The organism is Microcoleus sp. Pol10D4 (genome assembly GCF_036701555.1).
Classification (GTDB): Bacteria; Cyanobacteriota; Cyanobacteriia; order Cyanobacteriales; family Microcoleaceae; genus Microcoleus.
Genome location: NZ_JAUBRA010000014.1, coordinates 57,672 through 111,415 on the forward strand (window position 1 = coordinate 57,672; position 53,744 = coordinate 111,415).

A 53,744-nucleotide genomic window follows, 5' to 3' on the forward strand; every position below is an offset into this window, starting at 1 on the left:
CAAAAAAATGAGTGCTAAAGTTACTGTCATTGACCATCCTTTGATACAGCACAAGTTAACTCTGATGCGGCAAACTCAAACGAGCACGGCGAAATTTCGCCAACTGCTGAAAGAGATTGGGATGCTGCTAGCCTATGAAGTGACGCGAGATTTGCCGCTAAAATACGAACTAATAGAAACGCCGATCGCCAAAATGAATGCACCGGTGTTGGCTGCAGAAAAGAAAATTGTTATTATTTCGATTATGCGCGCCGGTCAGGGATTGTTAGATAGTATTTTAGAGCTGATTCCGTCTGCGAGGGTAGGACATATTGGTTTGTACCGCGATCCGACAACTCGGATGGTGATCGAATATTATTTCAAAGTTCCCCAGGATATCGAACAGCGAGATGTTTTAGTTGTTGATCCGATGCTGGCTACTGGTAATTCAGCAGTCGCGGCAGTGGATAGGCTGAAAGAAGTTAATCCGAAGTCTATTAAATTTTTGTGCTTGCTGGCGGCACCGGAGGGAGTGGGGCACTTTCACGAACAACACCCTGATGTGCAGATTTATACGGCCGCAGTTGACGAGTGTTTGGACGAGCACGGCTATATTGTACCCGGATTGGGAGATGCGGGCGATCGGCTTTACGGCACTATGTGAATTCAATAAAATTATTTTCTGCTGTATATGCCAATACATTCATTTAAAAATAAGTTTACTAACATAAGCAGTGGTTTGATAGTGCCATACAATGTAAATTGTAAAATCTTAATGTCAGGAAAACCCTATATATAACAATGGTTGTAGGGTTTTATTACATTAAATTCGTAAATTGCATGATCTAGATGTATTTACTGCATTTGATGGTTGAATTCTCTGCCTTTAGTGTAATTAATTGCAAGAATTAGTTATTAAAATAGATGTATGATGCTAACCGTTTGCGATCGACTACTAACATTTTTTGACGAGGGAAAAAACAATGGAGACTACAGCACAGAAAGAAGCCCCAACTCAGCCTGTTGAAAAAGTGAAAGTTCAGAATATCAACAGTTTGGAGTTTGAGCTTTGGGCTAAAGCAGTGAAACGGCAGATGATTGCAGCACTCTCTAAAAAGGGCGCGATTTGACATCTCTGGGTTTTTTGTGCACAGGTTGTGTTAATTAATTAAATTAACAAAATTTTTGTCTGCATTGTTGTCCGAGTTCGAGAGGAGTAAGGGTAAGAGTTTTGAGATTGCGCTGCTTTCGTAGTTGCGGGAGGGGCAAAAGAAAGAATTTTCCTTTTTCCTAGTTTTGGACGTACAGGTGGAAGGAAGCCGGGTTTTTTTACGAAAATACTTCTGTTGCGATCGGCAGAAATGGTAAAAAAACCCGGTTTCTTTGTTTCTAGAGTGCGTCCGGGACTGTTCTATCTGGCGAATGCTTTCGACCAGATTACGATCGCTTGTCAACCGCCGCCAGCAAGCGCAGGCTTCCGTCTTGAATCTGCACTGCTTTCACCGTTCCCACAGCAACTCTTTGTTGACCGTTAGCCATCGCTACCTCAATCTTAATCTTGGGGTCAGCCTGTAATCCCAGTCGCCCCCATAGCCACTTGACTTGAGTAGCAGGAAAAGAGCTCACTTCTACATCAGAAAATGGCGAATTAACCCAGCGGCTACCATCGTAAAAACTCGCTACCTGCACCTGATACCAAACTTGTTCCTCCGCCAATTTTAACTCGTTTTTCGGGTCGGGTTCTAGCCACTCAGCGGGATTGACACTGTTAATTAAAGTAGCAGAACCCATAATTTGACTCTTGTGGGCTTCTAAACTTTCCGCCTGAGAAACTGCTTCCTGAAGTTTGTTGACCAAATTCCGAATTCGACTTCTTGTTTCGCTGTCAGTATCTGATTGCTGGTCGAGCCAATTCATCGCCTCACGAGTTCCGTCTTGAGACGCTACAATCAGGGCACCCCAAGCCTTGACATCGGCGTCAGCGGCATTCACTCTCAAGGCGGCGTCGATGCGGTTCCAGATCCGCCCGCTGTCATTTTTGAGGGTTGTGGCTATTTCGTGACTGTTACTCGGATCGGCTTCAAATACTTGCAAAGCTTCAGTCCAGCGGCCGTCGATCAATTCTGCGAGAACTTGTTGACCGGGACTGGCCCAAGATGCGATCGCCTGCGCCCGAGTAATTTTAGCGTGAAATTCGATCGTTTCTAGCTGAGCTTGTGCGACTGCGGGCCAATTTTTGCCAGCTTTCCCCTTCGCCACACGCATAACATTTAATGCTGGAGACCACAGTCCGCTTTTCGCCAGCCGCAGCCCATTTTTGTAAGTCTCGTCATTGAAGGCAATTTCTTCTAAAGAAATCGCGGTTAACTGAACTGGGTTCGGCAAAAATTTGCGCGGGCCAATTTGATAAAGGGTAAATTGCGGCTCTAAACCAACTGTTTGGTCGATCGCCAACTGCGGGTTTTCCCCCTTAACAATTTGCTGCCAATTCGGCGGTTGTCCGGCCGCACTGGCCCACTCCAACAGCGGCATTAAATGATTTTGGCTGGGGTTGTAGCGAACGACTTGTCCGTAGGGAATTTTCTTGTCGCCCTGCTTTAGTTGACCGCTGACATTAAACCAAATGCCGGAGGCGGGGGGCTTTCCGTCAAAGCGCCGCAGTTGTGTTAGGGGTAGCGACTGATTCGAGGCTTGATTGTCATATGTAGAGTCAGCTAAAGAAGCAATGACAAAAGATTCTGCCGGGCCTTCTACGTTCACAGAACTTGCTAACTGAAAATACTGCTCTTTTTCGGAACTGCGATCGGGAAGTTGCACGCGCTTGTACACTCGAAGTTCGACAATTTGGCGACAAGGATTTGTGCAAACAGTAGAAGCCTTAACAGTTCTTTCTACCATCACCGGCAAGAGCAAATCGGAAATAGAATTATCGCGGGATTGATCGACGGGAAGAGGCAGGGGTTCTCCGGTTACGAATCCCAATTTGCGGATGCTGGCTTTGATTTGATCGAGAGTTTGGATCGAATCTCTGCTACCTGTAGGCAGGCGCGACCATTCCGGCACAAACTGAGAGATCAACCTGTTACCATTGGGATCGACGATGAGCTGATAACTCAGCCAAGCGCCGCCTCCCATTAAAGCTGCACAGCCAGCCAAGATGCTGAGGGCTGTCAAATTAGCTATCAGTCTTTTCCAGGGATACCTGGCGCGAGTTCGGGGAGTAGGTATTGGAAGCTGGGACTCTTGAAGATTTTTGGGGCGTCGGGTTTGGCGCCGGCGTCTTGTCGGAGGAGGAGCAACTTGGCGAGTTTCTGGGGGTTTGGCTCGATTTTTTGAGGGGTTAATTTTGTGTTCCATCATGCCATTTTAGAATTTAGATTTTAGAATTTAGAGTTTAAAATTGCAATAGCCGATCGTACTGCCGACCTATGATATCCCAAGTGTATTGGCTTTCAACGAGCGATCGAGCGTTGACAGAGAGCTCCTGTCTTAGCTGCTGATTTTCAAACAAACTGGCGATCGCCTCAACATACTCCTGAACTTTGTTTGCCCGCAAGGCCCTTATTAGTTGTGTGCCGCCATCGACGGCTAAACCCTCCAAACCTCGATCGCTAGCAACCACGGGAGTTCCCGCAGCCATCGCCTCCAAAGTTTTATTTTTAATCCCAAAACCAATCCGCATCGGCACCACACAAACAGCAACCTGATGCAAATATTCTGCCACCCTTTGTACCCGGCCTACTACTTGAATTCCGGGAAGTTCCCCCAAGGCGAGCACTTCCGGGACTGGCGAACCCCCTACTAAGGTGAGGGTAGCATCGGGATAGCGCTGCTGCAAAGGCGGCAGTATTTGCAAACTGAGAAACCGCGCCGCGTCAATATTGGGCAAATTGTTCATTGCGCCTGCAAAAATTAAGGTGTGTCCTCCCGGATCGATCGACCGGTACGGAAATTGAGTTAAATCCACGCCGTTAGGAATTACATCTATGGGAGGTACAAAAAAATCTTGTTTTCCTCGCACCTGAACCGGAGGCAACAGTAATTCGAGGAGTTGCTCTCTGTCTGTGGATGTTGTCGCAACAATGCGGGAGAATTTGGAACAGTAGCGTTTTTCGTAGCGGGCGAGTAGCGGTAAATTTAGTCGATCGCGCAGGGGTTTTTCCGAGGTGCCGGTGGCTAAGATTTCCCTGCAAGTTCCCCAAACGGAACTGTGAATGTTTGCCACTGTCAGCAGTTTTTGTCGCCATTCTGGACGCACGTAAATCTCATTAACGCTGTGTTCGCAGGTGACAGCATCGCATTTGCCTGTTGTCACCAATTCGTCTGCCCAATTCTGCATTGCTTGGGAGTAGCTTGAGAGTACGTTGGGAGGTGTTCCCGACTGCAAAAATCGACCGAATCTGTGGAATTTTCCTATTATTTCAGAGAACCCCTCCTCAGCCCCCCCCTTATTAAGGGGGGGAGGTAAAAATCCTTCCTCAGTCTCCTGCTGGAGTCTTAGCCCCCTCTTAGCAAGGGGGGGTTGGGGGGGTGTCTGCGGATGGGGAAAAACTGCCAATTCTGCAACTTGCTGGCGCAATGTGTCGATTTGTGAATCGGTGACATCTGGCGATCGTACAGTGCCGAGAATTACATCATGCCGCAGGCTCAAGTATTGCAATAAATTAAACGTCCTTACCTGAGTTCCTCCGCGGCTTGGCGGATAGGGAAAAGTCGAGGAAAGCATCAAAATCTTCATGGGATGTGGGATAAATAAAGTTGTCGCTTGCGCGATAAAATTAATTGATAAAATCTTTTTAACAATCTTCGCACCTATGGACGAATTATCTGTTAAGGCGCTACTCGAAGACTTGAAAAAATCCGACGAAATCGTGCGCGATCGGGCAACTACAGAACTCTGGCGCACTTGGTTTAACCAGAAAGGTGACTATGGGATGCAAATTCTCAGGCGATCGCAAGTTTCGTTAGATGCAGGCGATGTTCACCACGCTTTGGATTTGCTGACGAAACTGATTGCGGAAGCGCCAGATTTTGCGGAAGCTTGGAACCGACGCGCCGTACTTCACTATACCCAAGGAAATTATAAAAAGTCGATCCACGACTGCGAAATCGTCCTCAAACTGAACCCGGTGCATTTTGGCGCGTTGCATGGTCTGGGTTTGTGCTACGCTGCGTTGGGAGAATACATAAATGCTATTCAAGCTTTTCGTCGTGCTTTGGAAATTCAACCATTTGCTTTGGTGAATCAAAAGTTAATTCTCGAATGTACGGCTCGTTTGAGTTAAAATACATAGGGCATTGGGCATTAGGCATTGGGCATTGGTGGTTCTTTTGTCAGCACTGAATTGCAAAATTTTTAGACGATTTCAAATCTAAAATAGTATAAACTTGTGCCGAAAATTAGCGTTTGCATTCCTACTTGCAATCGAGTGCATCTACTGGCTTGTGCGATCGCCAGCGTGCTAGATCAAACTTATACAGATTTTGAATTAATTATCTGTGATGACGGTTCCACTGACAGCACTCCTCTGTTGATGTCGGAATTTGTCGATCGCGGGATTCGCTACATTCGCCACCCGCAGAATATCGGCAAGAGTAATAATATGCGATCGGGCTTTGCGGCGGCAAGGGGCGAATATTTTATCAAGTTTGACGATGATGATCGCCTGAGCGCGCAATTTCTAGAGCGCACATCTGCTATTTTAGATAAAGACCCCAGCATCGATTTTGTCAGTACCGATCACTGGGTGATCGACATTAACAATTATATTGACGAAAACCAGACGAAACTCAATTCGCAGCGGTGGGGCCGCACCGAGTTGTCGGCTGGAATTATTGAAGATTTGCTTTCCACAGTTTTTCTGAGACAAAGTTTGCAAATAGGGGCAACTTTGTTTCGCCGCCGCGCCTTGGAAGAAGTAGGATTTCTGCGGCCGAATTTGCAAAATTGCGAAGATAACGATTTGTTTGTGAGACTTGCGATTGCTGGCAAAAAATGCTATTACTTGCCGGAGCTGTTGATGCAGTATCGAGTTCATGCTGGACAGCAAGGGGTCGATCGGGCAATTCCGTATTTGAGTGATAAATTGCGCTATTTGATCGGCTACGAATTTGATTCCGAGGAGTTGGAAAAAGTCAGGCTCAAAAGGATTGCTGAAACTCAATTAGCGCTAGGTTTGCGACTGATTGAGGTTGGTGAAACTGCAAAAGGGCGCCTGATGGTGCGGGCAGGAAAGTCTGTTTCTGCGGCGAAAATGTGGGCGGGTTTGGGATTGTCGCTGTTGCCGGTGGAGTGGCGGGGGAGGGCTTTTGCTGCTGTGCGGGAGTTGTTGAAACGGGAGTTGTAAAGGCGGAGGATTTCGACAGCATACCGGGCGCTTGAAACCGCTTCTATACATACAAAACCCGCAAGGCAAGGGTTGAAGAGTCGGCAGTAAAAATTACGTTTATAAAGACAAAACCCACCGAAACAGTTTTGAATTCTTGATTTTCTTCAGTCTCCCTCTGCTGGGACGATAGGCAAGTTTAGACGAAGTTTTAACCGCCGAGTCTTCTGGCGTGTCGTTTTACAAGCAGAAATTATTCGATTGATATAGCGGGTAGCCACGGAATATCTGTAACGCCTGGGTCATAGCCAAGTTGTTTGAGTAGTGTGGTAATTTGCCCTCTATGGTGAGTTTGATGATTGAACATATGTGTCACCAGAACCCAAGTCGGTAGCACGCGGCATTTACCATCTACATTGCTCGTGTACTCAAACGGTTGACTCAACCAGTCAGAATTAAGGTGTCTAGACCATTCTATAATTTGCCGATCCGTTGTCTCCCGTTCTGCTCTCAAAACCTCAAAGTCAGCATACAGTTCTTGACCGATAACGGTACCCGAAAATGGGTGAAGAGTGAAACGACCCATCCATGCTTTGTCCCCATACAGTAAGTGATTCAAAGTACCATGAATCGACTTGAAAAAGGCACCCATATCCTGTTTGCGCTGTTCATCAGGAATTGCCGAGCAGACCGAATATAGATTTTGATTCATCCAGCAATTGTACTCAGCCATTAGCTGGTAGTAGCTACCGTCGTACATACTCAAAACATAATGACATAGTTTGAACAACTTACATTATACAAATAGGTCTTTCACAATACTCCTGAGTCTAATTGGTCTAGATAAATAAACTCAGGAGCTTTAACTCCTGCTTCTTCTCTAATTTTAACCAGTCTAGGCGACTCAAAAAACGCCCTAGCATCGGCGATTGATGTCCACGCGGAGAAATGAACAATTTTGTTGGGTTCATTGTCATACTTCAAGACCTGATAGGAGCGCTCGCCAGCTTCTTTTCGGATGCTTTCAGCACGATCGAATACGTGTTTCCAAGCGTCATAATTTTCTACTTCATGAATAATTAAGACATATTGCATAGCAGTCAGATTCTCTGATAATTTCACAACTTCAAGGGTTCGGTTTACTCCTCTTTTTTCTCAGCATTTTCCTCTTTAAATCCCAACCACAAGAGTATTACCTCTTCTACTTCGAGCATTTTCTCAGATGTCAGACTTCCCAATTTGCGTAGAAGCTTTGCATGAGGGATTGTAATCATATTTTGTACGTCAAATACTCCTTCTCGGAGGAACTTATTTTTGACTTTCACCTCAAATCTTGAGCCGCGTAGACTTGTTGTATGTGGCACTAGAGTCGCTAATGCCCGGTCTTGATTTAGAGCAGGAATGCTCACGACCAAACATGGTCTGACTTTCGCAATATAACCTAGATCGACTAACCAGATTTCACCACGGTCGGGGCTATTCATATAGGGATTCTTCCTCATCTAACTCTAGAAAAAGTCCCTCAGCATTCAGAACTAAATCCTCATCAGACAGGGGAGGAAAGTCTAAATAAACAGTCCGTTTCAAAATTTCCAATACCAAATCTAACCGCTCTGAGTCTGTTAATCGCTCAAAGGTATTCAAAAGTTCTTCTACTAAAATAGTCATAGCTTTTTCCCTAGACTTGCTTATAGCATAGCACAGGTTTTAAATAGACCCATCTAAAAAGACATAACACCCTGCTCCCCGCAGCACTTTAAGCCTGCGGGGTTATAACCTCGATCGCGCTTTCCACTAAAGTAGTAAACAGTACCCGATCTAAGTTTTTCCTAAATATCGTGTCTATATTTTCTGAAATTCCGACTGTGTGGTTGCAAATTTCCCTCGTGGGAGTCTGGTTGGGTTTGATTTTACTGGTAGCTGAAGGGTTAAATCGCTTTACTTCTGTCGATCCTGAAGTATCGCGGAAGGTGGTGCACATCGGTACTGGAAACGTGATTTTGCTGGCGTGGTGGCTGGAAATACCCGGTTGGGTGGGGATTTCGGCGGGGGTTTTAGCAGGCGCGATCGCCCTAATTTCTTACCAAGTTCCCATTTTGCCGAGTCTTAATAGTATCAACCGCAAGAGTTTGGGGACTTTTTTCTATGCTGTTAGTATCAGCGTTCTCGTGGCTTGGTTTTGGCCGCTACAGCATCAGGAATACGCTGCTTTGGGCATTTTAGTGATGACTTGGGGCGACGGATTGGCTGCTGTCATCGGCCAGAAATACGGCAAACATATTTATCGAGTTTGGGGAATGCAGAAGAGTTGGGAAGGTTCTGCAACTATGTATTTGGTGAGTTTTGCTATTAGTAGTTTGATTTTGCTGGCGGTTCAAGGCAATATTTGGCAAACTTGGGCTGTGTCTGCTGTTGTCGCTTTAGTTGCTGCTACTTTGGAGTCGGTTTCCAAGCTGGGAATTGACAATCTGACTGTGCCGATCGGCAGTGGGGCGATCGCCTTTTTCCTAAATCAATTTTTGATAATTGGTAATGTGTAATCTGAACTTCCCCCCACGGGGGGAATTGCTGGATAGAGGTATGAATTCAAGATTTCGCAATTGCTATAAACCCGCTTGAGGGTAAGTTTTGTAACTTCAAGCGAAAAGGTGATTCATACCGTGAATCAGCAACGCCAATTATCAATTGTCTAAGTTCCGTTAAAGCAGCCGACGTGCTTGTAAAATTTGTTGTTGCCATTGCTCGAAAGCGGGGATGTTTGAGCGATCGTCTGTGGGAAACATCGCCCTGATTTGCTCCATCAGCTCGATCGCCAGCGGTACACCAAGCTGCAATTGTTCCAACACATCCCGCTGAGCAAAAACTGTTTCCGGTGTTCCTTCTAAAATCAATTTTCCTCGATCCATTACAAACACCCAATCAGCCCAGCGGTAGATGAAATCTAGGTCGTGGCTTGCTAAAAGAATAGTGGTTCCGGCGTTGTGAATTTGTTGGAGTAAACCGATCAGTTGTCGGGTGTGACGCGGATCGAGATAGGCGGTAGGTTCATCTAGCAGCAGCAGTTTGGGTTTGAGAACCATGATATCGGCGATGGAAACCCGCTTTTTCTGGCCCAAACTGAGATTGTGAATTGGTTCGCGGGCGAGTTCGCTTAGATCGAATTTGTCGATCGCCTGCTGCACCTGTTGAGCAATTTCGGATTCTGTCAAGCCTAAATTGTACAATCCATAGGAAATATCTTCTTCTACCGTCGAAGCTACTAATTGATGTTCGGGATTTTGAAAGACGAGTCCGATTTGTTGGCGTAGTTGCATCAAAGATTTGCGATCGTAGCGAAAGGGTTCACCTTGCCAGCTAATGATTCCCTGTTGCGGTTGATATAAGCCATTTGCTAACAGAAAAAATGTAGTTTTGCCACAGCCATTTTGACCGATCAGCCCGCACCGTTTCCCAGCGGGGACTTTGAGATTTAAACCCTGAATTGCTACTCGCGAACCGCAGGGATAGGAGTAGGAAGTGCGATCGAATTCGAGAATCCATTCAGACATATTTTTTATTTTTTATAGCCTTGTTCCCAGGCAGAGCCTGGGAATAAATACCCGGAGGCTATGCCTCCAATTACCGATTACCGATGAATGATTACCAATTACCGATTACCGCTTTCCATTGTATTTGTGTCAGCCTTGATCAGATTTTGACAACTGCCAAAGTTGCATTTCATAACAGAGATGTTGCTCAAAAAGTTGACTTGCCTCCAATCCTTCAACCACCAACTTCTTGAACCAGCGGCGAAATATCCAGCGCAGGAATTTGTGGACGGGCGGAACTGTGATCGCAATTAAATCTGCAACATAGATCATCGTATTCAGTCCATATCTGCGGAAAGTATCGACATACAAATCGATTGTTGGCAAAATATGGGCGGAAATATCCTCAGTTTTTACTAAAGTAAATCCAGCCTGCTTTAATGCTGCATGAAGTTCCGTAACAACATGACAATTAGAGAACATTCCCTCTTTATAATTAGCATCAGATCGCAGCATATCAGCCAGCAAAACGTAACCGCCCTGATTGAGGATTTTGGCGGCACCGTTAGCAATATCAACAGCCGACATATACTGGCTACTTTCGCTAAAGAGAATAAGATCGTAGAAATAGGTTGCTTTGAAGTCTTCAAATCTCGTGAGGTGGAAGATTGCCCGATCGCCCGTACACTTAAGAAAGCGCTGTTGTTGGAAAGGATCGGGTGCGAGCCCTTCGACTGCAAAACCTCGATCGAGCAAATAAGCCGCATTTCCACCAATCCCGCAGCCCACATCGAGTATCGTATGAGTGCCTTTGGGGATAGCATCCAACAGTTTTACAGTATAAGCTTGCTGAGCGAGGCGCAATCGTGCGATCGTTAGTTCGTCAGCGGGCACAGGTAGGGTTTCCCAATAGCCGTAGTGAAGGTAGGGCGAATCTGTCAGGCCCAAATAGTAATTAAGCGCTGCATTTTGGTAGCGAGTTACCTTGGAAATTTCGATTGATTTTGGCTGCGGCATTCGGAAAATTTAGTAAGTTTTAGGATTTCGGGCAGAGTTGAAATTCTTCCCAGCGCTTGCATACTTGTTCATAGCACTCAACAGGAGAAATTGCCAACTTTTGCAACAAATTGATATCAATCTGACCGTTGGCGATCGACAAAAATATAATTGCTTCCTTGGGTTCGTAGCTAGCAATAATTTGGAGCAGATTAAAAACAGTGTTCTCCTCTATTTCTAGTTGTTGCAAATAAACCGTTGCCTCCAAGTCGGAAATAAATTGTAGATCATACTTTATAGTATCTACGCTCCAATTCACAGAACCGTTAATGGGAGTATTGATTTTGCAAGCAACCAAGCCTCGTCCTTGATGCAAAAAGCCATTCCAAGCAGTATGTCCGATCGGCAAAATATTTTGGTGAATAAACAAGTTTTGCCAGTAGCCAAAACTACCCTGCCAAACACTATCTTCGATTCGCATTTCTTTCCCATTAAAATAATATACGCTTCAGAACCCAGATCGAATTACATCAGCGTTCATCTGTGTTTATCTGCTGATATCTGCGGTTAAAAAACCCCAATCCAATAATTAAAAAAATAATAAACTCACCATCATCCATACCTCGCAGATGAAAAACATGATTGTAAACAAATCGGCGGGCATCCTGACTCAGAGATGCAATGATCTCATTACAGTTGCGGGACAGCGCCGGATTCGCACCGAACTTTCCCCCTTGCGTCTGATGTGTGTTTTTCATCAGAGCCGATCGATATACGGGGATATTACCACTATTTGGGATATTTGACAAAAAACCGTCCGCCTATTCACCAAACTCAATATTTTCATACAAATCTGCCAGCGAAATTTCCACAGCAACAGATGTTAAACTGAGCCGATCGCCCATACAGCTATATTCCGAAAAAATCCACTTATTCGCATCAGTTTTAGAATATTGCTCGACCTGTAGCCGATATTGGTCGATTAACAAATACTCCTGAAAACTAGGAATACTGCGATATGCAGCAAACTTTTCATCGCGGTCATAAGCTTTGGTACCTTTAGACAGCACCTCAGCAATTAGCAGCGGATTGGTAATTGTATCCGTCCGTCCAGATTGCAGCTCGATCGGGCGCGCTACCACCATCACATCCGGGTAAGTATAATTATTAAGCTGCGGAACCCATAGCCGCTGATCCGAACTAAAAGTCCGATATGGTTTCCCTTTTAACGCCAGTTTCAGCGCAACAACTAAATTAGTGGTAATTTCATTGTGATCCGGTGTGCCGCCAGCCATCAGAACAATCTCCCCATTGATAAATTCATGCCGATCCTGAGAATTGATTTCCAATTCTAGATATTCCTCAGCGGTGTAGGTTTTGGTTTCAACTTGCGCGATCATACACAACGCTCTCCTTTAATCTACTCATTTCATTTTATCTTAAAAATTTGGCTGATTCAACAGAAAAGTAGATTTTAATCATGCTAAGAAACAGGCAAGATGCCTGTTCCATAAAGAGGGAATTTTCTGGTGGGGCGTGAGTTTGGCATCAAGAACAGGCAAGATGCCTGTTCCACAAAGATTGAATTTTGTTGTGGGGAGTAGGGGTTGGGCCGAAGATCCCGCCCGTGCGATCGCACTTAACAAACTTACCGCAACGGGACAAAGTTATAGCCAGTGCTTCCTCCTTGTTTAACTTGCACTAAAATCGGCTTACCAGCCCGATCGCCCGTGGGCAAAAACTTCACATCCTCGCTCGATCCTGCTGCCGAAAAACTCGCATTTCTGAGTGCTTGTTGCAATCCTTCCCGTGTATTGCTTTGCCGCAAGCCAGCGATCACAGCTTGAGTCGCGTCAAAACTCGTTGCTGTTCGCCAATTCACAATGCCTCCCCAACGCTGGCGAGCATTTTCTGGGAAACGGCTACCGGGATTAGTTTCAGGATGCCAGGGAACGGGCAAAACAAGCCCGTCAACGTCTTTTTGTCCGTCTTTTAAAGTTTGAAAAGTGTAGAGCGTAGTGCTGCCGTAGAGTGGCAATTTGCCTCGATTGATGCGAGCCAGAGAAATCGCACGGTCAATGCGATCGACGTGGGGCGCTACCATCAATCCTTGTGCACCTTTGCTGATAGCATCGGCGATCGCACTTTCGGGATTAAAAGACGGTAACGAAAAATCGCAAACAGTAGGAACTAATTTGCCTCCAGCAGCAGTAAGAGCTGCCACAAATTCATCTTTAAATGATATGTTATCCGGTGCTTGGGAGTCATAACAAATGGCAATATTAGTTTTGCCTGCTGTTTTCACTGCATATTCTGCTAAAGGAGCTGCCATTAAGCTAATATTGGGTACTGTCCGAAAGATGTAGCTGCCAAATCCTGATAGATTATTTGCAAAGCTAGTCGGTGTCACCATTACCAGTTTTTCTTGCTGATATATCGGAGCAGCTTCAAGAGATGCGTTGCTAGCATTGTGTCCAATTACTGCTAGTATATTCGGATCTTTTGTCAATGTCCTTGCAACTTCTCTGACAACCTCTTGACTGTTGTCATCGTTGACAATTTCTACTTGCAGTTTTGCACCGTTGATGCCACCGCTAGTATTGATTTCATCCTGAGCTTGGGCGACACCTCGAAGGATTTCTTGGGCAACATTGGGGTTGCTACCAATGGGGACGCTGACAGCAATTTTCAAGTAAAAACCATTGCTGGCTTTGGCATTATTCAAATAGATAAGGGTTTCCGGGTCGTTGCGATTTTGTTGCAGCGATTTCTCAAAAGATTCGCCTGCCGCTTGGTAATTTCCCTCAGCAAAAGCTTGAACTCCTGCTTGTTTTGCTGCTGTTGTTTGGGAGGCTACCAATATCTGATTTCCTAAACTGATACGATTGGCGATCGCTCCGGGTGCGATCGTTGCCGCTGTAGATGTAGATGTAGGTGTATTTAAAGTTTTGGTCTCCAATAAACCGGGAAGGAACTTGTATGCACCAAACCCAATTAAGCCGATGGCAATAATAAAAACAATGGGAGGCGGGCTGTTTTTTTTGTTAGTATCTTGATACATGATTTTTTCTCTTTATTTTGATACTGTCATTATTCATTCAATTACTGTTTACGTCAATTCATATAATTCATTAATTAAGTTCATAAAAGTCATATTTGTAATAGCTGTTGCAGGAAGTGCGATCGCCCTTATTCAAATCCGGCCCGCTAAACTAACGAGAATAGGAGAATTATCAACAATATTTCTGGAGACGCGGGTGTGCAGAAACCGGGTTTTTGGCCCAGAAGACGCGTTACAACCCACAGATTCAGTAAAAACCCGGTTTCTTTAATTGTGATGCGTAAGTCGCGTTGATATTAACCACCACCACCGCCACCACCGCCACCACCGCCACCACCGCCACCACCGCCACCACCGCCACCACCACCGCCACCGCTGTCACTGCTAATGGCTGGAATTACTTCTTCATACTCTTTGTGGTAAGAGCAGTTTCGACAATTATGGGTAACTTTCTGCTTTCCTGAATTGTTAGTAGTTGCATAAATCAAAACTTGATGAGTCTGTTCGACATTGAGCGTTTTGCACTCAGGACAGTATCGCTCTTTAATGAATTTGATAATTCCGATAAGAGGGATTGATAAAAAAACCGTTAGCATAATAATTCCTCCCGGTTCGCTGAAAAAGTCTTCTTCTCCCGAAGTAGATTGAGATTGCTTACCATTTTGCTGCCAACCAGGTTGAGGTATATTCAGAATCGCCTGCGGAAATGCAATCTGTACTTCTAATTCTTGTTCCGGTGGAATAGGCTGACTTGCCACAAACTCAAATGTTTTAGGATCTACTTGACGCGGAACTGCGGCTGTACCAAAATTCGTAAACGAGAGAACTTTCCCTGACAAAGCGTCTGGTAATTTAACCGTAACTTTTCCGCTATTAATCGGAGCTTTACGACCTGCTGCAATGGCTTTCCAATAAACTAAAGTATTCCCACCTTCTAGCTGTAATCCACCTACCACGCGATATTTGATGACAAAAGTATGTGATTCTGGCGCTTTTAATTGATGTTGCCAACGAATCCAAAGTTCATTGTTTTCTAGCCCCGTGCTACTCGGAATTATTTGATTATTTTCGGTAACGATCACATCTTTAATTTCATCGACCTTACCTAAAGGAATATAGCGATATCGTTCAGTGTTGTAGGCTGCTGTAAATACATATTTTTGCGTTTCGGTGACTAACATATCTCCGTTCGTCTGAACGTCGATCGCGACGTTGATGTTATCCCAGTAAAACGGTAGCTCTTGGGCGGCTGCATGAGTGACTGTGACTAACAGTAGGCTTAATGATGCTAGTAAGCAAAAAACTATTTTTTTGAGGAGTCGTTTATTTATCATAGGGTTTCCACAAGATAACTGTTGACTACAATTATTCAATAGGTTTCTTGTGGAGTCAATTCATAAAAATCATGAATTATACTCATAAAAGTCATATCTTTAGTCTGGCAGGGAATTCATATCAATTCCGGCTGCGCCGGAATGATATAGAGGAGACGGCAGTGCCGTGTCCCTACCGCGATAAATTGTAGGGACACGGCACTGCCTTCTCCTCATTTCTTTATTTATTTTCAACTTTGAAATACCATACTTAACATTATTAAAGTTGTACAACCAAACAGCGCTTCAAATATATATCTTTGTGAAGGTTTATAAGGATAAGAATTCCAAACGCGCAGTTCTCCATTAAAGCCTCGCGAGGCTAAACTCAGCGATACTTGACGGTAGCTTTCCAAAGTTCGCTGAAGCAATTGCCCGATTAAAATGCTTAAACTGTGCATTCCCCGCTTCCAAGTGCGGTAGCCACAGCGCGAGTTTTGAGCAATCCAAAGTTCATCGGCGATCGCCAATAAGCTAAAAATAAACCGATACATTAGTAATAGCAGTTCTGTGACTAACTCTGGACAGCGTAATTGTCTGAGAATTTGCAAGATTTCGGTAAATGGAACCGTCAAGAGGATGAAGTACATACAGCTTGTCGATGCGAAGGCGCGGGCAAATAGCAAGCTCACTTGGTATATTCCAGTGCGGCTCACATACAGATAAAAAGTGCCGATGCTAATGCCCCAACCTTGCCAAATATCCCACTGAATTTCCTGGATTTGACTTAACTCAACCGCACCCAGCGCCAAAGCAGGCAAACTTGTCAGCAAAAACATCAACGGTACCGACAGCAACCGCAAATACAGTTTCCCCGGAATACCCGCATAGATGACGATCCAGACGGCTAACCAAAGGCCGATAGACAATTGGACGATCGCCCCAGAAACGAGAGACAGAATTAAAAGGGCGATCGCAAAAGATAACTTGTGAGATGGCGGCAACCCGCGCAAGCGATTGGTATAAGCCAGACTATCAATCTGATGGTTCATTCCGACGATTTATGATCAGACTGCTGCCGAGATTGCGATCGGCCTTTATACAACCCAATGACGTACCCAACTACGCCAGCCCCCATCGCCGCTTGAGACGCAAACAATAGACTGGCAATTTCGCTGCTAGCCGGCTCAAACAAATGATTAAACCAAGGTTTATAACCCGGTTGAATTTCAGTAATTGCTTTCTTAGCTTGGTCATCGGAACCGCCATATTCACCCCGCACAAAAACGAGAGGAAACGCTGCCAGAACAATCACAGCGCCAGCCAACAGCCAATTTTGTCGCGAAGTAGATTGGTGATTTTTTGTAATTTTTTGACTCACGCCTTATGACTCCTGTCTCAATAATTTCAAAGTTTCCAACTCCGGCTTCCCGTAAGAATGCAGCCAATTCCAGACCAATAGAGTCAGCAATCCCTCACTAATAGCCAGGGGTACTTGAGTGATAGCAAAGATACCAGCAAACTTGAGAAACGAAGCCATAAAACCGCCACTTGCTGCCGGAAAAGCTAATGCTAATTGAATCGAAGTCATCACATAAGTCAGTAAATCTGCCAAAGCCGCCGCACAAAAAATTGCTGCCCGCTGGCTACCAGTTCGCAACAGCAATTGATAGATAAAATACGCAGCGAAAGGGCCGACAATCGCCATCGAAAACATATTCGCTCCCAGCGTAGTCAAGCCACCGTGCGCTAACAGTAACGTTTGAAAAAGCAGAACTAAAGCCCCCAGTACCGCCATCACCGAAGGGCCGAACAAAATTGCACCCAAACCAGTACCCGTCGGGTGAGAACAACTGCCCGTTACCGAGGGAATTTTTAAAGCAGAAAGCACAAAAGTAAACGCACCCGCCAAAGCAAGCAATAGTTTAAGTTCCGGGTGTTCTTTTGTAATACGAGTAATTGAGCGCAAACCTACTGCAAAAAAAGGCAACGCCACCATCCACCAAAATGCAGCCCATTGCACCGGCAAAAAACCTTCCGAAATGTGCATAGCTGCGGCGGGCGTTGCCGATCCCAGGACAATATAACAACTCAAGCCAGCCATCAATCCCAAGCTGACCAATTTCCGATTTCTGGCCTTCACGCTGAACCTCGCAGATGAGACTATGTAAACTAACACATCGGCGGGCATCCTGACTCAGAAAGCGACAAAACTCTCATTACAGTTGCGGGACAGCGCCGGACTTGCACCGAACTTTCCCCGTTTCCTCTAACGGCTGCTCCCCATTAGAACCGACTGGTTAGACATAGTTTAGTCGATCGTGTAAGTCTCAGCAAATCTTTTACAAAAATTCATTCAGATTAACTCAATCAAAATTACCTATCATCTTCTCTTCTCTTCCTTCGCGTCTTCGCGGTTCGTTCAATAAATACTATTGCCAAACAAATCAAAGGTATAATATTAGTGAGTTTTGAGGAAAGCCGCCATGTTAGATTACAAATTTCCGAGGCACTGGCCCTCAGCCGATGAACTACCAGACTCTGATGAAACGCCTGTGGATAACGAACTGCAAGAATTAATACCAGGATTGCTAAAAGCAATATTGCTGATACTTTGGGCAGAACGCATGGACTGGTTTTTTGGCATAGATATGGGTATCTATTATCACGCCGACAAACCTGCCATTGTGCCAGATGCTTTCTTGAGTTTAGGTGTAGAAAGGTTTTATGATGAAGAATTGCGTCCCAGTTACGTGCTGTGGGATGAAAATGTTCTACCGACTTTTGTGTTGGAAGTAGTTTCCCCAAATTATCGCAAAGAATACACCACAAAGTTGGAGGAATATCAAGCTTTAGGCGTACTTTATTACGCCATTTATTCTTCCCGCCGCCGCCGTAAACCCCGTTTAGAAGTACATAAGTTAGTCAATGGGAAGTATGAATTACAGCCAGGACATCCAGTTTGGATGCCAGAAATTGGTTTGGGGATTGGTTGTGAAAGGGGAAGTTATTCTGGGGTGACAAGGGAGTGGTTGTATTGGTATGATGCCGATGGAAAACGTTATCTGACTCCTGAAGAAAAGGTGAAAGAATCAGCACAACTCGCCCAACAGGAATCGCAGCGCGCCGATCGATTGGCCCAACGTTCCGATCGACTAGCTCAGCGATTGCGGGAGTTGGGGATAGATCCTGATAATCTGACCTGATGGCAGTAAAGGCTACAAGACTTACACACTGTTGACGCTCAGAAACCGGGTTTTTCAACGGAGTGCGATCGCCCTCAACGCAGGATTTTAGGGAAAAAACCCAGTTGCTGCGTCCAGGAATGTGTGAATATTTATCAAAACAATCAATCAGGAAAGATGGAGCTAGATTTGGGAAAAACAGAGAGTTTGAGGGCAAACATTGAAATTTAGCTCGAAAAGATGAAAATCACGAGAGGTTATTAAATAATGGTCATGGATGTGCGTTATTACGATGTCATCGGCTTTGGTGATGAAGTTCCAGGAGTTCTTGCTGTTATCTCTGCCGCCAGAGAATATCGTCGCCGGACAAAGCGTTATCCGCGAGTTCTGCTCATGTCGAAAGGAAGCTTGCAAGAAGGAATTGGCGGGCATTTGGTAAGAGGCAGCCTTGCTTATTTAGATAGAAGCCAGATTAGTGAAGAACTTCAACAATCTTTAAATTTAGATACCTTTGGTTCACCGCCGGCAATCTATAAAGAATTCCTCCAAAAATCCGGTGTTACGACAATTGCACTTGATGCCGGCAAAGCCAGTGCAGCCCTGAAACAAATGCTGTTGCAAGCTGGAGTCGATATCCTCAGCAATGTACAAATTCAATCAGTCAATAAAGAAGGCAAAAGAATTGCCAGTATAACCACCTCTAGAGGCACAGTTTATGCCGGCCAGCAATTTATTGATGCCACTGTCAATGCCGAATTAGCTCAAGCGGCCGGCGTGAGAAAGTTGCAGGGATTTGAAACATTGGGTCTGCCTAACTCAGAACTTCCAGTCACCCTCGTTTTTGAAACCCAAGGACTCAGTGCAAGAACACTGAAAAAACTCGATTACATTTATCTAAAACGCTTCACAAACCTGGCCGATTCAGAGGCTCAAAATTTTTTGCTGTCCGCTGCTGGCAACGATGCCCAACTAGCAGAACAACTCCGGCGGGAAATGATCGACACTAGAGGCAATCTCAAAACTCTGTGGGCGGGAAAAGATTACATCGATGTTCGCTCGCCGGCTCTGTCTGTAGCTTACCACTCCTTTAGAGGAATAAAGCTATCTTTTCCTGAAACCGGCATAATGTTAGATCGGGGAAATATAGCAATACTTCCAAATGAAAGACTTTCGTGGAATGCGCTTTTATTTGCAGTCACCGCCAGCGAAGCGGAAGCCTTAGCGAGAAGCGGGAGCAAACCCACGGCTAATATGCAAAACGAGATATTATTTCTTGCAGCTTGGTTGAGGAGTTTGGGGGCTACTTCTGTTACTTCTGCCTCAGAACTTTATATCAGACACGCCGGCAATGTGACGGGAGTTGTAGAACCTTTAACTGGCGCACAAATGCTGTTAGGTGGCGTACCTGCTAATGAGGCACTGGGAACATTTAGCTATTATTTTGATATCCGCGGAGGTATCGAAGGTATTAACGAGAAAGCAAGCAGTCTAGGATGGTTTGAAAGTATGGTTTTTAAAAAGCCTACCTTCAATATTGGCATCCGCCACGCATTAATTAAAAACGTTCCTAACCTGGCAGTGGTCAGTCCCTGTTCTGGGTTTGAAGGGTTGGCCTGTTCTGCAGGCAGAATTGTTGAATTCAACGTCGCCGTTGGTCAAGGCGTCGGTATCGCTGCGATTAATGCCCTTCTAAATAAAGAAAATCTAGCCGATGTATCTAACAGAGAAGTGAGACAAGTTCTCGCCCAAACAGGTCAGTTACCTAGAATTTTTGGAGTGGCAAATAATGCTGATGGAATCCTATTGGCGCAATTCGAGAATCTTGTCACTTCGGATGCTGTTGCGTAATATAGCAATCCTAAATCATTTGTGAATTTCTTACTCCCTCCCCGCGAGTTCGGGGAGGGTTGGGGTGGGGTAAAAAATTTACGATTCATTTAGGATTGCTATAGCAATTTTAATTAGTCCTGGACGCATCACAACCTTCATAATCGGGTTTTTTGCCTTGTTCTGCAGTCTGTAACGCGTCTTTCGGTAAAAAAACATTGAAATTTAGCTCTAAAATATGAAAATCACGAGAGGTTATTAAATAATGGTCATGGATGTGCGTTCTTACGATGTCATCTGTTTTGGTGATGAAGTTCCAGGAGTTCTAGCTGTTATCTCTGCCTCCAGAGAATATCTTCGCCGAACAAAGCGTTATCCGCGAATTCTACTGATGTCGAAAGCAAGCTTGCAAGAAGGAATTGGCGGGCATTTGGTAAGAGGCGGTCTTGCTTATTTAGATAGAAGTCAGATTAGTGAAGAACTTCAACAATCTTTAAAGTTAGATACCTTTGGTTCACCGGCGACAATCTATAAAGAATTCTTACAAAAATCCGGCGTTAAGGCAATTGCACTTGACCCCCGCAAAGCCAGTGCAGCGCTGAAAGAAATGCTGGTAAAAGCTGGGGCAGATCTCCTCAGCAAAGTAGAAATTCAATCAGTCACTAAAGAAGGCCAAAAAATTGCCAGTATAACCACCTCTAAAGGCGTAGTTTATGCCGGCAAGCAATTTATTGATGCCACTGTCAATGCCGAATTAGCTCAAGCAGCAGGTGTGAGAAAGCTGAAGGGATTTGAAACATTTGGTCTGCCTAACTCAGAACTTCCAGTCACCCTCGTTTTTGAAACCCAAGGACTCAGTGCAAGAGCACTGAAAGAACTCGATTACATTTATCTAAAACGCTTCACCAACCTGGCCGATTCAGAGAGTCAAAAATTTTTGCTGTACGCTGCTGACAAGGATGCCCAACTAGCAGAAGAACTCCGGCGGGAAATGAAAGACACTCAAGGCAATCTCAAAACTCTGTGGGCGGGTAACGATTACATCGATGTTCGTTCGCCGGCTCTGTCTGTAGCTTACCACTCCTTTAGGGGAAGAAAACTATCTTTTTCTGAAACTGGCGTAATTTTAGATGAGGGAAATATAGCCATACTTCCAAATGACAGACTTTCGTGGAATGCGCTTTTATTTGCAGTCACCGCCAGCGAAGCGGAAGCCTTAGCTAGAAACGGGAGCAAACCCACGGCTAATATGCAAAGAGAGATTTTATTTATTACAACTTGGCTGAAGAGTTTGGGCGCTACTTCTGTTACTTCGGCCTCAGAACTTTATATCAGACACGCTGGCAATGTGACGGGAGTTGTAGAACCTTTAACTGGCGCACAAATGCTGTTAGGTGGCGTACCTGCTAATGAAGCCCTGGCAACATTTAGCTATCATTTTGATGTACGGGGAGGCATCCCGGGTATTCGCGATCAAGCAACTCGTCTAGGATGGTTTAAAAGTCTGAGTTTTAAACACCCTATCTTTAATGTTGGCATCCGCCACGCATTAATTAAAAACGTTCCTAACCTGGCAGTGGTAAGTCCCTGTTCTGGATTTGAAGGATTTGCCTGTTCTGTAGGCAGAATTGTGGAATTCAACGCCGCAGTTGGTCAAGGTGTGGGTATCGCTGCGGTTAATGCCATTCTAAATAACAAAAATCTAGCCGATGTATCTAACCGAGAAGTGAGACAAGTTCTCGCTGAAACAGGCCAGTTACCTAAAATTTTTGGAGCTCCAAATAGTGGTGATGCAATGCTATTGGCGCAATTCGAGACTCTGGCCAGTTCGGATGCTATTGCGTAATATCAATTCCGGTTGCATTGCTCATGATTGTTGACTGTTGACTGTTGACTGTTGACTAAAATTATGATTTCGGGACAACGGACTGTTTGGACATTTGAACAAATAACGATGCAACCAGGAACGATTTAAGCTGTTGTGCATCTAATGTGAAAGTCAATTTTTATACAATTATTGTGGAACGGGCATCCTGCCCGTCTCTAGATTCAATTTAAATGTGTAGCAGCTTAAGAGCAACTTCAATAAACAATTCAGTAGTAGGTTTGCTAGGGGGAAGGAAACTCAAGCCAAAAGTTTTTAGCAAAAAATGAGTGAAATTGCTATTAGTATTATGCCACATCGAATGACAACCATTAAGTTGGTTTGTAGTGAGGAATTTAATCCTCATAAAATTCTGAGCACTTCCGTCGTCACTACAAACCTATAACGGTGATTTTACCCGAAATTATATAATAGCTCGATCGCCTGCACCGAATTATTGTGCTGCGCCGCACTCATCTGTTAAACAACTTTTCAACTTGAGACTTCGCTTGATTTTTCCAGCTTGGTTTCCCGCACAAACAAGAAAAGCGGGAAAGCACAGGAAAACGAAACAAGCAAACCCAGAAGTATGTACAGCCCTACAAAACTTATATCGAATCGTTTTGACTCAGCGTACATCCAAGTGCTTCCTGCTACAGTTGCGATAAACAAATCTAAGCTTACCGATTTCGCAGCAAGATTAGCCGAACTCTCGTTTACAAAGTCGAGCAAGCCAGCATTGCTAAAAAACTGCAAGTTATAGTACCAAGGCAGTACAAGGCCCAGAATTGCTAGGATGAGATAAATGATTCGCTTAACGCTCATAATTACCCTACCTGTTCGTTGATCAACTGTCTTAGCCTACTCGTTAACAACCAATCCTTACTTCTTCTGCGGGCACTTCGGATGACTTCCCCCCTGCAAACAAATGTAAGCAATTTGACTTTTATCTAAATTCTTAGCCTCCGCAAAATCAACTCCTAGGAATCGACCGGATTTACTACCAGTCGGACTTTGAATAAATTGATCCGAAGCTGCCTTCCCTAGAAACACAGCGCCTTTAAAATCCGCTCCCGCTAAATTCGCGCCCCTAAAATCAACCGAACTCACCTCCGCATTCCGAAAATTGGCATCTTGCAACTGAGCATCTTTTAAATTCACGTTGGCGAGTTTAGTCGAAGTCAAATTGGCATTTTGTAAGTTTGCGCCGCTCAAATCAGCACCGGATAAATCAGCACCTTGCCATTCCGATTTAGACAAATTTGTCAAGGACAACTGAGCGCCTTGAGCCTTCACTTTGCCCAAACGCGCACCTGACAAATCTGCTCGCGAAAAATTCGCACTTCCTATATCTGCTCCGGTAAAACGGGCATTTTTTAACAGTGCTTCCTGTAAATTTGCTCCAATTAAAATAGCACTGCTGAAATTAGCTGAATTCAAATTGCCGTTTGACAAATTAGCTTTGTTCATGACAGCGCGCACAAAATTAGTCCCGTTCATTACAGCACTGTTCAAAGACGCCCCGGTCAAATTTACTCCTTCCAAATTAGCGCCGCTCAAGTCAGAAATCCAATCGTCAAATGTACCCGGACGCCTGTCTTCGCCGGTGCCGTAAAAGCGAGTTCCCTGCAAGCTGGCATTGGTTAAATTGGCATTTCTCAACTTAATTCCCGACAAGTCAACTTTGTTTAAAACTAAAGTAAACTGAGATGGGCCGGCAGGACTTTGAGCTAAATCCGTGCGGCTGAGATCCACGCCCTTGAGTTGGCTGCTATACACTGTGAGAATTTTGCCGATCGCCCTTTGTACTGTTCGCTGGCGGGCGGCCGCTAACTCGCGTTCCGGGGCCTTGCCGCCAAAGCGCAGGGAATCGAGGTCGTTGCTGAGGGCCTGATTCAACCGCTGCAAGTCAGGCAAAGCTTTCGGGCCGCTACTGACTAAAGCTTGCTGGATCGCGTCCAGCATGGCGCGGTTGTCTTCTTGAGCGAGCAAATCCGCTAGCAGAGGTACGGCGCGGGAGTCTTCCACGGCCCCCAAAGCCAAAATTGCCGATCGCCTGCCCGATGCCCCGCTAGCCGATGTGGGAGACAATTTGCTGACTAAAGCGACAAATAATTCGTCGTTCCGCTGCCGGGAATCCCGCAAATTTGCTTGACTTTGAGTGTAGATGAGAGTGCCGACAAACAAAGTTAAAATCAATCCGGCGCTGCCGACGGTAACTATCACTAAAGTTGTGCCTGGGTGTTGGCGCATCCAATTCCACAAACTGGCATTTGTTTTCAGGCCGCTTTGTGGAGTCACAACCAAAGCCGCAATCTGCGCGTCTTCCTCAGTCCAATCTGGACTCTTGACAGGATTGTCAGACAGTTGATTCGATCGAGCGTTGACGACCAAAGTATTCGCGAGGCGATCGTGTCCCGCTTGCCGTTTGTAACGCCACGCAACCGCGCCGTCTGCGAGCATTGCCAAGCCACTCAGCCCCCCTAAAATCAGCAAATCCGGAAACGCACCGCTCAAGCGCCAAATGCCGTAAGCGACGCCCAGAGGCACTCCCCAGCGCCCCAAACTTTCGCGAATTAGGACGGGTCCAAAACCCGGAGGAGTACCCGACGCTGTGACAACTTTGACGCCGAACCAGCGTTTGGGGAGAGTTTGACCTGTTCTGGCGAGCAAAAACAGTTGCCACCCCGCTAAAACTGCCGGTGCCAGCAGTGCCCCTGACCAGAATAGATTAGTTAGGGGTGCGACTCTGGGGCTGCGATCGCGCACGGGTATGCCCAAGGTACGGGCGACGGTTTCGGATGCTGCTGCTACAGAGGAATTGAGCGGCACGGTTTCAGTTTCCTTGTTGACCAATGCCCCGATACTGAAGGGAACGAGGGCGCTGGCCGCAATTAACGAAATTTCCACAGCCCAAGCGCCGCACCTGCGAACCAGCAGTGGCATTTGCTTGGATTGTGTTTGCCAAGACGGATCTGGTTGATTGATGCCGCTGGGCGCGGTGGGGTTAGCCATATTTAGAAATTCCTATTATTTGTCGTTAGTATTTGAGGACTGGGGGGAAATTGCCAATTTATACGCTATGTAGATTAGCACTCCGAGAACGGCAAGAGTCATCAGCGCTGAAATTAGCTGTACGACACTATTGAAGACTGTCAGGACAATTATCGCTCCGACGGCAAAGGCTGCCACCTGCCCAGGTTTGGGGAGTCTTTGAAACTTGTCGAGTAATTGATTGTATAAGGTTCCGACGGCTTGATAGCTGTCTGAATTTTGTGTGATGAGCGGCGATCGTTCTACTTTAGCTTTTAGTTCTCCGAACGCTTGCTGCCAATTGAAGTTATTTTGAGGATTCATAAAAAAATTCCGAAGTTATTTTAGATTAATGTGTTTGGAACCGCAATTATCCCCTACCGTCAAAGAACTAGAACCAAATGCCATTGTGTGAGGAAACATGAAGATAAATTATCCGGGCGATCGCGGCAAACTGTGGTTTAGCTCGATCGTGACCGTAGCCTTGGCAATGATTTTAGCGGATGCCGGTGCCCTTCGGAGCCAACCGCTACAAATTGCTCCGGGATTTCCCGAACCGCTGGGAGTTTCTGGAGTTTCCGGCGGCCCGAACAATAGCGGCGACTGCGGTTTTGTCTCTCAAGGGCCGAACCACGTCATTGAAGTAACGCAGGATTTGCCTTACTGGCGGATTGCAGTACAAACTGCTGGAGCTCCGAGTTTGATGATTCAGGGGCCGAGGGGGCGTTTCTGCGTGCTGCCGGCGAATGCTGCTGCGGGGAATGTAGAATTTTCCGGTTATGGGGACAAGGGGACTTATGTTATTTTTGTGGGCGATCGAGCTCAAGGTCAACACCCTTACACTCTCTCTATTTCCCAAAAGCGAAATTAACAATACAACGGAATTAGGAGGCTTGCTGTCATAAACTGGGCTTTTTGGCGATCGTAAATAAGCTGGACTTCTGACAGCCAGTGCGGGAAATAGGGATTTCCTATCAATTTTGTATTTGGTCTTTAACCCACTTCCGAAACAATCTGAGAGTTTGACTCGTACCCACTGTTTGGCTTTGTTCGCAATAGTGAGAAATAGCTTCAATAATTGGCAGATTGGGAAAAGTCGGACTAATTTCAGCTTCAACATATTTCCCATCTTGAAGCACATTAATCTGAAGCTTCTTATTTTCATAGCGCCAGATTTCAGGTACTCCCAAAGCTTCGTAAGCATCGAGTTGAGTTTTGGAAGTTATATCGACTTCAATTGCTAAGTCAGGCGGCGGATCTACAGTTAAGTCGATCCGCTTTTTACCAATCATTAGAGCGTAATTCTGAATGTAAAAACATTCATCAGGTTCAATTCCTTGTAACATACTTTTTCGCTTGAAAGTCGTCGAACCAAATGGTTCAAATTCGATTTCTAGTTCCTCAAACAGAATTTTCACTAAATAGCCAATAATGATTTTAGCTTTCTCATGTTCTGGTAGTGGCATCCTAATCTCCAAAGTTCCTTGACTGTAAGCTATTCTAGAGCCACGGTGTTCTCCCAGCTCTTCTAAAATTGCTTCAAATTCCTGCCAGTTGACATCATGGAACAGCACTCTATGTCCTGGGGGTACACTGATTTGTCTTAATTGCAGCGTTACCATTTCAACCTCCGATTTATTTAAGTTATAGAGCTAAAAACCTGCTCAACAGTCAGATTAAGTTCCCCGAAGGCAGACGAAATAATCGTATCGCCCTCTCGGAACTGGCTAACCTGGTACTCCCCATCAACCAACTGGTAAATCGAGACAGTAGGCTGTTTGGGATTACCTATGAACCGCCGGCCGCCCAAAGCAGCATAGTCCACAACCCAGTATTCCGGGATACCCAATCTTTCATACTCAGCCACTTTTACTAGGTAATCATCTTGCCAGTTAGTGCTAACTACTTCGACAACAAGCTTGACAGAGCTACCTTGAGAAATAACTGATGATTTTTTCCAGAGTGGCTCTGAAATTAAAGCTGTTTTGTCTAAGACTATGATATCAGGCTGGTAGCCCGTGGTCGTTTCTGGAGGTCTGACAAAATAAGTTGACGGTGTTACATAAGGAAGATTTAAACGGTCAATTTCTACGTTAATTTTTCGGATGAGAAAACCTGTAACTTCCTCATGCTCGCCATTTGGGTTCATCTCAACTATTACTCCATTGCGTAGCTCGAAACGTCCTGTTCCATCTGGATACCATTCCAAAAATTCTTCAAATGTTATCGATTTGATTATGGTTTGAATCATGAAAATTTCTCCGTTATATAACCCTTAATAGTTTTTAGTGAGGACGACCGCCCTCAACTAGAGTGACGATAGGACTAAAGTCCTTACTACAAAAAACTTTTTTAATGCTAATTAATAGAACATGATATCACAGATTAATTAGGTAGGTAACAGGACTTAGGCTCAGCCTCAATATATATGTTTTGTAGGGTCAAACCCCCGTGGTTGCCCCCATACCTGGGATGATTGCGTAAATCGTATGTCATAATGTCAGCTAGAACCCCGACTTCTTGAACAAGTCGGGATTCTCGGTGTGATGTTTAATTTTTTTGCTGGCTGTACAGTTCCTTAAACTTGCGCTGTTGCTCGTTGTGATCTACGATCGGAGAGGGATAATGAAGAAGTCGGCGTTCTAAAGGGGAAATATTTCCTGTTAGCAAAGCTTTAGTATCAACGCGACGCAATTCTGGAACCCAGTGCCGAATATATTCCCCTTCAGGGTCAAATTTCTGAGCTTGACTCGCCGGATTGAATATTCGCAAAGGTTTCGGATCCATGCCACTAGATGCGCTCCATTGCCAGCCGCCGTTGTTAGCAGAAAGGTCGGCATCTATCAATTTTTGCATGAAGTATTTTTCCCCCCATTGCCAGTTAATAATTAAATCTTTGGTGAGGAAACTGGCGACTATCATGCGGCAGCGATTGTGCATCCAACCTGTCTCATTTAACTGCCGCATTGCTGCATCGATAATAGGATAGCCAGTTTTGCCTCGACACCAAGCTTGAAAGAGTTTTTCATCGTTCTCCCAAGGAAAGTCTTTGAATGCTTGACGATAGGGGCCGTCTGCTAATTCTGGAAAATTATACATAGCGTGTTGGTAAAATTCCCGCCACGCTATTTCCTGTTGCCAAGTACGGATGCTTGTAGACGCTTCTTCGCTGCGGCAAGTGTCCATTACTATCTGCGTAGCTTGCCAAACAGTGCGGATGCCTATTGCACCAAATTTGAGGGCTGCGCTGAGTTGAGATGTGCCGTTAATGGCGGGGAAATTGCGCTGTCCTTGATATTGGTAAATTGCCCGATCGCAAAATTCTTCTAATTTTTGTTGCGCTGCATCTTCTCCGGGTTCTATTACTAATGGATTTTCCCAAATAAATCCCAAACTCAACGCTGTTGGCACTGTTTCCATTGCACCTGCTTGGTTGGCGATTGCTTGTTCTTCGGCGGTTAAGTCGGTCATTAATTCCAGATAAGTTATCGGCAGTGTCTCTACTGGTTGGGCTTTAGGTTTACTGTTCCATTTTTTCCAAAATGGTGTATAAACTGTGTAGGGAGTCCCTGTACCGCTGCGAATTTCATCTGGGGCGTGCAGCAGTTGATCCCAGAAATTTTGAACTTGAATTCCTGCTTGTTGGAGGGCGTTTGATACGGACTGATCGCGCTGTTTTGCGTAGGGTTCTACATCCCAGTTCCAAAATACTGCTTGAGCATTTATAGCTGTTGCTAATTTTGGTATTTCTAGGATCGGATCATCTTGAATTATCAGCAATTGGCTGCCTGATTCCCTGTAACGCGAGGAGAGTTTTTGCAAGCAGCCGATCATGTAGGTGACTCTAGCTGGCGCTACGTCATCGCGATTTAGGATATTGCGATCGAGACAAAAAATTCCGACTACTTTCGGGCTTTGCTGGCGCGCTGCTGCCAGTCCGATGTTGTCAGAAATACGCAAGTCGCGGCGGTGCCAAAATAAAATTAGATTGGATATATCAGACATTCGATTTTAGATTTTAGATTTTAGATTTTAGATTTTACAGTCCTGGACACACGCGGGTTCAAAAACCCGGTTTCTAAGTTAAGATTTATCGGTTTGACGCACGATTTTTATAAGAAACCGGGTTTTTTCTGTCCGTGCTATTTAACTCAAAAATGGACGGGCTAAGAAAAAGCTAGAAATTGATTTCGCGTCAATTGGTTCCCCAGCTAAGATAGCTTTTTCTAATTCTTCAGGGGTGAATAAAACTGTTTCAATGTCTTCATCATCGTCTTGTGCTGGCGGCTGTTCCAGTTTTTCCAAATCTTGGGCTAAAAAAGCATAAATGATTTCGTCGGAATAACCGGGGGCGAGAAAAAATTGCCCTAATTTCTGCCATTTTCCGGCGCGATATCCGGTTTCTTCTTCGATTTCGCGTTTAATAGTTTCGGCGGGATTTTCATTGATTTCGACTGTACCAGCGGGAAATTCTAAAATTCGCCCTTTTGTGGCAAAGCGATATTGGCGTACCAAGACGAGTTTACCTTCGGGTGTGACGGGAACTGCAAGTGCTCCGCCCGGGTGGCGAATACATTCCCACTCGCCTTCGGAACCGTTGGGAAGACGGAGAGTAGCTACGTCAAAGTTAAATTTGCGCCCTTGGTAAAATAGGCGTTGTTTGAGGAGTTGGGGTAGTTCTTGACCGATCGACATAAGCGACAAGCGAATAATGTTTGATGGCACCGATTTAAGACATCATAGGCGATATCATAGGATTTTTGATTTTTGATTTTTGATTTTTGATTGGGAATGACTGATAACTATCACAGTTTGGAGCTTACCTACGGTTGCATTTTTTTTGAAACTGGTACGATCCCTGAATTGTACTCAATTTTTACAGTTGCAATTTTTGCACTCCGGAACAGTCTGCGGTTTGCAGGAGTTGGACGATCGCACTTTTCGTCACCGGATGCACCCAATCCGGGGCAATTTCTGCTAAAGGTACTAATACAAAAGCTCTTTCGGTCATCCGGGGATGAGGTAGAGTCAGTGTCGGAGTTTCTAGGATTAAATTGTCGTACAGCAGCAAATCTAGGTCGAGGGTTCTTGGCCCCCATTTTTCTCGGCGAATTCGATTAAATTTTATCTCGATTTCTAATAATTTTGCTAGCAATTGTTCTGGTTGTAGCGCAACTTCTAGGATGGCGCAGGCGTTGATGTAATCGGGTTGCGGCGGCCCCACGGGGGCGGTTTGATACCAGCTTGAATGAGATTTTACTGCTATTCCTGGGGTGTTGTTGAGGGTTACGATCGCGCTAGAGAGTGTGGCGAGGGAGTCGCCTAAGTTGCTACCGAGGGCGATCGCACTTTTTGTGAGTTTCATAAAGAAGAAGGTTCGGCAACGGATTGTGTAACGGATGTCACGGATGTCAGGAAGAAGGAAGAGGGAAGTCGGAAGAAGGAAGAGGGAAGGGGGAAAAAGCAAGAATAAAGAAAGATTTAGTTATCTAGCTTACAAGCCCTATTGTCCGCAAAATCTGATTATACAAAATATTATTTTAATCATAACTTAATAAGATGTTAATTTTTATTGATTATGATTGACAAGTGTTAGTATTTAGTTTCAAACATAATGAATTTGTACCTACGCTTATTGTCGGCCGTCATTCTAGCAATTATCAGCTTAACAGCAAGTATATCGATAGCTTTGGCTGAAACAAAAGAGCGCTACCTTACCCTAGATTCGGACGGCAGTCAATCTTTTGCGAGTTTAGTGCAGCAGGCGGAAGATTTAGCGAAAGAGTCGATCGCCCGCGAGTTTCAAGAAAATCCAGCATTAACAGAAGTTACAATCATCATTACAGCCGATCGCAGCCGACAAAGAGTTCCAGTTTTGCGATCGAGAGTATCCCGCCACGACTGGCAAAAAGATGCGAGAATCGAACAGTGGACTAGGTATTTTGCCGATGCTCAATTGCTGCTGGGATTCAGAGACAGCAATATTTCGTCCGCAAATTCTGGGTTTTCGCAAGTGATTAATGTACCTGCGCCTAGTCGATCGACATCGCGAGAAAATGATCCGGGTTTTCGAGATGATTAAAATAGTGGTAATGGGGCATTGGGCATTGGGCATTGGGCATTGGGCATTGGTAACAAATAACAAATAACAAATAACAAATAACAAATAACCAACAGCACGACACGGAAATCACGGATACACGGATAGATATTTTTTCCTGAATCTCTCTCTCTCTATTCCCAATTACCAATTGCCAATTACAATATTTAACTTGTTGTTAACCTAAATATCTCCCAATTTTAATTAACCTTGAGGTTAACTTCCCTTAATTGAACAGTGATATAGTTTCATACGGAATCATCAGATTAGAGATGTTGGTTTGAAAAGGAATTTATGTCTAAAATAACTCGCCGACAACTGCTAATTTTCTTCGGCAGCAGTGCAGCTACCACTGTGCTTGCCCCTCAACTAACTAAAACACTATTCGGCATCAATTCCACCTCGGCCGAAGCTGTAGTTCCGCTATCTTTCACTCCGTTAAGACTGCCCCACCCGCTGCCGATTTATCGAGAACTTCCCAGCTTTATGCCGACGGGCTTAAACGGACAGGGAACCGTGATGCCTGCCTCGCAGAATACTAAATTAACCAGCTACAACGTTGTTGACGATGTGGTTGTACCGCCGGAATACGAACGGTATGTGATTCTCCGCTGGGGCGATCGAGTTTTTCCCGATCCGGCAGACTATTTCGGCTACAACAACGACTACACAGGCTTTGTAGGCCTTCGCGGCAGCAGTGACGACGGTTATCTCTGGGTTAACCACGAGTACGTATCCTTCCCGATGTCGAAAGTGGCACCGGAATTGCCGTCAGACTTGGCATCATTTCCGGCGACCGATCGCGCCGTCCTCGGTATAGACTTATCTGTAAAAAATCAGGCTACCCTTGGCGAATTTCTTTACAATATGGGTGGTTCGATCGTCCGCATCACCAAACAAGCCAACGGACGCTTTGGGGCGATCGCCGGCGACTCCCTCAACCGCCGTATCCACGGACTTTCCGGCCTCGCAATCAACAGCCAGCGTACCGACAAATACAAAGATGTCACCTCCTGGGGAACCAGACAAGGGGATAACGAATACCTCACGGGCACGGGCCCTGCAGCTACCCAAGTCTTCGCGCAAGTCAACACCGACGGACTCGGCAACCGCATCATCGGTACAGCTTACAACTGTTCCGGCGGCACAACCCCTTGGGGCACAATCCTCTCAGCCGAAGAAAATTTTCAAGGTAGCGAACTATTCTTCGTGGGAGTTCAGGAAAACATCAAACCCAACGGTGGCCAAACTGGCTACGCCAAGGGTACTACGGGTGAGGAATTCGGCTTAGTCGGCGAAAAATACGGCTGGATGGTAGAAGTCGATCCTCAAGATCCAAGTTTCCGCCCCCGGAAGCACACATGGTTGGGCCGTTTCCGCCACGAAAACGTCGCCATTCGCGCCGAAGCCGGCCGCACATTAGTAGTGTACATGGGGGACGATCGGCGCGGCGGACACACCTGGAAATTTGTCAGCAACGGTAGTGTCACAAATCCCGCAGATAAAACCAACAGCCGCTTGTTTGAAGATGGGGTTTTGTACGTGGCCCAATATAACCGCAACGGTACTGGAAGATGGCTGCCACTAACTATAAATAGCCAGACAAATCCAGTGCGTCCTTCTAAAGTTGGCGAGGCGGAATTAGCAAGTTTTGGCAAAGCTCAAAGAGATGCCGCTACTCGCTTGCCAAAACGCGCCGGAATTGCTGGTCAAACCGAAGACGGCGGTTCTTTTGTAGTAGATACAACCAATGAAGAAACAGCACTTCCGGGCTACCAAAATAAAACTCTGGCTAATTTCTACAGCAGCCAAGGTGCGGTTTTAGTTGATGCTTTCTTAGCTGCTAATTTAATTGGTGGCACCCCGACGGCGCGGCCGGAAGATTTGGAAGTTCATCCTACTACTAAGGAAGTTTTCATTGCTTATACTGACGCCGCACCGGGAAGCGACGGCTATCCAGATTCTCGCATTTTTACTGTTGCTAAATACAGTAGCGCCGTCAACAGCACCCAGCAGTCGGGAGGACTTTACAAAATAATTGAAGACAGTCCCGACGGTGCAGGTTTGACGTTCCGCTGGCAACGTTTGGCTCAAGGCGGAGAAGCGGGTTCGGTAGGTGGGTCGGGATTTGCTAGTGCCGACAATTTGGATTTTGACGCTCAAGGCAATATTTGGGGCGTGACTGATATGTCTACGAGCACGCACAACGGTTTTGATGTGGGTGCGAGTGGAAAGCCAACGACGATCGACCACAACAAGACTGGAAATGTGTCAGATTTGACTGGTGTTTTCGGCAACAATTGGCTGTTTTATATTCCCACTTCTGGGCCGAATGCAGGAACTGTAATTCCGTTTGCTTACGGCCCGAATCGGTGCGAAATGACGGGGCCGACTTTTGTGGGAGATACGCTGTTGCTTTCGGTGCAGCATCCTGGAGAAGATTGCCCGATCGATGATGGTACTGTACTGAGTCGGCAAATTGAAATGTTGGATTTGAACGGTGCTGTTTTCAATCAGACTCGGAGTGTGTCTCGCGGCAGTTTGTGGCCGAGTAATATTGAGAACGATCGGCGTCGTTCGCCTATGCCGTCGGTGATTGGAATTCGTCTGGTGCGATCGACTCCAACGGGTCAGTTTGTTTAAATAGGACTTACGCATCGGGGCCCAGAAACCGGGTTTTTACGAATCTGGAGTAAGATTAAATGAACCGCGAGGCACGCGGACGCGAATAAAGAGAAAGAAGAAGATACTGTTCTTTATTCGCGCTCTTCTCGTCTTCGCGGTTCGTTCAAATACTTAAAAAAATCGCTAGGATCATTAATATCCTATCCCTTGACAGCGAAATTTTTAAGAAAATTGTACTTGGCGATATAAATCGGCGATCGCAATTTCTAGATTCACCGATTCAAGTTGCAAGGAATCGCCTAAACCATACTCGGAGAGAACCCATTGCCCCTGGTGATTGCGCCGAAACATCTCTACTCCTGGCTGTTCAACTTGCACCAAGACATACTCTTGCAGTGTTGAGAATTGGCGGTATTTAGCAAATTTAAGACCGCGATCTGCTGCTTCTGTGGAAGGCGATAAAACTTCGATAATTAAGGAAGAAAATTGCACTAATTGCGGATCGTCATCATGGTCATCACAAGTTACTACAACATCAGGATAAAAATACTTTTGTCCTGGTTCCACTTGGACTTTTACATCTGCGATGTACACCTCGCAAGGGCGATAGACAAGGGCATCATCCAGGAGCTTAGAGAAGTTGAAGGCAATTCGATTGTGATTGCGGGTGCCGCCACTCATGGCGACGACTTCGCCATCCCAATACTCGTAACGTTCCTCTTGGGTGGGTTCCCAAGCCAGGTATTCTTCTACGCTCATCGATAGGCGATCGGGTAAGGCAACCATAATGCGATCGAGAATCAAGTATGTTTCTAGAATAGCTTGAAGAAAAAGCGATTAAAAGGGCGGGTTTTTGAGATTGTCAATTATTGGCAGATATTTTTTGTAAACCCGACCCTACCTTATTAGGGGTAATCTACCCGACACAATATCAGAGGTTTTGATTCTTCTGATTTAGATATTCCACAATACTGCTGAGTCTGACGGGTTGTCAGCCCGTCAGGGACTAAATTTCTCATGTAAGTCACTGTAATTGATTAAGTGCGATCGTACCAACTTTGCAGCGCCAAGCGGTGAACTTCGCGCCAGCTAATATTTTTAATTCTGGCAATTTCCGCGCAATCTTCGTATTCCGGCTGTACATTAACAATCGTTTCTCCAGACTTCGCAATTTTTATCTTGACTTCGCCGTATTCTGTTTGAACTATCTGGATTTCCCGGTGCAAAATAGTTCTCTGTTGAGTCGATCGCCTAATTCCCAGAGTAGTAGTTTCGCGAAAGATCACAGCTTCACAAGCATCCTCAAATTCTGGATGACAAATCGCAGTTAACAAAACCCCCAGCCGCGACTTTTTCATCACAATTGGGGCAGTGAAAACATCCAGAGCTCCGGCGGCAAACAAAGCATCAAAAACATAGCCGATCGCCTGCGGAGTCAAATCATCAATTTGCGTTTCCAGTACCGTAATAGTTTCTATGGAATTGGGCATTGGGCATTGGGCATTGGGCATCGGGAATGGGGAATTAGTAGCCGTCTTTCTCCCACTCTCCCACTCTCCCACTCTCCCCCTCTCCCCTTCAGACTTCTCCCCAATCCAGAGGCGCAAAATATTAGGAATTGCCAGGTTTCGAGAACCTGCACCCAAACCGATCGCCTGAACTTGCATCGACGGTGGCGGCCCGAAAGCAGAGGCGAGAGTACAGGCGATCGCAGTTCCCGTAGGAGTGCACAATTCGCGATCGATCCCATTGCTATAAACCGGCACGCGGTGCGTTTCCCACAACCGCATCACCGCCGGCGTCGGCACCGCTAATCGGCCGTGTGCAGCCTTCACCGTACCGCCACCAGTCGGCATCGCCGAAAAGTAAAACTCCTGAATATCCAACCAATCCAAACCCAAACAAGTAGCGACAATATCAATAATTGCATCCGTCGCCCCCACCTCGTGAAAGTGAACCTCGCTTGCGGGGATACCGTGTACGGCACCTTCTGCCTCTGCTAATTTACCAAATACGGCCAAACTCCAAGCTTCCACGCGCGGAGGCAATTTTGCAGAGACGATGATTTGCTCAATTTCGGGCAAGTGGCGATGATGAGTGTGGCTAATTTCTGCATCTTCTTCCCCGTGACTGTGAGAATGTTCTTCCCCGTGATGATGGTGGCCGCGGGCGTCAAAAGTAGGGGATTCCGTTTCCGAGGGATCGAGTTCGGTAGCGGGATTTTTGGGTTTTAACGACAAATCCGCAGCTAAATCGACATAAAATTTAGTTGCTTGTTGAGTATTCCGGTGGACTAATTCCGTCCGCAACTGGTACTCTGTCGAAATGCCGAGCAAATTGAGATTTTCGATTAGGTAGTCTAAAGGAACGCCGGCGTGGATGAGAGCTCCGATGCACATATCGCCAGCAATGCCGGTTGGACAGTCAAAATAAGCTATTTTATTCATTGTTAACAATTAATTTTTAGCATTGATTGTTTCACTCGATATTTCGATCGCCCACTTAGCCTGCAATATCTTAACATGGCAACTATTTACGAAGTGCATCCAGTTGCACCCCAAAGAGACCGGATCGAGAAAATTAAAAAAGCTCTGAAAGATGGGGCAGTGATGCTTTATCCGACAGATACAGTTTACGCGATCGGCTGCGATATCAACTCCAAGTCTGCAGTAGAACGAGTCAGGAAGATCAAGCAACTATCCAATGATAAGCCTTTAACGTTCTTGTGTTCCTCTCTGTCAAATATCGCCGACTATGCAGCCGTCAGCGATGAAGCATACAGAATTATCAAGCGGTTAATACCTGGGCCTTACACATTTCTGCTGCCAGCTACCAAGTTAGTACCACGGTTGGTAATGACCCCAAAACGCAAAACCACGGGAATTCGAGTTCCCGACCACCCGCTTTGTTTTACACTGTTGGAAGCTTTGGGAAATCCGATTATTTCAACATCCGCTCACATTACCACTGATGATGAAGGTGCAGCACCAGTGCCTGCAGCCAAAGCAGAAAGCTTTGGCAAAGCTGAACTTTTTGACTGTTTGTCCAAGTTAGTGAATGTCATTGTCGATGACGGTTCCGATCCAGGATATCAAGTTTCTACTATTCTCGACTTGACAGCAAGCGAACCGATTGTTGTTCGTCGTGGTTTGGGTTCGGAAGCTGTCGCAGCTTGGGAAAAGGATTAAAATTTTAAGGGGCGGGTTAAGCGCAAAAATTGCAAAAACTCCGCCCCATTTTTTAACTCAAAATTGCTTTAAGCCTCTACCTTAACTCCTTTCCAAAAAGCAATATATCCTGCAATATTTTTAGCAGCATCTTTCGGAGTTGGATAGTACCAAGCAGCATCTTTATTAACTTGTCCGCCGACTTCGACACTGTAGTAACTAGCAACACCTTTCCAACCGCAAGTAGTGTGAGTGCTGCTGTCCTTGAAATACTCACGGTTGATGGCATCGGCGGGGAAATAATAGTTATTGTCTACAATTTCACACTTGTCGCTCTCGGCCAAAACGGCACCATTCCAAATTGCTTTCGGCATCAGTTTTTCTGCTTAAATTGAGATTCTCAATTATTGTAACTGTATTTGTCCTCAAAAGGCATAGAATAGTTGAGAAGCCAACAACCAACTACTGCAAATGTCAGCGTCTCATCCGCCAATATCTTCTGTGCCACTGTCCCTGGAACAAGCTCTTAAACATTTTTTTGGCTATGACTCTTTCCGTCCGGGGCAGCAGGAAATTGTCGAAGCTGCTTTACAAAAACGGGATATGATGATTGTCATGCCGACGGGCGGTGGCAAGTCTTTGTGTTTTCAATTACCGGCACTGTTGAAACCGGGATTGACGGTGGTTGTTTCGCCGTTAATTGCTCTGATGCAAGACCAAGTGGAAGCTTTGCAGGATAATGGAATTGGGGCGACTTTTCTCAACAGCACTTTGAGTTCTCAGGAAACCCGATCGCGTGAAACGGCAATTCTCGAAGGTAAGATTAAATTGCTCTATGTTGCACCCGAACGCTTGCTCGGTGAGAGATTTTTACCATTTTTAGATATAGTAGCAAATAAATTAGGAATTTCGGCATTTGCGATCGACGAAGCCCACTGCGTTTCGGAATGGGGACACGACTTTCGACCAGAATACAGGCAAATGCAGCGAGTGCGCGATCGATATCCCGACATTCCCATTATGGGACTAACCGCCACCGCCACCGAGCGCGTCCGCCAAGACATCATCCAGCAGCTAACTCTGCGAAATCCCTACATCCACGTCGCCAGCTTCAACCGCCCCAATTTATACTACGAAGTTCGCCCCAAAACCAAGCACAGTTTTGCCGAAGTTTTGCAAATTATCCAAAAAAAAGGCGGTTCGGGAATTATCTATTGCCTCAGCCGCAAAAAAGTGGACGAAGTTGCCTATAAATTGCAACAAAGTGGAATCCAAGCCTTACCCTACCACGCCGGCATGAACGATGTCGATCGCGCAACCAATCAAACCCGCTTCATTCGCGACGACGTGCAAGTAATGGTAGCCACAGTAGCCTTTGGCATGGGAATTAACAAACCCGACGTGCGGTTTGTAATTCACTACGACTTACCCAAGAATCTCGAAGGATACTATCAAGAATCCGGCCGCGCAGGCCGAGACAACGAACCCGCCCATTGCAGCTTATTTTACGGCTACGGCGATGTCAAAACCATCGAATACATCATCGAGCAAAAACCAGATCCGCAAGAACAACGAATTGCCCGCCAACAATTACGTCGAGTAATCAACTATGCAGAATCCAGCGATTGCCGTCGCACAATCCAGTTAAGTTATTTTGGCGATTCATTCCCCGGAAACTGCGGTACTTGCGATAACTGTTGCAACCAAAAACCAGTAGAAGATTGGACGATTGAGGCAATGAAATTTCTATCTTGCGTCGCCAGATGCCAAGAAAAATTCGGCATGAATCACATTATTGATGTGCTGCGCGGTTCAAAAAATCAAAAAATATTGCAATACCAGCACCACCAACTTTCTACTTACGGAATTGGCAAAGATAGAAGTGCTGACGAATGGAAAAAGTTGAGTCGCTCGCTGTTAAATCAAGGTTTCTTAGACGAAAAAACAGACGGGTTTCCCATTTTGAAACTGAATGAAAAAAGTTGGGAAATTATGAAACGTCAGCGCATAGTTGAAATCGCCATTGAACCCCAACGGGAAGTACAGGGGAAGGTTCGTTCTTTGGCAGTAGAAGTAGAAGGTTTATTTACCGTACTGCGGACGCTACGCAAACAAATTGCCGACGAACAATTTGTGCCACCTTACGTAGTTTTTGCCGATAAAAGCTTGCGAGATATGGCAGAAAAACGCCCGCAAAATCTCAGAGAATTCGAGGAAGTTTACGGCGTTGGTAGCAACAAGCGAGATAAGTACGGCAAAGTTTTCTTGGAGGCAATACGCACTTTTTGCCAAGAACAAGGATTGCCAAGTGGTGCTGCATCTTCTGAGGTCGCTAATCTTCCCAATCTTGCTAACGTTGTGTCTTATTCGCAGATGCAAACCTGGGAATTATACCGACAAGGTTTGACAGTTCAAGGAATCGCCAATGCGCGGGGTATGAGTCCTAATACTATTTCTGGGCATCTGATAGAATTGATGGAAATGGGCAGGGAAGTTGATATAAATTTATTGGTTGAATCGGAACGCCAGCAGGCGATAGTGTACGCAATTGAAGTTATGGGGGATGAGAAACTGAGAGCAATTTATGATTTTTTGGAAGAACGTTATACGTTTGAGGAGATTAAGTTTGTGCGGGCTTGGTGGCGGCAAAATTATGTCGGTTTTTAACCGCAGATGTATGCAGATGAACTCTGATGGACGCAGATAATTAATAGAGAGGAGGGAAAAATGAGAATTTAAAAAGTAGCTTTTTGGAATAATCTCTATATTAGAGTGGCGTTTTTAACCGATACATTTTTTCCATTGGGCTTTGCTAGCTGGCGTATATGGGGTTGGCAAAACTCAAATTTTAAAAGTAATTTTAAGAGCGCTATAAGTCAGCTAACTGGGGTTAGCTAAGGGTGTCATTGTTCGCTATGTTTCGCCCAGTTGGGAGGTTACTAAGAAACCCCGAAGCAATCACCGAGACTTTCTTCAGCTCTCAATTTTTGTGAGCGGCGAAGGCGATAAATTACTTTTTTAACTGAACATTATTGAGCTATAATTAGCTCATCAGATCACTTTTTATGTAAGTAATAGGATGCCTGAGATAGAGCAATATTTAAATCCACACGCATGAGACTATTTACACTCATGCACCGCCCCAATGATTGAATAATATTGATGCAGCCGGAAACGAGATTAGGTCTCTCTGTTTACCCAGAAGCACCCTAGATTTTAGCATTGTATGTGGTTGCGGCAAATTTATATATATGGGTTTTTGAGGGCGACAAATTAAGTTTCTACACTTTAGAACTGTACAATAAATAGTTGACTTCGTTAGCCAACCACTCGTTAAACAGATTGTGCAATATTTCTTGATACCGTTCAGGGGTTAATTCCGCCGGGAGAAACTTTTCAACCAGGAACAAGTGATATCCTAGATCTGTTTCAATTGGACGAATCACTTCTCCGGGTTTAGCGCTAAATACGGCGACGGCTATGTCTGGTTTTAAACCCCACCGATAAATTTTGCCTTCGCAACCGCATATATGCCGACGATTTTCGTCAATGTCGTAAAGATGAGCAGCATCAAAAAAGCTGATTTCTCCTTCTTGAATTTGATAAAATAGTTCCTGAGCAAGCTGGGGGTTGGAAACAATTATTTGATAAAGAATTATTTGATCAAATTGCAGTTTGTTTTGAACAAAAATCTTTTCTACTTCTTTGCTAAATAATTGTTCGGCTAGTTTTTGGCTGAGGAGCCGCTCGCAAATTCCGGCTTCTAAATCTTCTACCGAAATCATCTGATCGACCAGCCAAGCAATCGTATCCGCCGCTTTCTCCAAACGCTTCTCGCGGCGGAGTTGGTCGCCCACAGCTTGAATTTCGTCGGGAGTCACAGTTAACCCCCGCTCCCGGGCTGCTTTCTCAATAACTTTTTTCTGCAAAACCTTTTGACTAAAGGTTTTTAATTGCATCTCTTGTCTGAGTTGTTCGATGATTTCACTTGCTTCAATCAATGGCCCGTAAAAGTCCTTCATCTTTCTCTCTCCACCTATATAACTTTATTAACTTCATCCCCTAAAGATTCCTGCGGGGTAGTTGGTGTTAACGGTTAACGGTTAGCTACAAGATGTCATTTGGCAAACTAATAAAATCAGCATTGCTCAAAGTTGTTGCACCCGCTGCGTTGACTGTTCCCAAAACAACAGCTAAAATTCGATCGCCATTATTTGAACTAAACTTGACCAGAGTCGCGTCTGTCGTACCGGAACCATCCGTATCAAACGCGACGAGTGTCAAGTCTGTTACCGAAAGTCCCCCTATCAGCCCAATTCGATCGCCTTCAGCGGGATTGAAATCAACGACTTGATCGGCTAACAATGGATTAGCTGCTGCACTAGCTGTTTCGGGTCTAAAGGCAAAGGTATCAGCGCCGCTACCTCCAATCAATGTATCGGTGCCGAAGTCGCCACAAAGAAAATCGTCGCCGTTGCCGCCAATCAGCAAATCTTGACCTTTCCCTCCCCGCAAAGTGTCGTTGCCATCGCCTCCATCGATCGCATCATCACCTCTGTTAGCTGTGACAATATCGTCGCCGCTTCCTGCAAAAATTCGATCGATCCCGCTATCGCATATAATCACATCGCTGTCGCTGGTGCCGAGCCAATATCCGTCGCCGTTGCTGTCGTAGGTGGTCGGACGCTCACTGGAAGAAGTGGAAGCTTCTGCGCTCCCGCTGCTAGAGGTGGCTCCCGCAGCGTAGGCTCTCTCAGTGCTGGTAATGCTTCCTGTAGGGGAAGTGGTTGTCGCACTGCTGGTGCTGCCTGCGCCACTGTTATCTACGAAGGCACTAGATTTGCTGGAACTGCTGCTGCCGGCACTAGGGTTATTCGTCAGCGAATTTAAGGTGCTTAAACTATTGCTATTTCCAACAGTATTTAAGGGCTCAGCAGCTAGTGAATCTAAGGTCGGCATCGCGATTTATCTCCTTTTATCTGTAAAGACGAAAAGCAGTTGCGTGAATAGAGACACTCCAATTTCCAATAAAAATGTATGATTTTGAATAGTGGGAAGCAATTTCTCTTGACTTCAGATTAAAGAGTGAAATGTTTTTAATAAATTAACATTGATCCGTCCCGAAAGTAGGGGGAGACAAAACTGTTGCCAATCCCAATCTGGGCGATGGCGATCGGCATTGCTGGCTAAGGGCGTTTGATTTAGCCATCGCCATCACCCTCAAAATGTCTGTTTAAATTTAAACAGCACCTTCCTTTCGATGTATCTAAATATATCTGGACTAATTAGAGCTGTGTTGCCAATTTGGCAGATTTGTTTGAAATTATAGAGTTGCTGTGGGATATGGGTGCATCCATTGGATCGCGATCGAATGGATTCGGAGTCATCGCAGGTGCAGGGCGATCGCGATCGCCCTGCACCTGCGATGATGCGGAAGTAATTAGAATTGGCATTCAGCGAGTTGGGGCGATCGGCTCTTTCCTCGGCCAGAAACCCCTCGTACCCGTGACGCAGTGGTCAATCATTAAAAACTAAAAAGAACTTAAGCCCTTACTACAAGCCATCAAAGCTAGTGTGGCAAGTCCATCGCCTTTACAGTAACAGTCTCAAAAGCATAGTTTGATCCTGTTCCTGATTTAATTTTTACTTTGACTTTATCAAAGCCTGCGTAGTAAACATCAACATCAGCTAGAGGATTAGTGCCAATCGCTATAGCTGTTCCTGTACCCGTTGCTTTTGTAACTTTACCTTTGTTTCTAAAAATAATGTCTATAGCAGTCAAAGTGTTTCCACTGTCTACTGATTAAAAGGCATCTATTCCCAATGAAGCACAACCTAAAATCAACTTGTTTTCTGAAACATTTTCGATGTAGGACAAATCATATATCAACATAATGCTCCTCCTTTGTAAACTAATCAAAACTCATTTGCGGACTAGGCAGGTATGGGAGTTTTTCGATCGCAGGTACTTGCAGTTTGATGTTCATCTTGTTCTTGCAGCACCCGATCCAAATTATCGTGAGCCTCTGCTAAATCTGGTTTCATAGAGATGGACTGTCGATAGTAGGCGATCGCTGTTTTTAAATCGCCTACTTGTTTACATTTGGAGCCTAAATCATTGTTCATTGCCGCATAATGAGCTTGTTTCTCTAAGGATAGCTTTCCTTGAGCATGAAGCGCATTAGCTAAGTTAACCTCAGCTTCAACGCAATCAGGCTTTAGTTCTAGTGCTTTTTGATAGTAGGCGATCGCCTCTTCCCATTGGCCTTGCTGCTGTAGAGCATAGCCAATGTTATTGTATGCGGCGATCGCATCAGGCTGGAGAGCTAAGACTTGATGATAGGCTTCTATCGCCTCGGATAACCGATCTTGAGCTTGATATAAATTCCCCAAACTAAATAAAGCCTTGATAGAATTGGGCTGAACCTGAAGCAGGTTTTTCAGTAAGTTTTCGGCAGTTTGGTACTCGCCTTTTTGCCTCATCAACACTCCCAGTCCATAGAGTGCATCTGGGTGATTTGATTGAGCTTCCAGAATCTGATGGTATCCCTGCTCAGCTTCGGTGAGTCGGTTCAATCGATGATCTCGAACAGCGAGATTAAGTGCTAAAGGAAGAAGATCCCTAACATCCTCTTGTCTATTGTCGCGATTCTTGTCTTTGACTACGATATGCTGAATGTGCCGATCTTTAGCTCCAAAAGAATACTTATATTCCTCATTGCCAATTAAAAAGTCGTACACTTTAAAGCCATTTTGAATCGCGTATCGAATTGCATCAGCATGGAGGATAAGCCCTGGTGGAGGATTTTTAAAGGTTTGATCGCGACCTGTAATCACAAATAGCATGGATTTTTGCTGAAAATCAACAAAGTTGGCGATCGCCCCTAAAGGTCTGTCTCCTTTCCACATAACCGAAAGATACAGACAGTTATGTTCAAAACAATGACGTAAAATAAGGCGATTGTAACCCATGATTACGTCAAAGTTATCCCCTTTTTGCTTTTTCCATCTGCACTCCCAGAATTTGAGTAGTATCTCAATATGAGATTCCAAATTGTCTGCGTCAACCTGGGTGATATAAAACTCATCAGATATGTCAACTTTCCTTAAAAAGCGTCTGATTTTTTGACGAGTATTGACACCGACGTAGTTTTGCAGATATTGCTCCCAGTCATCTGGTAATGAAACATAAGGAGCAAGATAAATATCGGGTTCTTCTTCATTCACACTTTGAATGCGGAGTTGAGTGAGTTCAAAACTATCGGCAGAAAAATTACTCAAGAAGAGAGACATCCGTGTATCTGTTTCTAGAATACTTTTTAGATTGAAACTAGACCATACTAACTTTTGCTGGATGTAAGCAGCAAAAGCAGGAATTACCTCTTCTTCATAACCAGGCAGGCAAATAAGTCCTGTGTAATCTGCTATGCTATTTCCTGCCATGCAGATTTCAGTTTCAAAGCCGCCTCCATCCTGGTGGGTTAATAAAATTTTTAGAGGAAAAAAAGCAACATAGGATGAATCTTTGGTATCTGGTTTTGCCGCTAATATGAACCACGGCTCATGCACCATCTGCAACCATCTAGATAACCAAATCCAGGATAAGAAGAACTGAGCCTGATGATCTGCAGCGTATACAGAATCCCAATTTTCTCGGATTTTATTAAATGTTTCAAAATTATCAATTTTATCAATCTGCATATGATTTTTCCCTCACCAATTATACTCCCCATGTTTGTCTGTTAAGACTAGATCCTCCTAATCCTCCTGAGAGGATGTCTAAAACCCAGCATTATCCATACTCTTCCTATCGGGTGAGATTATTAACGCCCAAAAAATGAAATAGAAGTGCTGCGAAATGTAGATGAAGCAGTTTGGTTTCCAGTCTTTGCATAGGCTGTGGTTGTTGCCTTAGCTCTACTATACTCCAGACTACCCAAGTCTTTAACCGTTGTGTTGGTTACAGTATTTGTATAAGTTTGATTACCAATGGCAAGTCCACCTGCAACAGCGATCGCATATCCAGGCTCGGCTGTTGTTGTGGCGAATGTATCAGCGTAAACATTGCCACCACCTACTACAACTGTGCTTTCGCTTTCGTTAATGGGTTCTAAATAACTTAAGTCAGAGATGATTAAGCAATATTTCATGGCCGTATCACGAGAAGTTTTTAGCAGACTAAATTCATTAATTAAATTGAAGATATACTAGAGCAACTAGATGTTGAGAAAGTGCTGCTAAAACTAGATGAAGAAGAACTACTAGAACTCGATTTGGCGTAACTGCTGGATCTATTAGCAGATGAAACCTTTACAGAAACGCTTTGACTAATTTCACCTCGATCGTCGCCAGATGCTTCGACTACGCTTTTCGCCTCAGCAATAACTTTACCATCGGGTGAGACTATGCGTTTGACAACAACTTTATAGTCAGTCATGAGTTTTAAACCAATTTTTGTTGATTATAAAATTGGATAAATCCTAAATTTGTGAGTCGTAAATAGTAATTGCCTACGGCTCTATTTGAAACAAGGTTTCGTCAGTTAATTATTTGTTTAAAAGCAAATTAATTACCTACATAAATCATCTAAGTAAGGCGGCCAAAACTAACCAAACTATTTAAGGAAACCTCAAGTATCTGTATTAATTTATTAGTAGGGCTTGAGCTCGGAAGCCCTACTACCAAACAGTTGAAATTGTTTCTGCCGACCCACTTATTCCAATTGCCAAGTGACTTGATGAATTGGAGTTATATGCTAGCTAGCTGCAGAAAATCCCGTGGAAGCAGAATACTGACCTTCTACAACAGTAGTAAAGATTTGGGTCGAGGTGTTTTTCCCAAAAGCTTCAGATTGAGCTGTCGCTAGATTGCCCTTGATGTCAACAAATTGCGTGTAAATCTTGTCTACGTCAAAGCGTTCCTTAACATTGAGTCTGGCGTCGACATAGGAGTCGAGGTTGCCGAAAAAGATACCACCAACTACATCAGAAGTTTCAGCAGTTTCCAAGTAGTTCAGATCGGAAATAATCATGGCTTTTCTCCTTTTTGCTTGTGAGTTGTTTGCTAGAAGCAACCTTTGGTTGTTCTGTATTTAATATAGCTAGGCTAATCAGACCTGTGTTGCCATTTTGGCAGATTAATTTTGACAGGGACTGACAACGAAAAAGGGAGGCTACTCAATCAACTTACGGAGGATGGGCATTGCCTAAACAGAGGGCTAACTGTATTAAAATCGATCGCAAAGCAGTATAAATCCACAATAGCTAAAATCGAGTTTCTGAGTATAAAGTAATTACTTTGGCTAAGGTTGCCATTTTGGCAGATTTATCGAAAGCGCGGATTTTCGATACTCAAAAACCCGATCGCCCGCGGTGAGTCAACCAAAAAACAGGTACACCCAACGCCCGCAATCGGGTTTTGTTTCGAGCAACTAATTTACTCGCCCGTGAAATTCAACCAACGTGTCTTTAATCCCGCAAAAAAGCCCTGATGTCCAACATCAACCGGCGGCATCGAGAGACATAGCCCTTCCTTGACTTCCAGTCCAAAACCTGCGGTATCTGGGTGCAACTCGCTAAAAGCCTCAGTTACATAACCCCCTCGAACTCCGGCTCGTTTTTCCCTCACCACTTCCACATAATCTAAATCAGCAATTTTGCCCAATGCAGGCTTAGTTTCCGGTTTACTCGACTTGCTGATTTGACTGTTTTCCTTCAGTAAGCGGTTGGAAGTACGGTAAGGGATGTAGTCTAGGGGGTTGTAACCCGTGCACCGCAAAAGTAAAAAACAAGCCCAAGAATACTTTCCTGCCAGAATCGCTGAAATTATCTCATCCAATTGTTCGGGTTTGATTCCAACTTGGGAATGATTGGCAGAATGGTGAAATTGGGAATTCATTATTTTATCCTGTTTTGTGTAAATTGGTTGACTGTTAACTGTTGACTGATGACTGTTGACTGATGACTCATTTCTACAAACTCATGCCGCCCTTTTGTAGCTGCTTGAGAGGGTCAAGCAAAATGTCGGCTATGCTGCGCTGGCGAATGACAATTTCCGCAGTAGCTGTCTGGCCAGCTTTGAGTTTCCAGGTTTGATTTTTGGCTTTCACTGAGTCTCGATCGATACTCACTTCCACCCGGTAAAAAACACCCAATCGCTCGTCTGTTTTGGCATCCGGCGAAATAGATAAAACTTTTCCCGGAATCACACCGTAATTTTGATAAGGAAAAGCATCAAATTTGACTTGCACCGGCATTCCGGTTTTGACAAATCCCGCTTCTCGGTTCGGCAAACTGACTTCCAGCACTAGCGGAGCATGATTCGGAGTCATTTCTGCAATAGTTTGACCCGGTTGAACTACTTCGCCTTTGTTGTGAATGTTGAGTGCGGAAATCACTCCGCTGACGGGTGCGTAGAGAAATCTTTGTTTGAGCTGATTTTTGGCTTGATCGAGCAGGGTTTGGGTTTCGGCAATTTTGGATTTGACTTGATTTAATTGCATTTCCAACTGCTGAATTTTTTGCTCTTTTTCTAACTGCATTTGGCGCGCTGCAGCTTGTTTGCTGGCGGCTTCGGCTTGCAGTCGATCGACTTCTGCGAGTTGTTGGGCTAATTCACCTTGGGTTCTAGAAATGGCGCTAGTTCGATCGCGCAAATTTTGCTCGACTTCAAACAACCTTTCCTTAACCCCAGTTGCATCAGACAGTTGACTCCTGATGGCAGCACTTTGCCTGTCGCGCACGGTTTGCTCGACTTCAAAGGCGCGATCGTCAGCCTGAGTTGTCTCCCCCAACTGGCTTCTAATCACCGCATTTTCACTTTCTCGCAGAGCTTCCTCAGCTTGAAACAATACGTCTTTTGACAACGCTCCTTCATCTACCAAAGGTTTGAGACGCGCGATCCGCTCTTTGTGAGCCGCTACTTTTGCTTGCAATTGCGCGAGCAATTCTTGAGTCTTGCGTTGCAATGGTTTCACCTGATCGCGCCGCCCTTGCTGGGAGTTAATATCTGTTTTCAGTTGCGAGAGCAAGTCTTGCACATCCTTTTCCAAAGGTTTGAGCTGTTGCTTGCGCGCTTGCTGAGACACTAAATCTGCTTGCAATTGCTCGATTTGAGACTGCGTGGTGGCGGCTGAAGCGCGAGCACGGGCGATCGCAGCTTCAGCCCCCCGCTGGTCTGCAGCAGCAATAGCTTGGCTCGCTTCTACTTCCAGTCGAGTTCTCTCGATCGAACTCATCTCTTGCATCAATTGAATCCGATAAGCGTCCAGAATTTTATCAAGACGCTCCACCTCGCTCTGGGCATTCGACGGGTCTAATTCGGCCAATAATTGTCCAGCTTTGATTTTTTGACCTTCTTTGATAGGGAGGTTAATAATTTTTCCCGTATCCGTCGGGTGAATTTTGTAAACAGCGCCTTTGGGAACTAATTTGCCCTGAGCATGACCAACCTCGTCAATCTTTCCCAAAGTTGCCCACGCTCCAAAAGCTACGGAAAAAACCATTCCTCCTAATATCAACCGCTGGGGAAAAGATACTGGTGGCTGGTCGAGTACCGAGTGCAAAGAAGTAGACCAATTATTCGCATCAGGCTGCCTGAACTTGGCAATATTGATACCGTCATTAGTTTGAGAAGAGGGATTTTGAAATTCGACAACTTCTAAAGATCTGTCTTTTTTTCTGGGTTCGTTTTCTTGCCTCGAAGCTACGCCCCCATAGACTTCACCTATTTCGTTGGGAGCGTGACCTAATTCTTTGGCATCTTCTGAAAACATTGTCTTTCCTCCAAATTAGTCTGTTGACTGTTGGCAGTTTGCAGTTGTTAGGAGCTATCAGTCCGGAGTCAGAAGTTAGGAGTCAGGAGCTACGAGTCAGGAGTAATTGAAAACTATCTTTAGTCTTGTGTTGGTTGCTAATGACTAATGACCAATGACCAATGACTAATGACTTAAATATCGAGTTGTTGCTGAGCGAGGTGATAGTAAAGTCCGCGTTCAGCCATCAATTCGTCGTGGTTGCCTTGTTCGGCTAAAATGCCTTTGTCTAGAACCAAAATTCGATCGGCATTACGCACCGTAGACAACCGATGAGCGATAATAAACGCAGTGCGATCGCGACTAATGCGGGCGAGATTTTGCTGAAACCTGCGCTCCGATTCGGTATCCAGCGAAGAAGTTGCTTCATCCAAAACCAAAATTCGGGGATCGCCCAAAAGAGCGCGGGCGATCGCAATTCGTTGTCGCTGGCCCCCAGACAAACTCGTTCCCCTTTCCCCCACAGGAGTTTGATAACCCAGCGGCATATCTTGAATAAAAGCGTGAGCTTCTGCTAGCTTCGCCACTTCTATCGCTTGTTCCAAGCTTGTAGAACCAGCATCGTTGCCGTTTTTATACAGCGTAATATTTTCCAAAATCGTTCCCGAAAACAAGAAACAATCTTGAGGAACAACACCCAACTGAACTCGCAGCGACTGCAAAGAAATATGCCGAATATCGTGGCCGTCAATGGTCAGCCGCCCCTTTTCTGGATAATAGAAACCTTGCAGCAGCTTTACCAAAGTGCTCTTACCGGAACCGCTGCGGCCGACAATTGCCACAGTTTCTCCAGCTTGCACCTCAAAGGAAAGATTTTGCAGCGTATTGCGTTCCTCATCCTGAGCATAACGGAAAGAAACATTGTCAAACTTGACGTTTCCCTGAATGCGAGGCAGCACCAGCATTGGCTTGTAAGGGCTTTCTTCAGGTTGGGCAGAGAATACATCATCCAAACGCTCGATGGAAACGAGCACTTCTTGAAACTCATCCCAAAGTCCCACCACTGAAAGCACAGGAGAAATCACGCTCCCAATCATCATATTAAAAGCCACAAATTGACCGATCGTCAACTCGTCTTGAATCACCAGCATTGCCCCGTACCACAGCAAAGCCGTGCTGCCCAAAGTATTAATCCCGCCCCCGATCACCTGCAAAGAATTCGCCAACTTCTGCGCGCGAAATTTAGCATTAATCATGCAAGTTAATTGGTCTTCCCAGCGCCAGCGCATTTCTCGCTCAGCAGCAGTTGCCTTCACCGTCGCTACCCCAGTAATCATTTCCACCAAAGATGAATTTTGCTTGGCACTTTCGGTAAAAATCTCCCGGGACAATTTTCGCAGAAACGGAGTTGCGACTAAAGTCAAAATCACGATCGGCGGAATCAACGCCAGCACCAACAACGCCAGACGCCAGTTATAGTAAACCATCAGTCCGATGTAAACTACAGCCATCAAAGCATCCAACCAAGCCGTAATAGCTTGGCGAGTCAAAAATGCCTGAATTTTTTGATTTTCCTGAACCCGCGTCAAGATATCGCCCACCTGACGAGATTCAAAAAACTTGATCGGCAAAGTGAGAGTGTGACTGATAAAGCCGCTAATTAAAGTCAAGTCAATGCGGTTCGACAAATAATCCAGCAAATACTGTCTCGTTGCACCCAACAGCGTTCGCCAAACACTAAACAGCAGCAGTCCTAGCGCAAAAACGTGCAGAGTTACTACGCTTTTGCTGACAACTACTTGATCTAGAATTACTTGGGTAAATAGGGGAGTAACTAAACCAAATAATTGGAGCAACAAGGAGAGAAGCAGAATTTGGGCGATCGCAGCGCGGTAGGGCCAGACTATGCCAACAAAATTTTTAAGTTTGATGCCTTGATGTTCGGCAGTGTGATTGCGGTATAGTTCCGCTGTCGGGTCTAAAATTAGGGCGTACCCAGTCCAATTTTCGGTAAAACTTTTAATGCTCATCCACCGCTTGCCCGCAGCCGGATCAGCCACTAAAACTTGTTGATTTTTAAAGCGGTAAACTGCCACGTAGTGATTGCCTTGCCAGTGAGCAATCCAGGGATTTTGATTTCGCAGTGGAGTTAAAGAAGCTCGCACGGGACGGGTTTGAAATCCCATCCTTTCCGCTGCTTTTGCCAGACTCTTGAGTGACGCGCCACTGCGACCGATTTCGGCTAATTCGCGTAAGTAATTTAGGCTGAATTTTTTACCCCAATATTCGCTAATCATGGCTAAGCAAGTAGCTCCACAATCTGCTGCGCTCTGTTGTTGAATGAATGGGTGCCTGCTGCTCAACCAGCGCCGCTGCTTGGGTTTGGGAAAGCTGATGATTCCGGCTGGGGGTTTTTGCTGAGCAACTGCGGTTAATTTTGATGGCTCGGTTTGTGAGCTAGATCTGGCATCTTGGGGCGGCGCTACTAAGCTTAAAATTGGAGGTTTGCGGATGATTTTAGGGCGGGAATTGCTTTCGGAACTAATTGTGGCTTTAGCGATTTCCCACTGTTCCCTGCTAAGCTGGTAAATTAGCAGGTCTTTTACCGCTATCCAGTCGCTCTTTATGTCTGAATATTCCCAGTTACTGCCGATAATTGGCGGTGCTTGACCTTGAATTTGACCGCTGCGGAGCCAAAAATGATCGTTGGAGTTTTGGCAGTGCTCAGCGAGGGAAACTCCGGCCGGAATTCGGCTTTCTTCTATGTAAGGAAGTAAGTGCGGCCACAGAATCTGTTGTTGGTGGGGAGGGAGCGATCGCAAATCTGTTTGTGTCTTGAAAAAGATTAATCGCTGTCGCTGTTTAAATTCTTGCTGCAAGTGCTGTTGCAGTTGCGGGGATTCTTCTAAAATAAGCTGCAATGTGGTGGCGGCAATTCGAGCGATTTGGCAAGTGCCGGCCGCAATTGCTCTGTAAGGAAGTACGTTTTCAATAAATAAGTCTTCTGTCCCAAATATTGCTCCGACTTCCAGTACCACCGCCGAAATCTCCTGCTGTTGAGACGCTTCTACCGCTAGCAGCCTGACTCTTCCCTCGCAAACCAAATAAAAATTGCGATCGCTCTGTTCTTTTTTAACGAAATTGTTGCTATTATCTGATGTTTGATATTGAGTGATTTCATCTCCGAGCTGAAACTCGCAAATTTCACAGGCTGTATTTAATTTCGCCACTAATGTCGGTTCTGCACCGACTTCCTCGAAAATTTTCTGAATAGCCGGGAAATTTTCCCAGGCTTCTGGGGTTTTAAAAATTTGATTTTTAACCCCTAAATTTTTTTTCATAACTTACCCTGTCAAAAATTTATTTCATTTTTCTTGAATGAAAACTAACCCGGCTATGAGCGATTTTTATTGGTTTAGTTGCAACCTAGTTGGCTTAAAAACTGTTTGTCGATATGTCCGACTAACACCTCTTAGTTACGGCATCCCTTCAACGCCTTTAGGATATATAAAGTTGCGTTTTTTCAGGATTTTGTGGTGATTACGTAAGTGTGGTTTTGGCTGGCTCTCAGTTTAACTTACAAAATCGTGGTTTTGGCTACCTTTAAGGGCAATCTTTACGTAATCTTTATAAAACTACCGTAATTATACGGATATTTGTTAAGATTATGTGAAGCTGGGCGAGCCAGTTGTTGTGTCCGGTATACGTATATATACGCAAAAATTTACATTCAGGATTCAAAAACCATCCATTTTCGACGCTTATTGGTGAAGTCCAGATTCCGAACATTGTCAACAAATATTGATAACTGTTAGTTTGTAGCAGCAATTAAAGCAATTAATTCACCATCTAATCTGGGTATGTAACGAATTAAAGTAAAATAGAAAATTCTGTTGTTGATAAGGGCCTTCCATTTAGGGGTAACTTCTGTGAGGGCCCAAACCCATCATTATCGCTACCCATCACTATCCGTCTAAACCCCGATTAAAAGTATCGGTTTCTCTGCGTAACGAATTTTGTGCGATCGTACTCAGTGTATTTGTTGTCCAAAAGCATGGAATAGTGTATAACCCAACAACCAACTCAGGAAATTGTCGAAGCTGCTTTACAAAAACGGGATATGATGATTGTCATGCCGACGGGCAGTGGCAATTCTTTGTATTTTCAATTACCGACACTGTTGAAATCGGGATTGATAGAAATATTATTAACAACCATAGAGAGAGACTCTCAAGAATTAGGAGATGATTTTGTCAGATGGACAGCGCAGAGATTAGCAATATACTTAGAGAAATCCACAAAAAGAAAATTAAGTGGAGGAAAAGTTCGGAGGAAATTAAAGAAAAAAAAGTATGTTTACCTTTGGGCAAAGTCTAACCTAGATTCCAAGAGAAATCCCGAAAAAAGAACAGCTTTTAAAATAAAGATAGCCTAATATTTAAAAATAGCAAAATCAACACCCGAACGATTACAGGTATAGTTTTGCGACGAGATTGGATTTTGTTTAAGAGTCACCAGAAGAAAGAAATGGTGTAAAAAAGGCATCAGAAAAAATTTCATATTAGACAGAAAAAAGGGAAGAGTTAATCTAATGGGAGGAGTGAGGTATTCAGATAAAAAAAGTGGGTAGAGTTAATCAATAAAGGTAATTCACATAATTTTTATAAAATGCTAAGAAGTTTTATAACGATCTAATGAATGGGTAAAAACAGGTAGTCAAGCCTCACAAGTGGCTAACAAAAAGCAAAAATAGTGATCTTTCTTGATAAGGCTCGTTTTCGTAATAAAGAAGAGTACCTGAAACAAATTAAACAGAAATACCTAATCTTTATTTATAATTTGTCCCCCAATACAGCCCCGGCTATAACTTAATTGAATTAGTATGCGCTTAGACCAAACAATATATTGCCAATATAGTCATTTCAAATAAATGTGAGACAGACGTCAGATCATGATAAAATCGCTAAAAGTAGTTAATTAGAAAAAAAT

At 44.8% G+C, this 53,744-nt stretch carries 51 protein-coding genes and 2 riboswitches; of the genes, 15 read left to right on the forward strand and 36 right to left on the reverse strand.

The features are described 5' to 3' along the window. Nucleotides 1-7: 7 nt before the first annotated feature. Both upp and QUA36_RS10265 read left to right on the forward strand, forming a co-directional pair. Nucleotides 8-643, forward strand: coding sequence for a uracil phosphoribosyltransferase (gene upp / locus QUA36_RS10260; RefSeq protein ID WP_333457203.1), 636 nt, complete (start codon nucleotides 8-10; stop codon nucleotides 641-643). Nucleotides 644-962: 319 nt separating this feature from the next. Beyond that, nucleotides 963-1,109: a hypothetical protein gene (locus tag QUA36_RS10265; RefSeq protein ID WP_333158338.1), complete on the forward strand. Its 147-nt coding sequence runs from the start codon at nucleotides 963-965 to the stop codon at nucleotides 1,107-1,109. A 307-nt stretch (nucleotides 1,110-1,416) separates the two neighbouring features. On the opposite strand, the gene QUA36_RS10270 is transcribed toward QUA36_RS10265, so the two are convergent. After that, nucleotides 1,417-3,339 carry a hypothetical protein gene (locus QUA36_RS10270; RefSeq protein ID WP_333158336.1) on the reverse strand — a complete coding sequence of 641 codons (1,923 nt, stop codon included), beginning with the start codon at nucleotides 3,337-3,339 and terminating at the stop codon, nucleotides 1,417-1,419. Between the two features lie 34 nt (nucleotides 3,340-3,373). Beyond that, the gene (locus QUA36_RS10275) at nucleotides 3,374-4,717 is read right to left on the reverse strand and encodes a glycosyltransferase family 4 protein (protein ID WP_333457205.1); all 1,344 of its coding nucleotides are present in this window, start codon (nucleotides 4,715-4,717) and stop codon (nucleotides 3,374-3,376) included. A gap of 76 nt (nucleotides 4,718-4,793) precedes the next feature. On the opposite strand from QUA36_RS10275, the gene QUA36_RS10280 reads away from it, so the two are divergent. Then, a complete protein-coding gene (locus QUA36_RS10280; RefSeq protein ID WP_333158331.1) occupies nucleotides 4,794-5,264 on the forward strand; it encodes a tetratricopeptide repeat protein in 471 nt (156 codons plus the stop codon). A 105-nt stretch (nucleotides 5,265-5,369) separates the two neighbouring features. Continuing rightward, nucleotides 5,370-6,326, forward strand: coding sequence for a glycosyltransferase (locus QUA36_RS10285; protein ID WP_333457207.1), 957 nt, complete (start codon nucleotides 5,370-5,372; stop codon nucleotides 6,324-6,326). A 232-nt stretch (nucleotides 6,327-6,558) separates the two neighbouring features. On the opposite strand, the gene QUA36_RS10290 is transcribed toward QUA36_RS10285, so the two are convergent. The 4 genes from QUA36_RS10290 to QUA36_RS10305 all read right to left on the reverse strand — a co-directional run bounded on the left by QUA36_RS10290 (nucleotide 6,559) and on the right by QUA36_RS10305 (nucleotide 7,973). Then, nucleotides 6,559-7,038 (reverse strand): DinB family protein, encoded by a 480-nt coding sequence (locus QUA36_RS10290; protein ID WP_333457209.1) that lies wholly within the window; start codon nucleotides 7,036-7,038, stop codon nucleotides 6,559-6,561. 80 nt (nucleotides 7,039-7,118) lie between these two features. Continuing rightward, complete coding sequence (locus QUA36_RS10295) at nucleotides 7,119-7,400, reverse strand: antibiotic biosynthesis monooxygenase (RefSeq protein ID WP_333457210.1); 282 nt, start codon at nucleotides 7,398-7,400, stop codon at nucleotides 7,119-7,121. Between the two features lie 44 nt (nucleotides 7,401-7,444). Next, nucleotides 7,445-7,789, reverse strand: coding sequence for a type II toxin-antitoxin system PemK/MazF family toxin (locus QUA36_RS10300; protein ID WP_333453956.1), 345 nt, complete (start codon nucleotides 7,787-7,789; stop codon nucleotides 7,445-7,447). Beyond that, complete coding sequence (locus QUA36_RS10305) at nucleotides 7,782-7,973, reverse strand: hypothetical protein (protein ID WP_333041173.1); 192 nt, start codon at nucleotides 7,971-7,973, stop codon at nucleotides 7,782-7,784. The genes QUA36_RS10300 and QUA36_RS10305 overlap by 8 nt, the downstream gene beginning before the upstream one ends. A 170-nt stretch (nucleotides 7,974-8,143) precedes the next feature. Between QUA36_RS10305 and QUA36_RS10310 the strand changes: the two genes are divergently transcribed. Next, complete coding sequence (locus QUA36_RS10310) at nucleotides 8,144-8,845, forward strand: diacylglycerol/polyprenol kinase family protein (protein ID WP_445301431.1); 702 nt, start codon at nucleotides 8,144-8,146, stop codon at nucleotides 8,843-8,845. Nucleotides 8,846-9,004: 159 nt separating this feature from the next. On the opposite strand, the gene QUA36_RS10315 is transcribed toward QUA36_RS10310, so the two are convergent. The 9 genes from QUA36_RS10315 to QUA36_RS10355 all read right to left on the reverse strand — a co-directional run bounded on the left by QUA36_RS10315 (nucleotide 9,005) and on the right by QUA36_RS10355 (nucleotide 17,306). Continuing rightward, nucleotides 9,005-9,853 carry an ABC transporter ATP-binding protein gene (locus QUA36_RS10315; protein ID WP_333457212.1) on the reverse strand — a complete coding sequence of 283 codons (849 nt, stop codon included), beginning with the start codon at nucleotides 9,851-9,853 and terminating at the stop codon, nucleotides 9,005-9,007. A 129-nt stretch (nucleotides 9,854-9,982) separates the two neighbouring features. Continuing rightward, nucleotides 9,983-10,849, reverse strand: coding sequence for a methyltransferase domain-containing protein (locus QUA36_RS10320; protein ID WP_333457214.1), 867 nt, complete (start codon nucleotides 10,847-10,849; stop codon nucleotides 9,983-9,985). Between the two features lie 19 nt (nucleotides 10,850-10,868). Then, the gene (locus tag QUA36_RS10325; protein WP_333457216.1) at nucleotides 10,869-11,309 is read right to left on the reverse strand and encodes a hypothetical protein; all 441 of its coding nucleotides are present in this window, start codon (nucleotides 11,307-11,309) and stop codon (nucleotides 10,869-10,871) included. A gap of 157 nt (nucleotides 11,310-11,466) precedes the next feature. Further along, nucleotides 11,467-11,611: riboswitch (cobalamin riboswitch) on the reverse strand. Nucleotides 11,612-11,649: 38 nt separating this feature from the next. Further along, nucleotides 11,650-12,228 (reverse strand): Uma2 family endonuclease, encoded by a 579-nt coding sequence (locus QUA36_RS10330; protein ID WP_333158317.1) that lies wholly within the window; start codon nucleotides 12,226-12,228, stop codon nucleotides 11,650-11,652. 248 nt (nucleotides 12,229-12,476) lie between these two features. Then, nucleotides 12,477-13,889: an ABC transporter substrate-binding protein gene (locus tag QUA36_RS10335; protein ID WP_333457217.1), complete on the reverse strand. Its 1,413-nt coding sequence runs from the start codon at nucleotides 13,887-13,889 to the stop codon at nucleotides 12,477-12,479. A gap of 296 nt (nucleotides 13,890-14,185) precedes the next feature. Further along, the gene (locus QUA36_RS10340) at nucleotides 14,186-15,223 is read right to left on the reverse strand and encodes a DUF2207 domain-containing protein (RefSeq protein WP_333457219.1); all 1,038 of its coding nucleotides are present in this window, start codon (nucleotides 15,221-15,223) and stop codon (nucleotides 14,186-14,188) included. Nucleotides 15,224-15,453: 230 nt separating this feature from the next. Beyond that, nucleotides 15,454-16,254, reverse strand: coding sequence for a cobalt ECF transporter T component CbiQ (cbiQ, locus tag QUA36_RS10345; RefSeq protein ID WP_333457221.1), 801 nt, complete (start codon nucleotides 16,252-16,254; stop codon nucleotides 15,454-15,456). Then, nucleotides 16,251-16,583 carry an energy-coupling factor ABC transporter substrate-binding protein gene (locus QUA36_RS10350; RefSeq protein ID WP_333158309.1) on the reverse strand — a complete coding sequence of 111 codons (333 nt, stop codon included), beginning with the start codon at nucleotides 16,581-16,583 and terminating at the stop codon, nucleotides 16,251-16,253. Before QUA36_RS10350 ends, cbiQ begins: the two co-directional genes overlap by 4 nt. Nucleotides 16,584-16,586: 3 nt before the next feature. Beyond that, nucleotides 16,587-17,306, reverse strand: a complete 720-nt coding sequence (locus QUA36_RS10355; RefSeq protein ID WP_333457263.1) for an energy-coupling factor ABC transporter permease — start codon at nucleotides 17,304-17,306, stop codon at nucleotides 16,587-16,589. Nucleotides 17,307-17,367: 61 nt separating this feature from the next. Beyond that, a riboswitch (cobalamin riboswitch) is annotated at nucleotides 17,368-17,514 on the reverse strand. A gap of 174 nt (nucleotides 17,515-17,688) precedes the next feature. On the opposite strand from QUA36_RS10355, the gene QUA36_RS10360 reads away from it, so the two are divergent. The 3 genes from QUA36_RS10360 (at nucleotide 17,689) to QUA36_RS10370 (ending at nucleotide 22,060) form a co-directional block, all read left to right on the forward strand. Further along, the gene (locus QUA36_RS10360; RefSeq protein ID WP_333457223.1) at nucleotides 17,689-18,408 is read left to right on the forward strand and encodes a Uma2 family endonuclease; all 720 of its coding nucleotides are present in this window, start codon (nucleotides 17,689-17,691) and stop codon (nucleotides 18,406-18,408) included. A 252-nt stretch (nucleotides 18,409-18,660) separates the two neighbouring features. Next, nucleotides 18,661-20,235 (forward strand): FAD-dependent oxidoreductase, encoded by a 1,575-nt coding sequence (locus tag QUA36_RS10365; protein WP_333457225.1) that lies wholly within the window; start codon nucleotides 18,661-18,663, stop codon nucleotides 20,233-20,235. Between the two features lie 250 nt (nucleotides 20,236-20,485). After that, nucleotides 20,486-22,060: an FAD-dependent oxidoreductase gene (locus QUA36_RS10370; RefSeq protein ID WP_333457227.1), complete on the forward strand. Its 1,575-nt coding sequence runs from the start codon at nucleotides 20,486-20,488 to the stop codon at nucleotides 22,058-22,060. 510 nt (nucleotides 22,061-22,570) lie between these two features. On the opposite strand, the gene QUA36_RS10375 is transcribed toward QUA36_RS10370, so the two are convergent. From QUA36_RS10375 to QUA36_RS10385, 3 genes are read right to left on the reverse strand one after another with little or no spacing between them, the layout of a single operon-like run. Further along, complete coding sequence (locus QUA36_RS10375; RefSeq protein ID WP_333457229.1) at nucleotides 22,571-22,903, reverse strand: DUF2834 domain-containing protein; 333 nt, start codon at nucleotides 22,901-22,903, stop codon at nucleotides 22,571-22,573. A 57-nt stretch (nucleotides 22,904-22,960) separates the two neighbouring features. Further along, the gene (locus tag QUA36_RS10380) at nucleotides 22,961-25,093 is read right to left on the reverse strand and encodes a pentapeptide repeat-containing protein (RefSeq protein WP_333457230.1); all 2,133 of its coding nucleotides are present in this window, start codon (nucleotides 25,091-25,093) and stop codon (nucleotides 22,961-22,963) included. Between the two features lie 15 nt (nucleotides 25,094-25,108). Beyond that, nucleotides 25,109-25,435: a hypothetical protein gene (locus QUA36_RS10385; RefSeq protein ID WP_333158296.1), complete on the reverse strand. Its 327-nt coding sequence runs from the start codon at nucleotides 25,433-25,435 to the stop codon at nucleotides 25,109-25,111. Between the two features lie 97 nt (nucleotides 25,436-25,532). Between QUA36_RS10385 and QUA36_RS10390 the strand changes: the two genes are divergently transcribed. Continuing rightward, complete coding sequence (locus QUA36_RS10390) at nucleotides 25,533-25,982, forward strand: hypothetical protein (RefSeq protein ID WP_333158294.1); 450 nt, start codon at nucleotides 25,533-25,535, stop codon at nucleotides 25,980-25,982. A 103-nt stretch (nucleotides 25,983-26,085) separates the two neighbouring features. On the opposite strand, the gene QUA36_RS10395 is transcribed toward QUA36_RS10390, so the two are convergent. From QUA36_RS10395 to folK, 5 genes are all read right to left on the reverse strand, one after another. Further along, nucleotides 26,086-26,733, reverse strand: a complete 648-nt coding sequence (locus tag QUA36_RS10395) for a Uma2 family endonuclease (RefSeq protein WP_333457232.1) — start codon at nucleotides 26,731-26,733, stop codon at nucleotides 26,086-26,088. Between the two features lie 17 nt (nucleotides 26,734-26,750). Beyond that, nucleotides 26,751-27,362, reverse strand: a complete 612-nt coding sequence (locus tag QUA36_RS10400) for a Uma2 family endonuclease (RefSeq protein ID WP_333158289.1) — start codon at nucleotides 27,360-27,362, stop codon at nucleotides 26,751-26,753. Nucleotides 27,363-27,661: 299 nt separating this feature from the next. Then, nucleotides 27,662-29,107 carry an FAD-binding domain-containing protein gene (locus tag QUA36_RS10405; protein WP_333457265.1) on the reverse strand — a complete coding sequence of 482 codons (1,446 nt, stop codon included), beginning with the start codon at nucleotides 29,105-29,107 and terminating at the stop codon, nucleotides 27,662-27,664. Nucleotides 29,108-29,257: 150 nt separating this feature from the next. Beyond that, complete coding sequence (locus tag QUA36_RS10410; RefSeq protein WP_333158482.1) at nucleotides 29,258-29,806, reverse strand: NUDIX hydrolase; 549 nt, start codon at nucleotides 29,804-29,806, stop codon at nucleotides 29,258-29,260. A 181-nt stretch (nucleotides 29,807-29,987) separates the two neighbouring features. Next, nucleotides 29,988-30,476, reverse strand: a complete 489-nt coding sequence (gene folK / locus QUA36_RS10415; protein ID WP_333362409.1) for a 2-amino-4-hydroxy-6-hydroxymethyldihydropteridine diphosphokinase — start codon at nucleotides 30,474-30,476, stop codon at nucleotides 29,988-29,990. 249 nt (nucleotides 30,477-30,725) lie between these two features. On the opposite strand from folK, the gene QUA36_RS10420 reads away from it, so the two are divergent. After that, complete coding sequence (locus QUA36_RS10420) at nucleotides 30,726-31,193, forward strand: hypothetical protein (protein ID WP_333457235.1); 468 nt, start codon at nucleotides 30,726-30,728, stop codon at nucleotides 31,191-31,193. 312 nt (nucleotides 31,194-31,505) lie between these two features. Continuing rightward, the gene (locus tag QUA36_RS10425; RefSeq protein WP_333457236.1) at nucleotides 31,506-33,854 is read left to right on the forward strand and encodes a PhoX family phosphatase; all 2,349 of its coding nucleotides are present in this window, start codon (nucleotides 31,506-31,508) and stop codon (nucleotides 33,852-33,854) included. Between the two features lie 204 nt (nucleotides 33,855-34,058). On the opposite strand, the gene QUA36_RS10430 is transcribed toward QUA36_RS10425, so the two are convergent. Both QUA36_RS10430 and larC read right to left on the reverse strand, forming a co-directional pair. Beyond that, nucleotides 34,059-34,640 carry a Uma2 family endonuclease gene (locus QUA36_RS10430; RefSeq protein WP_333457238.1) on the reverse strand — a complete coding sequence of 194 codons (582 nt, stop codon included), beginning with the start codon at nucleotides 34,638-34,640 and terminating at the stop codon, nucleotides 34,059-34,061. A gap of 233 nt (nucleotides 34,641-34,873) precedes the next feature. After that, nucleotides 34,874-36,283, reverse strand: coding sequence for a nickel pincer cofactor biosynthesis protein LarC (gene larC, locus QUA36_RS10435; protein WP_333457241.1), 1,410 nt, complete (start codon nucleotides 36,281-36,283; stop codon nucleotides 34,874-34,876). A 75-nt stretch (nucleotides 36,284-36,358) separates the two neighbouring features. Between larC and QUA36_RS10440 the strand changes: the two genes are divergently transcribed. After that, on the forward strand, nucleotides 36,359-37,024 hold the full coding sequence (locus QUA36_RS10440; protein WP_333457243.1) for an L-threonylcarbamoyladenylate synthase: 666 nt from the start codon (nucleotides 36,359-36,361) through the stop codon (nucleotides 37,022-37,024). A gap of 68 nt (nucleotides 37,025-37,092) precedes the next feature. Here QUA36_RS10440 and QUA36_RS10445 read toward each other — a convergent pair whose 3' ends face one another. After that, on the reverse strand, nucleotides 37,093-37,377 hold the full coding sequence (locus QUA36_RS10445; RefSeq protein WP_190738299.1) for a DUF427 domain-containing protein: 285 nt from the start codon (nucleotides 37,375-37,377) through the stop codon (nucleotides 37,093-37,095). 97 nt (nucleotides 37,378-37,474) lie between these two features. On the opposite strand from QUA36_RS10445, the gene recQ reads away from it, so the two are divergent. Further along, a complete protein-coding gene (gene recQ / locus QUA36_RS10450; protein ID WP_333457244.1) occupies nucleotides 37,475-39,670 on the forward strand; it encodes a DNA helicase RecQ in 2,196 nt (731 codons plus the stop codon). A 614-nt stretch (nucleotides 39,671-40,284) separates the two neighbouring features. Here recQ and QUA36_RS10455 read toward each other — a convergent pair. Then, nucleotides 40,285-41,025, reverse strand: coding sequence for a peptidylprolyl isomerase (locus tag QUA36_RS10455; RefSeq protein WP_333457245.1), 741 nt, complete (start codon nucleotides 41,023-41,025; stop codon nucleotides 40,285-40,287). 85 nt (nucleotides 41,026-41,110) lie between these two features. Further along, on the reverse strand, nucleotides 41,111-41,962 hold the full coding sequence (locus tag QUA36_RS10460; protein ID WP_333158270.1) for a hypothetical protein: 852 nt from the start codon (nucleotides 41,960-41,962) through the stop codon (nucleotides 41,111-41,113). A 345-nt stretch (nucleotides 41,963-42,307) separates the two neighbouring features. Between QUA36_RS10460 and QUA36_RS10465 the strand changes: the two genes are divergently transcribed. Further along, a complete protein-coding gene (locus tag QUA36_RS10465; RefSeq protein ID WP_333158268.1) occupies nucleotides 42,308-42,538 on the forward strand; it encodes a hypothetical protein in 231 nt (76 codons plus the stop codon). Between the two features lie 34 nt (nucleotides 42,539-42,572). On the opposite strand, the gene QUA36_RS10470 is transcribed toward QUA36_RS10465, so the two are convergent. The 8 genes from QUA36_RS10470 to QUA36_RS10505 form a co-directional block, all read right to left on the reverse strand. Further along, nucleotides 42,573-42,785 (reverse strand): hypothetical protein, encoded by a 213-nt coding sequence (locus QUA36_RS10470; protein ID WP_333158266.1) that lies wholly within the window; start codon nucleotides 42,783-42,785, stop codon nucleotides 42,573-42,575. 152 nt (nucleotides 42,786-42,937) lie between these two features. Next, nucleotides 42,938-44,704 carry a GNAT family N-acetyltransferase gene (locus QUA36_RS10475; protein WP_333158264.1) on the reverse strand — a complete coding sequence of 589 codons (1,767 nt, stop codon included), beginning with the start codon at nucleotides 44,702-44,704 and terminating at the stop codon, nucleotides 42,938-42,940. 122 nt (nucleotides 44,705-44,826) lie between these two features. Then, nucleotides 44,827-45,153: a TonB-dependent receptor gene (locus tag QUA36_RS10480; protein ID WP_333158262.1), complete on the reverse strand. Its 327-nt coding sequence runs from the start codon at nucleotides 45,151-45,153 to the stop codon at nucleotides 44,827-44,829. A gap of 41 nt (nucleotides 45,154-45,194) precedes the next feature. After that, entirely contained in the window at nucleotides 45,195-45,440 is a 246-nt protein-coding gene (locus QUA36_RS10485) for a hypothetical protein (RefSeq protein ID WP_333158260.1), read from the reverse strand. A gap of 318 nt (nucleotides 45,441-45,758) precedes the next feature. Then, nucleotides 45,759-46,034 carry a hypothetical protein gene (locus QUA36_RS10490; protein ID WP_333455940.1) on the reverse strand — a complete coding sequence of 92 codons (276 nt, stop codon included), beginning with the start codon at nucleotides 46,032-46,034 and terminating at the stop codon, nucleotides 45,759-45,761. A 404-nt stretch (nucleotides 46,035-46,438) separates the two neighbouring features. After that, nucleotides 46,439-46,900 carry a HetP family heterocyst commitment protein gene (locus QUA36_RS10495; protein WP_333457247.1) on the reverse strand — a complete coding sequence of 154 codons (462 nt, stop codon included), beginning with the start codon at nucleotides 46,898-46,900 and terminating at the stop codon, nucleotides 46,439-46,441. A gap of 73 nt (nucleotides 46,901-46,973) precedes the next feature. Beyond that, nucleotides 46,974-48,776, reverse strand: coding sequence for an HlyD family efflux transporter periplasmic adaptor subunit (locus QUA36_RS10500; protein WP_333457250.1), 1,803 nt, complete (start codon nucleotides 48,774-48,776; stop codon nucleotides 46,974-46,976). A gap of 173 nt (nucleotides 48,777-48,949) precedes the next feature. Then, complete coding sequence (locus QUA36_RS10505; RefSeq protein ID WP_333457252.1) at nucleotides 48,950-52,096, reverse strand: peptidase domain-containing ABC transporter; 3,147 nt, start codon at nucleotides 52,094-52,096, stop codon at nucleotides 48,950-48,952. Nucleotides 52,097-52,875: 779 nt separating this feature from the next. On the opposite strand from QUA36_RS10505, the gene QUA36_RS10510 reads away from it, so the two are divergent. Continuing rightward, nucleotides 52,876-53,190 carry a winged helix-turn-helix domain-containing protein gene (locus tag QUA36_RS10510; RefSeq protein WP_333457254.1) on the forward strand — a complete coding sequence of 105 codons (315 nt, stop codon included), beginning with the start codon at nucleotides 52,876-52,878 and terminating at the stop codon, nucleotides 53,188-53,190. Nucleotides 53,191-53,744 lie beyond the last annotated feature (554 nt).

What these genes read in the sequence shown, in the direction of transcription:
- upp (WP_333457203.1), top strand. Translation starts at nt 8, where the DNA reads ATGAGTGCTAAAGTTACTGTCATTGACCATCCTTTGATACAGCACAAG.
- QUA36_RS10265 (WP_333158338.1), top strand. Translation starts at nt 963, where the DNA reads ATGGAGACTACAGCACAGAAAGAAGCCCCAACTCAGCCTGTTGAAAAA.
- QUA36_RS10270 (WP_333158336.1), bottom strand. Translation starts at nt 3,339, where the DNA reads ATGATGGAACACAAAATTAACCCCTCAAAAAATCGAGCCAAACCCCCA.
- QUA36_RS10275 (WP_333457205.1), bottom strand. Translation starts at nt 4,717, where the DNA reads ATGAAGATTTTGATGCTTTCCTCGACTTTTCCCTATCCGCCAAGCCGC.
- QUA36_RS10280 (WP_333158331.1), top strand. Translation starts at nt 4,794, where the DNA reads ATGGACGAATTATCTGTTAAGGCGCTACTCGAAGACTTGAAAAAATCC.
- QUA36_RS10290 (WP_333457209.1), bottom strand. Translation starts at nt 7,038, where the DNA reads ATGGCTGAGTACAATTGCTGGATGAATCAAAATCTATATTCGGTCTGC.
- QUA36_RS10295 (WP_333457210.1), bottom strand. Translation starts at nt 7,400, where the DNA reads ATGCAATATGTCTTAATTATTCATGAAGTAGAAAATTATGACGCTTGG.
- QUA36_RS10300 (WP_333453956.1), bottom strand. Translation starts at nt 7,789, where the DNA reads ATGAATAGCCCCGACCGTGGTGAAATCTGGTTAGTCGATCTAGGTTAT.
- QUA36_RS10305 (WP_333041173.1), bottom strand. Translation starts at nt 7,973, where the DNA reads ATGACTATTTTAGTAGAAGAACTTTTGAATACCTTTGAGCGATTAACA.
- QUA36_RS10315 (WP_333457212.1), bottom strand. Translation starts at nt 9,853, where the DNA reads ATGTCTGAATGGATTCTCGAATTCGATCGCACTTCCTACTCCTATCCC.
- QUA36_RS10320 (WP_333457214.1), bottom strand. Translation starts at nt 10,849, where the DNA reads ATGCCGCAGCCAAAATCAATCGAAATTTCCAAGGTAACTCGCTACCAA.
- QUA36_RS10325 (WP_333457216.1), bottom strand. Translation starts at nt 11,309, where the DNA reads ATGCGAATCGAAGATAGTGTTTGGCAGGGTAGTTTTGGCTACTGGCAA.
- QUA36_RS10330 (WP_333158317.1), bottom strand. Translation starts at nt 12,228, where the DNA reads ATGATCGCGCAAGTTGAAACCAAAACCTACACCGCTGAGGAATATCTA.
- QUA36_RS10335 (WP_333457217.1), bottom strand. Translation starts at nt 13,889, where the DNA reads ATGTATCAAGATACTAACAAAAAAAACAGCCCGCCTCCCATTGTTTTT.
- QUA36_RS10340 (WP_333457219.1), bottom strand. Translation starts at nt 15,223, where the DNA reads ATGATAAATAAACGACTCCTCAAAAAAATAGTTTTTTGCTTACTAGCA.
- cbiQ (WP_333457221.1), bottom strand. Translation starts at nt 16,254, where the DNA reads ATGAACCATCAGATTGATAGTCTGGCTTATACCAATCGCTTGCGCGGG.
- QUA36_RS10355 (WP_333457263.1), bottom strand. Translation starts at nt 17,306, where the DNA reads ATGGCTGGCTTGAGTTGTTATATTGTCCTGGGATCGGCAACGCCCGCC.
- QUA36_RS10360 (WP_333457223.1), top strand. Translation starts at nt 17,689, where the DNA reads ATGTTAGATTACAAATTTCCGAGGCACTGGCCCTCAGCCGATGAACTA.
- QUA36_RS10365 (WP_333457225.1), top strand. Translation starts at nt 18,661, where the DNA reads ATGGATGTGCGTTATTACGATGTCATCGGCTTTGGTGATGAAGTTCCA.
- QUA36_RS10370 (WP_333457227.1), top strand. Translation starts at nt 20,486, where the DNA reads ATGGATGTGCGTTCTTACGATGTCATCTGTTTTGGTGATGAAGTTCCA.
- QUA36_RS10375 (WP_333457229.1), bottom strand. Translation starts at nt 22,903, where the DNA reads ATGAGCGTTAAGCGAATCATTTATCTCATCCTAGCAATTCTGGGCCTT.
- QUA36_RS10380 (WP_333457230.1), bottom strand. Translation starts at nt 25,093, where the DNA reads ATGGCTAACCCCACCGCGCCCAGCGGCATCAATCAACCAGATCCGTCT.
- QUA36_RS10385 (WP_333158296.1), bottom strand. Translation starts at nt 25,435, where the DNA reads ATGAATCCTCAAAATAACTTCAATTGGCAGCAAGCGTTCGGAGAACTA.
- QUA36_RS10390 (WP_333158294.1), top strand. Translation starts at nt 25,533, where the DNA reads ATGAAGATAAATTATCCGGGCGATCGCGGCAAACTGTGGTTTAGCTCG.
- QUA36_RS10395 (WP_333457232.1), bottom strand. Translation starts at nt 26,733, where the DNA reads ATGGTAACGCTGCAATTAAGACAAATCAGTGTACCCCCAGGACATAGA.
- QUA36_RS10400 (WP_333158289.1), bottom strand. Translation starts at nt 27,362, where the DNA reads ATGATTCAAACCATAATCAAATCGATAACATTTGAAGAATTTTTGGAA.
- QUA36_RS10410 (WP_333158482.1), bottom strand. Translation starts at nt 29,806, where the DNA reads ATGTCGATCGGTCAAGAACTACCCCAACTCCTCAAACAACGCCTATTT.
- folK (WP_333362409.1), bottom strand. Translation starts at nt 30,476, where the DNA reads ATGAAACTCACAAAAAGTGCGATCGCCCTCGGTAGCAACTTAGGCGAC.
- QUA36_RS10420 (WP_333457235.1), top strand. Translation starts at nt 30,726, where the DNA reads ATGAATTTGTACCTACGCTTATTGTCGGCCGTCATTCTAGCAATTATC.
- QUA36_RS10425 (WP_333457236.1), top strand. Translation starts at nt 31,506, where the DNA reads ATGTCTAAAATAACTCGCCGACAACTGCTAATTTTCTTCGGCAGCAGT.
- larC (WP_333457241.1), bottom strand. Translation starts at nt 36,283, where the DNA reads ATGAATAAAATAGCTTATTTTGACTGTCCAACCGGCATTGCTGGCGAT.
- QUA36_RS10440 (WP_333457243.1), top strand. Translation starts at nt 36,359, where the DNA reads ATGGCAACTATTTACGAAGTGCATCCAGTTGCACCCCAAAGAGACCGG.
- QUA36_RS10445 (WP_190738299.1), bottom strand. Translation starts at nt 37,377, where the DNA reads ATGCCGAAAGCAATTTGGAATGGTGCCGTTTTGGCCGAGAGCGACAAG.
- recQ (WP_333457244.1), top strand. Translation starts at nt 37,475, where the DNA reads ATGTCAGCGTCTCATCCGCCAATATCTTCTGTGCCACTGTCCCTGGAA.
- QUA36_RS10455 (WP_333457245.1), bottom strand. Translation starts at nt 41,025, where the DNA reads ATGAAGGACTTTTACGGGCCATTGATTGAAGCAAGTGAAATCATCGAA.
- QUA36_RS10460 (WP_333158270.1), bottom strand. Translation starts at nt 41,962, where the DNA reads ATGCCGACCTTAGATTCACTAGCTGCTGAGCCCTTAAATACTGTTGGA.
- QUA36_RS10475 (WP_333158264.1), bottom strand. Translation starts at nt 44,704, where the DNA reads ATGCAGATTGATAAAATTGATAATTTTGAAACATTTAATAAAATCCGA.
- QUA36_RS10480 (WP_333158262.1), bottom strand. Translation starts at nt 45,153, where the DNA reads ATGAAATATTGCTTAATCATCTCTGACTTAAGTTATTTAGAACCCATT.
- QUA36_RS10485 (WP_333158260.1), bottom strand. Translation starts at nt 45,440, where the DNA reads ATGACTGACTATAAAGTTGTTGTCAAACGCATAGTCTCACCCGATGGT.
- QUA36_RS10490 (WP_333455940.1), bottom strand. Translation starts at nt 46,034, where the DNA reads ATGATTATTTCCGATCTGAACTACTTGGAAACTGCTGAAACTTCTGAT.
- QUA36_RS10495 (WP_333457247.1), bottom strand. Translation starts at nt 46,900, where the DNA reads ATGAATTCCCAATTTCACCATTCTGCCAATCATTCCCAAGTTGGAATC.
- QUA36_RS10500 (WP_333457250.1), bottom strand. Translation starts at nt 48,776, where the DNA reads ATGTTTTCAGAAGATGCCAAAGAATTAGGTCACGCTCCCAACGAAATA.
- QUA36_RS10505 (WP_333457252.1), bottom strand. Translation starts at nt 52,096, where the DNA reads ATGAAAAAAAATTTAGGGGTTAAAAATCAAATTTTTAAAACCCCAGAA.
- QUA36_RS10510 (WP_333457254.1), top strand. Translation starts at nt 52,876, where the DNA reads ATGATGATTGTCATGCCGACGGGCAGTGGCAATTCTTTGTATTTTCAA.